This is a genomic window from Vreelandella rituensis, from assembly GCF_003336665.1.
In the GTDB taxonomy this organism is placed as follows: domain Bacteria; phylum Pseudomonadota; class Gammaproteobacteria; order Pseudomonadales; family Halomonadaceae; genus Vreelandella; species Vreelandella rituensis.
Genome location: NZ_QPIJ01000025.1, coordinates 788 through 52,269, shown reverse-complemented (window position 1 = coordinate 52,269; position 51,482 = coordinate 788). Strand labels below are relative to the sequence as shown.

Genomic DNA, 51,482 nt, shown 5'->3' with positions numbered 1-51,482 from the left:
AGAGAAACATTGGGATGGATCGCAGAAATGGCTGCGCCTTCAGGTGGCGTCAGACATAAACATTCGGCGGCACACAAAGATTAAGGCTAAAGCCAATCCTTTCGACCCATCATGGGAAGATGTAGTGGTCAAGTGTTTTAGGCCACCGTCTTTTGAGTTTTCCAGTAGGCCTGCTCTGCCACGTTAGGCGGCAGTCCGTCGTTGTGCTTATGCGGCCGCAGCGCGCTGTAATAACCGATCATATAGCCTGTGATCGACTGCTTTGCCGAGGCAAAACACACATACCCGGTTTCCGGTACCCATTCCGTTTTCAAACTCCTGAAGAACCGCTCTGTCGGGGCGTTGTCCCAGCAATTTCCTCGGCGGCTGAGACTCTGCTTCATCTGATATCGCCAGAGTTGCTGACGGAATCTCAGGCTGGTGTACTGGCACCCCTGATCGGAGTGAAACAGAATTCCCGGTGGCTCCCCACGTGATTCATAGGCAATGGTCAGGGCCTTCTTCACCAACTCCGTATTCGGCGATAAGGACATTGCCCAACCAACGGGTTTACGGGAAAACAAGTCAATCACAATCGCCAGATAAGCCCAGCGGGCCCCTGTCCAGATAAACGTAATATCTCCCGTCCAAACCTGGTTAGGCGCCTGCACATCGAATGCCCGGTCGAGATGGTTCGGGATATCAAGGTGTGGCTGGTCCGCTTTCTTGTAGGCGTGACTCGGCGGTTGCGTGCTCACTAGCCCCAACTGTTTCATTCGCCTGCCAGCGCGGTAACGACTCAGTGGCGTTCCCGCCTGAGTCACCATGCTGGCAATGGTGCGGGCCCCGGCTGAGCCATTGCTGGCTGTGTGCGCCTCGATAACCTGGTCCTGAAGCTTTTGCTCAGAATCACAGGGAGTTCTGTCCCGGTCACGCCAGGCCCGATAGCTACTGCGGTGTACCCCGAACACCTGACACAAGTGTTGCACCGCATAGCTCTCTTCAAGTCGCTCGATTATCGAGAATTGCTCAGGGAGTCCGACATCAAGAGAGCGGTAGCCTTTTTTAATATTTCCTTTTCTTCCTCCACCCGCCGTAATTTGCGTCTCAACTCCTGAATCTCACGCTGTTCGGGTGTCAAAGCGTCGCCTTTCGGTGTGTTCCCCACTCGTTCGGAGCGAAGCTGGCGAACCCAGTACTCCATGGTGGATTTACCCACTCCCATGGCGTCACACGCCGCCTTCAGCGTGTAACCCTGATCGACCACGAGCTGGGCCGCCTCCAAGCGAAATTCCGGACTGAACGTTCTCTTCTTCGTCATCATCTGCACCTGACTTTCTATGTGAGTAATCATACACTCAAAATCAGGTGGCCAAATTCACTATGCCACTACAGCTGCCGGTGGCAGGGTTGGCGGCCAGCCAGAGCCGGCTCATTTCCGTGGCCTGGGCGGGAACGGCCACGCTGATTGGCGGTTACCTGTTCCTGCTGGATTCTGCCGACCAGCTCTGGGCCAATTACGTCGAGGCCGATTATCAGTCCGAGGGTGGGCTGATCCGTGTACTGATGAATGCCGTACCTGCAGGGCTTTATCTGGTGCTGCACCGATATTTGCAACTCAATGAAGACGAGCGACGCCTGTGGTGGTGGCTCTCGGTGCTGGCCATCGCCTGCATCCCGCTGGTGATTATGTCTTCCACCGCCACCGACCGTGTCGCCCTTTATCTGATCCCCCTCCAAATCTTCGTATTCGCACGGCTTCCGCTGATTAGCTCGGATGCACGCTGGTCGACAGTGATTGTACTCAGCGTGGTCGCCTATTATGCGGCGGTGTTGCTGGTGTGGCTCGAGTTTGCTGCACATTCCGAGGCTTGGTTGCCGTATCAGCTGGTGTGGTTGGCGTGAGGGCAGAGGAAGGAATTAAGTCACGATAGCCAGGAAGGCATCACAATGACCTACTACGAAAAGCGCCGAGAGTTTTCCCGCCAGGAAGTGGTGGTATTGGTCTCCAACACCTCCTGGTACCTCTATAACTTTCGCCGCGGGACGATCGAGGCGCTGCGTGGCGCCGGCTATCATGTGGTGGCGCTGGCCCCGGAGGATGCCTATTCCCTCCGGTTGGCGGAGGAACTGGGTATCGAACATGTGCCGCTGCCCATGGAAGGCAAGGGCACACGGCTGCTGGGCGAGAGCCACAGCCTGGTGACCCTGGCCAATAGTCTGCGTCGCCTCAAGCCCGCCTTTGTCTTCAACTTCACGGTCAAGGCCAATATCTATTCCGGGTTGGCCTGTCGGCTATTGGGCATTCCCTATGCCAACAACATTTCGGGGCTGGGCACCGCCTTCCTGCACGACAGCTGGTTGTTTCGCCGGGTGCGCTCGCTCTATGGCCTCGCTAACCGTGGGGCGCGGCGGGTGTTCTTCCAGAACCAGGAAGATCATGACCTGTTCCTGAACCATGGCCTGCTTCGCACGACGCCCACTACTGTGCTGCCGGGCTCCGGCATGGATACCTCACGCTTTACCTTCTCGCCGCTTCCTAACCCCACCCCCTTTACCTTCGTGATGATCGCTCGTCTGCTGGGCGACAAGGGCGTGCGTGAGTTTGTGCAGGCGGCGGGGCAGGTGCGTGCCGTTTACCCCGATTGCCGCTTCTGGCTGATCGGCCCCCATGGGGCCAGCAACTGTACCGCGATTACCGAAGCCGAGGTACAGCACTGGCAGGCAGAGGGCGTAATCGAGGTGTTAGGCGAGCAGGGCGACGTTCGGCCCTTCCTCAAGCAGTCGCATGTGCTGGTGCTGCCTTCCTATCGAGAGGGGATGCCGAGGACCGTGCTGGAAGCCGCCGCCATGGGACGGCCTGCCATCGTGTCTGATGCCCCGGGGTGCAGACAGGCGGTAGTGGCCGGCAAGACAGGTTGGCTGTGCGAGGTAAAGAGTGCTGATTCGTTGGCCCAGTGCATGGAGACATGCATTGCCATGCCCCGGGCGGAACTGCAGGCAGCAGGGAAGGCAGCGCGAGTGCGCATCGAGGAGGAGTTCGATGAGCGCATCGTGATTGAGGCGGCGCTTGGCTGTTTGCGTGAAGTCCATGACCTGAATCGGGCCAATCCATTGTCATGCAAGGAATGAGACGATGCTGAACATAGAGAACGTGCGCCTGGGGGTGATCGGTCTGGGCTATGTCGGGCTGCCACTGGCCGTGGAGTTCGGAAAGATACTGCCGACGGTTGGCTTCGATATCAACACCCAGCGGATTGGCGATTTACGCAACGGGATCGACCTTACCCAGGAGGTGGAGCCGGTGCTGCTGGCCGCAGCCACACAGCTGCACTTTTCGAATGACATCGAGGTGCTGCACGACTGCAACGTCTATATCGTTACCGTGCCTACGCCCATCGATGCATCCCGATGTCCGGATCTTACCTGCTTGATAAAGGCCAGCGAGACGGTGGGTCAGGTGGTGGGCATGGGAGATGTGGTGATCTATGAATCGACCGTCTATCCCGGCGCCACCGAGATGGACTGCATTCCGGTCATCGAACGAGTCTCGGGGCTGGCCTTCAACCGGGATTTCTTCGCCGGTTACAGTCCTGAACGTATCAACCCGGGTGACAAGGAGCACCGGATCGCTTCCATCAAGAAAGTCACCTCGGGTTCCACGCCGGAAGTAGCGGAGTTCGTGGATTCTCTTTACCGCCGGGTAATTGTCGCCGGTACCCATCTTGCCAGTTCTATCCAGGTCGCTGAGGCCGCCAAGGTGATCGAGAACACCCAGCGCGACCTTAACATTGCACTGATCAATGAGTTGGCGGTGATATTCAACCGGCTAGGGATCGACACCGAGGAAGTGCTGGAGGCGGCCGGTAGCAAGTGGAATTTCCTGCCGTTTCGTCCGGGTCTGGTAGGTGGGCATTGCATCGGCGTGGACCCCTACTACCTGACCCACCGTGCTCAGCAGGTGGGTTATCACCCCGAGGTGATTCTCTCCGGGCGGCGCATCAACGACGGAATGGGTGCTTATGTAGCTGGGCAATTGATCAAGCAGATGATCAAGCGTCGGCTACAAGTGCAAGGCGCTCGGGTTCTGGTGATGGGCCTGACCTTCAAGGAGAACTGCCCGGACCTGCGCAACACACGCGTGGTGGATATCCTGGCCGGACTTGGCGATTACGGTGTGGTGCCGGAGGTCTACGACCCCCAGGCGAACAAGGCCGATGCCGAGCGAGAATATGGAATACGCTTGGTCGAATGGCCGGAGAACGATGCCTATGACGCCATCATCTTGGCCGTTGCCCACCGGGAGTTCCGCGAACTCAGGGTTGGAGACATTCGGGCATGGGGCAGGTCCGAACATGTGCTTTACGACCTCAAGTTTGTGCTTCCGAAAGAATCCGTCGACCTGCGCCTGTAATAGCCGGTGGCTGTTGCGCCACCCTTTCCCATATCTTTCTCACTCCTTTCTCACAATGGTTCGGACTGTTTCATGACGCAATAGCGCCGTAATGGCACATCTCATCAAAGTCGGGTCGGGATTTTATGTCATTGAAGTCCAGACCCAAGTAGGAAGAAAAGCGTTCCAGCAGGTGCGCTTTGGCTTTGCGGGTTCTCCAGCGGGCAATCGAAATCACCCGTTGACCGCTTGGTTGATGCTGCCGATCTTCAAGTTTGAGTAGGTTCAGCGCCGTCATTGAGGCGTTGAAATGGAAATGTAGCGCTTGTTCCTTTCGCGCCTGACAGTCGTTCAGACCCAGACACTGCTTGGCATCGCGAAACAGAAACTCAATCTGAAAACGCGCCTTGTAGTACGTCACCAAGGTCATGGCCTCCAGCGACGTATCCGTCGAAAATAACAAGGCTGTTTTCACTTTGCCGCCAGCGCGCTTTACCAGATACACCACCCGTAGATCGCGTTTGAAATGCGGGCTGTTCACTATAGCGGTATACACCTGTGTCGCCTCCATGTTGCCTGCCAGCGTCCATCGGCTCACGTCATCAACGCTCACTTTTCCATCATAAAGACGCTTGCGCCCTCGGGGTTTCTGTTCTCCCTGATACAGCCAACGCAGATTGGCGTCATGACGCAGCTTGCCGATCTGATGTAACCCCGTTGCCACGACACCCTGGAGGTAGCGGGTTTTACTGTAATAGCCGTCCGCCACGAGATAACGCACCTGTGGCGGGAGTGACGCACGATCCTGCTGAAGGTGGTGAAGATAGCGGTCCACGCGCGACTGTTCACCGTCGGGACGATCCATCGTTTGTCGTGTGGACAGGTGATACGCCGTATTTTCCGTCACGTTCACTACGGCCAGCGTGGATATTTCCAGCCCCCGTTCGGCCCTGCCTGTGCCGCCACTATAGAACTGACCCAGCCCTTCGGTATGCCGGCCGCTTTTAGGAATGAAGCTACAATCCGTGGCGGCCACCAGGGTGACGGCCGTGTCTTCACTGAGTGGCAGCAAGCTCAGGCGATTGAACTCGGTGAAATCAAACGCACGCCGATACCAGCGCGAAAAGGTCTTCTCATGGTAATCACTGTAACGGCTGAGATTGCGAAAGTTGGCACGACCTCGCAAACACATCAGCAGGGGCAACAGGACGCGAATAAAGCACCGCTGGGGCTTTTTGAGACTGGACATCTGCTGCAAGACTGTATTGACTATTTCCATGAAAGCCTGTGCTCGGGTGGTGATGTTGTGAGAGACCCCATTATCTGAGCATCAGGCTTTCTTTAAAACTGTCCGAACCATTGGTAAATAAATAATAAAACTAATTTTTTTCCATGGTCGAGGAACTCAGCGGCCTCTATCGCTTTGAACCAACCCCGGCGCAATCTCGGTTGCTTTAGCTTCGAGTCAAGCCGGCTCGGCCAGGGAAGGCCGCTATCGGCGGCGTAGCCGCCGCGATTGTTGTTCACCTTTCTCGGAGGTGGGGCGTTGCTGGTCGGTGATGTACTGCGTCACGATATCCAGCGGTGCGCCCCCACAACTGACGGCGCAGTAGGACGGTGACCAGAACTGGCTGCCCCAGAGTTTGTCGGCGATGTCTTGTGCAAACGCCTTGCGTATCACGTAAGCACTCTTGCCTTTGAGCTTGCCGATAAAGTGAGACAGGGCTTTCTGCGGCGGGCAGATGACCAGCAGGTGGAGATGGTCGGCCTTGCCGTTAAACTCGATCAATTCACCCTGCATTTGCTCACAGGTTTCGCGCAACACCGCGTCCAAACGGATCAACATCGACTCGGTGAAGACATCACGCCGATATTTCGGGACAAAGACAAGGTGGTAGTGAAGTCGGTAAACACATGACCTGCCAGTTCTCCAAGGATATTCGCCACTCATAGTCTTGACTCATTAGGGGGATGGCGCTAGCCTAGAATTATTGTCCTGTTTATGCAACCGGGTCCCTTATGGCGCAGCGCGGTTTTTCATTAAGCATTTCGGATCGCCTGTCTTCACGACAGGCGACCGCCTTTGCTCAATGGATAGGTGGCGCGAATGTGCTGCGTAATTATAAGGTGCGCGAGTATCGTGACTTGCTGGCGCAAGGCCGAGGGGCCGAGATTAACCAGGCGTACGCCCCGATCAAGCAAGACCCTGACGTTGCCTTCCTGAAAGACATCCCCGTTCAAATCCTGCGTAACACCGCCAGCTCGGCCTATACCGATGCGGAAGCCGCCCGAAAAGGGATTTCCAAGTTTCCCAAGGTCAAAGGCCGAAACAAGAAACGTAGCTGTATCATCACCAAGGAATTGTTTGATCTTCAGCCTGTCGCAAACGACAAGACCCAGGTGACGATCTATGACTCGGCAACCCGGAAGCGCACAAAGCTGTTTTCTATCACCGTGCCTTATTCGTCTGCGTCACTGAGCAAGCAGTTCATCATCAGCCGTCAGGGGCGTAGCTTCTCATTCTCCGGCTCACTGGATGATGGTCAGACCCACCCTGACAACGAGGCGCTACTCAACGACGTTGCGTACCTCGATGACGACAAGCTGCTGGGCTATATCACCGGCCTGGACGGCGGTGTTGCTCGCCCCCTTCAGGCCTGCAATGGCGCGATCTTCGACTACACCCCGGAAGAAAAGCGCCAGCTTCGGCGGCATAACGACCGGATCAAGCGGCTCCAGGCAGCCCTCAGTGGCAAGAAACGTCGCAATGGCAATAAGTCCAGGCGCTGCGCGTCGAACAATCAGCGTCATCTCGCCAACCAGATCGCCACCCTGCATGGCAAGATTCGTCGACTGCGCCGGAATTTCGCGCATCGCGTGTCGCGGAACGTCGTGGAAACGTCAGGTGAGATCATCTGTGTGGAAGACCTCAAACTCAAGGCGATGACCAGGCGGGCGAAGAAGAAAACCCAAGGCCGCCAGACTCTTAAAAATGGGGCAAGGGCCAAGTCCGGGCTTAACCGCAGCCTGAGCAATGTCGGCCTGGGGCAGATATACACCCTGATCAAATACAAGGCCAATGCCCGGAACAAGGGCTTTCTCAAGATCAATCCGGCGTACACCTCGAAGGAGTGTCATGCCTGTGGCAGCCGCAACACCGAGCGGCCCACTCAAGCCGGGTTTCATTGCCTGGCATGCGGCCTCAAGGCCAATGCGGACGAGAATTCCGCCCGCAATATCGCCAAGCGAGGCGTCAGAGACATCAAGAGCGGAGCGTTTGCGGCTAAGGCAAAACCGCGCAAGACCAGTGCAAGACGACGTAAGAAGCACCTGGAGAGTGATCTTCCCCTGGTGGGCGAACGGCCATCAGGTAAAAAATCAGAAAGCCGAGAGGACGGTCTGGCCAGTTTGGCAGCCTCCCACGTCTCGACGGTCGAGACGTCTGGAATAAGCCCCGAGACTTCGGGCAGTCTTCATTTGTCTCACGCTGAGGCAGCGACGCTTTCTACAACAAAGGTCGACCCGTCAGGGTAGACTGGAAACCTCCTTGCTTTAGCTGGAGGTAGTTCATTGCCTTTGGCAAGTCGCTGGCGGCGGATCTCGCGCCACAAGGGATCGCCGTGGCTCAGTTGCACCCAGGCTACGTGAAGACTCGCATGGTGAATTTCGGGGGCATGATCACCCCGGAAGAGGCGGCCGCCGGGATTGCAGAACGTGTCGAAGCACTCAGCCTTGAGACCACTGGGGGCTTCTGGCACAGCAATGGTGAGGTGCTGTCTTGGTAAGCATCTAGAGAAACCGCCGCCTAAGATCCAGTCGGGCGGCGGTTGTTCTATGAACCCGGGTTTGTGGCTTTGGATGTCCGGTTAGATTTCATCCCACAGCTGACGTCGAAAATCGGTGGTCAATTCAGCAACCTTGCTCATTCGATTGTAGTGAGCTTCTTTCATGGTGTTGAGCATGTGTTGATAACAGTCAGCTATCTCTTCATGCGATGGCGGCCCGTCGTCGGCAGTGAAACACTGAGACAGCTTTTCGCCACTTTCCGCTAAGGTGTGCAGAAATTCTGTTTCCACCTCCATAGCTTGAGTGAGGCTTTTTAGCCAGGTTTCTTGCATTTTTATCAGGGGAACGCAGCTTTGCAGCATTTGCTGGCTCCACCACTCCATGCCGGCCTGATTGGTTGGGAAACCCTCACCGAAGGGAGTATTGAGCTTTTTGTCAGTCTTTTGAGTGGCCATTTTGAGCCTCCTTATTAATTAATCCCAGTGAAAAGTGTGTTAATTAATCCCAGTGAAAAGTGTGGACTGATTCAAGGAAAAGGGTTCTGTATTCAGTATAGTCAATGGATGCAGTGAATAAAGCGATATAACGGCTATTTTGATGAAAAGAAGAGCTTCTGTAATGAATTGAAAGTTTCGTGGTGAAGTATAAGGAGAAGTTCATGTGGGGCTTGATAAAATCTGTGCTAGCTGCTTTTCTAGGGGTACAAAAAGAAGAACAACGACGTAAGGATTTTAGCGCCTCTAGTCCATGGGGGTTCATTATTACGGCGGTAATTCTGGCGATAATCTTCGTGGTAGGCCTGGCTGGGTTGGCGATATGGGTGGCGCGATGAAAAGCGTTGAGAGCGAAACCTATGTTGAAGGTGACGAATGGCTTAAGGTTTCTATACTGCTATTAAATCATATATCCCTGACCTAATTTAAAAGTGAGTAATAATAACAATAACTGCGGAGGTATCCATGCGATCACTGTGGCGTTGGATCGTCAGTAGCAACGTTTTCCTGAGCACCACTCCGGTGCATGCCAACGGCTGGAACATGCCGCGTGGTGTCACCGACGTCAGTGGCGAGATTTACGGCTTGCATATGACCATCTTCTGGATATGTGTGGTCATCGGCGCCGTGGTCTTTGGGGCGATGTTCTATTCCTTGTTTCGCTATCGGCACTCCAAGGGAGCCAAAGCAGCCAATTTCCATGAGCACACCACCGTTGAAATCTTCTGGACGACCATTCCTTTGCTGATCTTGGTGGGTATAGCTGTGCCAGCCACGGCGACATTAACCAAGATGTACGATACCTCCGAGGCCGACCTGGATGTCATGATCATCGGCCAGCAATGGCGCTGGCGCTATGAATACCTGGGCGAAGAGGTGGCTTTCACTTCCAACATGAGTACGCCAAGGGCTCAGATCTCCGGTGAAGAAGGGTTCGGTGAGCACTATCTTCAGGAGGTGGACGAGCCGCTCGTGCTACCCATCAATCGCAAGATACGTTTTCTTATGACCTCCGATGATGTCATCCATTCCTGGTGGGTGCCGGAGCTGGCCGTCAAGCAAGATACGATCCCCGGGTTCATTAATGAAAACTGGGTGAATATCAATGAACCGGGAGTTTACCGGGGACAATGCGCGGAATTATGTGGCATCGACCATGGGTTCATGCCGATCGTGGTGCACGCCATGGAGGAAGCGGAATTCGATGAATGGATGCTAGAGCGTAAGGAAGCCATGGAGCAGGAAGCTTTAGGGGTCGATCGTGAATGGGAGATGCAAGAGCTGATGGCTCGAGGCGAAACAGTCTTCGAGTCGATCTGTGCCTCCTGCCACCAAAGTGAAGGCCAAGGCGCGCCCCCGGCATTTCCGGCATTGGCGGGTAACGAAAGGTTGATCGAGGATCTCGAATGGCATGCGCAGACCGTGATCGATGGTGTTTCCGGTACGGCCATGCCGTCATTTCGTAACACGCTGAATCCGGTGGAGTTGGCGTCGGTAGTCACCTACACGCGTAATGCCTGGGGCAACGATACAGGCGACAGCGTACAACCCGGCGATATAGCCAAGCGTATTGCTGAATAACGTTTCGTTATATTGATGACGAGCTTTCTCTATTCCAAAAAAGACAATTTCTGGAGAGTTCCATGGCGCCTAAGTTACCTCCGACTCATCCCCTGGAGCACAGTGTGACCACTGTGGCCGGGAGCCAGGCTCCAGCGCATCATGCGCCGCCGCGCGGTATCCTGCGCTGGTTATTGACCACCAATCATAAAGAGATTGGTTCCCTGTATTTGATCTTTTCCCTGATCATGTTCTTCATTGGTGGGATTTTCGCACTGGTGATACGAGCGGAACTCTTCCAGCCAGGCCTGCAATTGGTCAATCCTGAATTTTTCAATCAAATGACTACCATGCATGGGTTGATCATGGTGTTCGCCGCGGTAATGCCGGCTTTTACCGGCTTGGCTAACTGGATGATTCCGTTGCAGATTGGAGCGCCTGACATGGCATTGCCGCGACTGAATAATTTCAGTTTCTGGTTGTTGCCGGTAGCCTTTACATTATTGCTCTCCACTCTTTTCATGCCTGGAGGTGGTCCGAATTTCGGTTGGACATTTTATGCGCCGCTTTCCACCACCTATGCTCCCCCCTCAACGACCTTTTTCATTCTAGCGCTGCATATTGCCGGTATCAGTTCGATACTGGGGGCGATCAATATTATCGCCACCATCCTGAATATGCGTGCACCGGGCATGCGCATGATGGACATGCCGCTATTCGTGTGGACCTGGCTGATCACCGCTTTTCTGTTGATTGCCGTCATGCCGGTATTGGCAGGGGTCATCACCATGATGCTGATGGACATCAACTTCGGGACCAGTTTTTTTAGTGCGGCTGGGGGCGGTGACCCAGTGCTTTTCCAGCACCTGTTCTGGTTTTTCGGCCATCCTGAAGTGTACATAATGATTCTGCCGGCCTTCGGTATCGTCTCGGTGATTATTCCGACCTTCGCGCGCAAACCGCTGTTCGGCTATCCCTCGATGGTGTATGCGACTGCCTCGATCGCCTTGCTGTCGTTCATGGTGTGGGCACATCACATGTTCGTGGTGGGGCTGCCACTGGCAGCCGAACTGTTTTTCATGTACTCCACCATGCTGATCGCTGTTCCCACCGGGGTGAAGATATTCAACTGGATCACCACTTTATTTCGCGGCTCGATCAGTTTTGAATCCCCCATGTTGTTCTCGTTGGCATTTGTGGTGTTGTTCACTATTGGAGGCTTTTCCGGCTTGATGCTGGCTATTTCTCCCGCGGATTTTCAATATCACGATACCTATTTTGTGGTGGCGCACTTTCATTACGTTCTGGTGCCTGGGGCGGTGTTTGCGATCATGGCGGCGGCTTATTACTGGCTGCCCAAATGGACGGGCCATTACCCTAATGAGCGCTTAGCTCAATGGCACTTCTGGCTTTCCGTGATCGGGGTCAACCTGACGTTCTTTCCCATGCACTTCGCCGGACTTGCCGGAATGCCCCGGCGAATCCCGGACTATGCCCTGCAGTTTGCCGACTTCAATATGCTTTCCAGCATTGGGGCCTTTCTTTTCGGTTTTTCTCAGCTGTTATTTGTTTTGGTTGTGGTGCTCTGCGTTCGTGGTGGCAAGAAGGCCCCTGCGCAAGCATGGGAAGGCGCATGGGATCTCGAATGGACAGTACCCAGCCCAGCTCCCTTGCATACTTTTGAGACCCCGCCTGATTTTAAGCGCCCGACCCTCTGAATCATGGCCAAACCTACAGGTATGAGGTGGCGATATGAATAATGAACAACAACAAATTTCCGAGCAGAGGGTAGGCATTCGGCGAACGGTAGGGAGAAGCATTGCGGCGCTAGTGGGCATGTTCGCGTTTGCGTTTGCACTGGTGCCGCTGTACGACGTTTTTTGTCGCATTACAGGGCTCAACGGAAAGGTGGATACAACGGCGCAGGCATTTGTGCATGAAAATGTAGATGAATCGCGCTATGTCACCGTGCAGTTCATTACCCGCGGTAGTGCGGGTTTGCCGTGGAAAATGGACGTGGAAACCCAGCAAGTTCGCGTTCACCCTGGCCAGCCGACGGAAGTGGATTTTACGTTCAGCAATCAAAGTGACCAGTCTAACTGGGGACGGGCGGTACCCAGTGTCTCGCCTTCGGAAGCATCACCCCACTTGCGCAAGATGAGCTGCTTCTGCTTTGCCGAACAAAAGCTCCAGGCCGGTGAGAAATTGACGATACCGTTGGTATTCCAGCTCACTCATGAACTGCCTGCGGAGATCTCCACTATCACGCTGGTTTACACCCTATACCCGGTCAAGAACAAGGTCAGCCAGTTATCCAGCCAGCAAACGCAGCATGCGGGAGGCACGATATGAGCGGTGGCACTTATTACGTTCCTGCGACCAGCCGGTGGCCCGTACTGGGCTCAGTTGCGCTGGGGATAATGATGTTCGGTATCGGCATGCAGCTGGTCTATGACGCCAGTAGTGTGATCATGCTGGTAGGCCTGGTGGGCATTCTTTCAGTCATGGGATTCTGGTTTCGCGATGTGGTGCGAGAGTCACGCGGGGGACTCTACGATACCCAGATGGACCGTTCATTTCGCTGGGGCATGGGATGGTTCATTTTTTCCGAGGTGATGTTTTTCGCGGCCTTTTTCGGTGCCTTGTTCTATATCCGCACCTTTGCCGTGCCTTGGCTTGGCGGCGAAGGGGAGAAAGGTGTTTCTGCCTTGCTATGGCCTGATTTCGTGCCCCAATGGCCGTTGATGAACCCGCCGGGTGATGCTGTTGTAGGCCCGAGAGGAACCTTCAGTCCGTGGCAGTTGCCGTTGGTCAATACGCTGATATTGGTGACTTCCAGTATTACCTTGACCGTGGCGCATGAGGCGTTGAAAGAAGGCCATCGCAAGGTATGTCGTAACTGGCTGACAGGTACGGTGCTTCTTGGCCTGTGTTTTATCCTGATCCAGGGGCTTGAGTATTACGAAGCCTATGCACATTACGGTATCACCCTTGAAGCCGGCATTTTCGGTGCTACCTTTTTCATTCTCACCGGGTTTCATGGGGTCCACGTAATAGTGGGGACGATTATCCTGGCGGTAATACTTGTCCGTGTGCATCAGGGCCATTTTGCAAAGGAAAACCACTTCGCTTTCGAAGCTGCTTCCTGGTATTGGCATTTCGTGGATGTGGTATGGATCGGGCTGTTCATTTTCGTGTACGTCATCTAGCGCCTAACCTAGTTGACCCGACAGGAAGCCGTATAACAGCAGACCTACCAACAAGCATCCAAGACCGATACGCCATTTCAATGAGGACAGCAAGCGTCGAGAAGCTAAGTCATCACGTAATAGAAAGCCCGCACCTGCACCTAGGCTGATCACCATGGCGAAAAAGACAAGAGCAATGGATACTTTGAGTAACATGACGGTTTCCTCGAAAACTGGCTGGCGTCTAGGGGGATGGTGCATTTTTTGGTCATTGATTGTGATAACGGGAGTAGCTCTGGGACTATGGCAGTGGGAAAGAGCCACTGACAAGCAAAATGCGATAGCACAGCGAGAGGCTGCCCCTGCATTGGTCAATCCAGTCGCTTCACCCAGTGACGGTGCCTGGGTCACGTTAACGGGCGACTATCTGGCGGAGCATACCTTGTTCCTGGATAACCGTATTCTTGGCCGGCGTCTGGGTGTTGCGGTATTGACGCCTTTACGAGATGAGCAAGGACGCCTCTGGTTGATGCAGCGAGGGTTTCTGGAAACCGGCCCTAGCCGAGCAACGCCGGAAACGACGACACCCAGCGGGCCTGTAGACGTTCGTGGTCGTTGGCAGGCAGCGGGCGATCGGGGCCCTTTATTCGGTCCCAATGCCGAACAACAACGACTACAGCAGATTCGCCTTGAAGCATGGTCTTCACTGGGTGAATTTGCCTATCAGGGCTGGTTGCATCTGGAAGAAGGCCCCGGCGTCCTGGATAGCTGGTGGAAACCTAACGTAATGCCACCCAGTCGGCATTTCGGCTATGCCGTGCAATGGTGGGGACTGGCGCTGGCGGCAGCGGTTGTCATGTTCCTCGGAGGACGCCGTTTGCAGCGCGATGGCCGACATCAACAAACACAATAAAGGGAGCGGGCGTCATGAAAAAATTGAGCAAAGCGGGACGGCAAAAATTCAAGCTCGTACTCTTGATCAGCGTGTTTCTGTTACCCATGGTGGCGGCCTGGGGCATGGTGGAGTGGCGGTTGGGTATACCCGAGCAACGCACCGCGCACGGGACTCTGAATCCGGAAATTCCACCGCTTTCAGACTGGCCTCTAGAAGGCGTAGCGTATTCAAAAACGCAAGAATCAGTTCCTGAAGAAATGGCCCTTGAAAAAATAGCCCTTGAAAGCACGGCCCCTGAAACTCCAGAAGAGAATAGCCCCGAAACCTGGATATTGGCATTTGATTGCCAGGCAGACTGTGCTGCCCAAGCGGACCAATGGTGGCGGCTGCATCGGGCGCTGGGGCGTGAAGCCGTGCGTGTCAGTCGCCTGCGGATTGGAGGTGCCTTCGAGGCGTTGCCCGGTGAAAAAGTGCGAGACTGGCAAGCACGTCCCGGCTGGGTAAAGGAGGGAGATATATGGATTCTCGACCCGCAAGGTCATCCGGTCTTGGCATTCAATGGTGGCACACAAGCGGCTGACGTACTCAAGGACATCAAGCATTTGTTGCGCGTAAATCCAGATTATTGAACAAAATCCATGAGCGGCGGCAAAAGGACGAATACTAATGGCAAGTCACCTTCCAGACTCTCGTTTGAGATGGCTTTTGCGGCTGACATTAGCGGGTACGGTCTTTACTGCCATCGTGATACTGGTTGGCGCATGGACACGCTTGGTCGATGCCGGTCTAGGTTGCCCGGACTGGCCGGGATGTTACGGAAAACTGGTGGTGCCTGACACCGGCTATGCTGCCTTGCGCCACCCCGAGACTCCACTGGAACCTTTCAAGGCCTGGATGGAAATGATTCATCGCTATATCGCGACTCTCTTGGGTGTCGTGGTCTTGGCAGTGGTCGCGCTTGGGTGGCGTTTACGTCATGGGCGGCAGTACCCATGGCGGCTAAGTATCGCACTGCTGGTAGTGATCCTCCTTCAAGGTGCCTTTGGTGCATTCACAGTGACATTGCAGCTGTGGCCTCAGGTAGTGACGTTGCATCTGTTGGGCGGCTTGAGTGTCTTGGTTATTTTTCTTTGGCTACACTTGAGGTTGCGACGATTTGCGATAGAACTTCCACATTCGCCACCCAGGCGGGTGAATGGCTTATGGCTGGGAGCTGCGGCGATACTGGTCATGCAGCTGGCGCTGGGAGGCTGGGTCTCAAGCAATTATGCAGGTATTGCCTGTCAAGGGTTTCCGAGCTGCAACGGCCAGTGGTGGCCGGAAATGGATATTAGCGAAGGCTTCCATCTGACTCAGACCGTAGGGCCGAACTATCTCCATGGCCAATTACATGCTGATGCACGTACGGCGATTCACATGGCGCATCGGTTAGGAGCTGTGCTGTTGGGAATTGCCCTTTTGACGCTTTGGTTGCGTTATCGACAGCAAGCATCTTTGCGCTCCGTGTTATTTGGTCTAGCGGTGGTTTATTTCGTGCAGGGCGGGTTGGGCGTGGCCAATGTGCTACTTGGGTTGCCGCTATGGCTGGCGCTATTACATACCGCCGGCGCCATAGCGTTGACGTTAGGTCTGGTAGCTGCGTTCTGGACGTGGCGCCATTCAGCTGGATGGGAAGAAGATATAACAGCAATCAAGGGGGCAAGCCATGCCAATGCGTAATGGGGCAATGACACTGCAAACGTCGGCATTTTCGACGACGGCATGGGGATGGCGAGACTTGCTGGGGTTGTGCAAGTTTCGGGTGGTAGCGGTCATGCTGGTCTGTTCCCTGGTGGGTATGGCGCTGGCAACGCCAGGGATTCCGCCTATCAGCAATGTTGTGTTTGGTTTGATGGGTATCGGGCTTACCTCCTGCGGAGCCGCTGCCTTCAATCATATTGTCGATCGGCGTCTGGACGCCTTGATGTCACGTACCTCGCATCGACCAATAGCGAGTAAAAGGCTTCCAGTAAGCGTCGGGCTCACTTGGGCAATAACCCTATCTGGAGCGGGTGTGGGCCTTCTGGCTTGGCAGGTCAACGCCTTGACGGCGATGCTGACCTTTGCCTCCCTGATTGGCTATGCACTGATCTATACCGCTTTTCTCAAGCGTGCCACACCCCAGAATATTGTTATTGGAGGCGTTGCCGGTGCCGCACCACCATTACTTGGGTGGACGGCTATTACCGGCCAGCTTGGACCTGAACCGCTATTGCTTCTGTTGATCATTTTTGCCTGGACACCACCGCATTTCTGGGCCTTGGCGATACATAAATGCGATGACTATGCCCGAGCGGGGATTCCCATGTTGCCGGTGACTCACGGGCTGGCATTCACGCGGTTGCAGGTGTGGTTATATGGCTGGTTGACGGTAGGCGTCACCTTATTGCCCTTTGTCATCGGCATGAGCGGGGGGCTTTATCTGGCAGGTATTGCACTGTTGAATGGCCGTTTCATGTACTGGAACTGGAAGGTATGGCGAGGTGATGATCCAAAGGCGCCTTTGGCGGCTTTCTGGTTCTCGATTCGTTATTTGCTTGGGGTATTTGGTGTGTTGCTATTGGATCATTACACTGGGCTGGTTGCGTGGTAGCCAAAACTTATTGGGATTTGGTGGCTGTCTGGGTGGCGTGTACAATTGTCGTCAAGCAAATGCTGGCTTGCAATTTCACGCTGCCGCTGGAGGAAAGGTATTCCAATGAATACAACCATTACCCTGATATTACTTGGGCTGGGCTTGGTGATAGTGATCGCCTTGACCGCCTATGCATTTACCTTACGGAGGGAAGTGAAGCGCCGCGATAGGTATCGTCAGGAGGAGGATCGGCGGGCCCAGGATAATAGCCTGGAAAATCTCGATTGGGTCATCGGAGCACTGTTACAAGAACAGGTGGAAATCACTGAAGGGGCCTGGCGGTGTAAGGTGCTTTTGGAAATTATAGATCCAAGCTTGGCTGAACAGGAAAGGTTTCGTGCATTTGCGGAGATGTATAACCGAACTCAGCATCTCAAGACACATTCAGCCCGCAAACAGCTAACACCACGTGAACGTATGCAAGAAGATAAACAACGATTGGAAATCGAAAACGAAATGCGTCCAAGCGTACTGGCGGCGGCGGCGGCGGTTAAGGAATGGCGTCAGGAAGGGTCAAACGCTGCTCACTGAAAATTAACTTTAATTTATAAATAACCTGTTTATAAACTTGGTATAAATTCATGATAAGGACTATTTTAATAGTCAATTGGATTTAATTTTTTGCGATGGGTGCCAGATAGCATGTGACAGAAAACGTCGAAAGTACGAGTTGTTTTCCGATGGAAGTAACGCAATCCGCAGTTTCCCATGTAGACTGTGCCCTTGAACCACAGGTTCCGTGCAAATAGCTTTTATTTAGAAGAGCTGGGTTCTAGCATACATACTGGATGGCTGGAGTTTTCCCTGTCGGTCATGTCAGCATTAAATGAAGAAGGAGTTTTATACATGAAAAAATCAACAACTGGCTTGCTACTCGGTTCCGCTTTGGTTGTCGGTCTATCCGGCTGCGCCAATACTGGCACTCAAGCGTCTGGCCAAGGTGCTGCGGGTGCTAGCAGTGACCGTAGCTGGTACCAGCATCCCATGGTATGTGGTCTGGCGGGCAGTGTGATCGGCGGCGGTATTGGCTATGCCACCAGCAGTTCCTCAGATGAAGATACTGGTGCTGCTATCGGTGCCACTGCTGGCGCTACCATCGGCGCTATGCTGTGTGCTGACACCACGCCTGCGGCAGTTGCTCCGCAATGCCCGAGCTACGGCGAAGTACCGGCAGGTGTGGCAGTGGACGCAGAAGGCTGTCCGCTGGATTCCGACAATGACGGTGTGCCCGATTATCGTGACCAGTGTCCGGGTACTCCCGCCGGCGTTGAAGTGAACGCCCAAGGTTGCCCGCTGGATTCTGACAACGACGGTGTGGCTGATTACCGTGACCAGTGCCCGAATACCCCGGCCGGTGTGGAAGTGAACGCATTGGGTTGCCCGGAAAGCGTTGTACTGGAAAACGTGAATTTCGAGTTTGATTCCGCCCAGTTGACACTTAATGCACGTGAAGTGCTCGATGATGTCGCTGAGCGTCTGGCTAACAATCCCGGTGTACGTGTGCGTATCGAAGGTCACACTGACTCCATGGGTTCTGCCCAATACAACAAGGAACTCTCACAGCGTCGTGCCGAATCTGTCGCTAGCTATATGGCTCAGCGCGGCGTTAACGCAGATCGCATGATGGCGGTCGGTTATGGTGAAGAGCGTCCTATCGCAACCAACGAAACCGATGAAGGTCGCGCACGCAACCGTCGCGTTGAATTGGATGAGTGGAACTAAGCAAAACGCTTATTCGTATGTAGCGGCAGATTGAATGTTGCCGTTCATGCACCGCATGAAAGAGGAGGCCGAAAGGCCTCCTTTTTTGTGTCTTTCAGTTTTTCCTGTTAGGCGCATCTGTTAGGCTAGCCAGCGCTATTTAGCACTGTTTTATCCTCTTAACGACCATTGATAGCGAAATGTGATCCTTGGTATGGATCACCACTGCGCTCAAGGAATTATCGAATGCCCATCGTAACGCTGCCGGACGGTAGCCAGAAAACGTTTGATGCCCCTGTTTCCATCATGCAGCTTGCTGAGTCCATTGGCCCTGGTTTGGCCAAGGCCTGCGTGGCAGGCAAGATTGATGGCAATCTGGTAGACGCCGCTGATCTCATTGAGCGCGATGCCAGTGTGGCGATCGTGACGGCACGTGATCCAGAAGGGCTGGAAATTATTCGTCATTCCTGCGCTCACTTGATCGGCCATGCGGTCAAGCAGCTTTTCCCTGATGCCAAGATGGCTATTGGCCCGACAATCGATGACGGCTTCTATTACGATATCGATTTTGGGAGCTCGGTCACTCCGGACGATATGGAAACGATCGAAAAGCGCATGAAAGCGTTGATCGAGCGCGAATACGATGTAGTGCGTGAGTACGTTGATCGTGACAAGGCGATGTTGACTTTCTTGCATCGCGATGAGCCTTATAAACAGGAAATTGTTCGTGCTATCCCGGAAGGTGCTTCGATCCGGCTGTATCATCATGAAGAATATACCGATATGTGTCGCGGCCCCCATGTGCCCAACACCCGGCACCTGAAAGCGTTCAAGTTGACCAAGCTGGCGGGTGCCTATTGGCGTGGCGATGCTTCCAAGCCGATGCTGACCCGCCTTTATGGGACGGCCTGGAGTGATAAAAAACAGCTCAATGCCTACCTGAAGCGTCTCGAAGAAGCCGAAAAGCGTGATCACCGTAAATTGGCGCGCAAGATGGATCTATTCCATCTGCAGGAAGAAGCGCCGGGCATGGTGTTCTGGCATCCCAATGGCTGGACGATGTATCAGGCATTGGAAGATTACATGCGTCGCATCCAACGTGAACATGGCTACCAGGAAATCAGAACACCCCAAGTGGTCGATTTATCGTTGTGGAAAAAATCAGGCCATTGGGGCCACTACAGTGAGCTGATGTTCACCACGGAATCGGAAAAGCGAGAGTATGCGGTAAAGCCGATGAACTGCCCGTGTCATGTACAGGTGTTCAATCAAGGGCTAAAAAGCTACCGCGACCTACCGCTGCGTTTGGCGGAATTTGGCAGCTGTCACCGTAACGAGCCTTCAGGCTCCTTGCACGGCTTGATGCGCGTACGGGGTTTTACCCAGGATGATGCGCATATATTCTGTACGGAAGGCCAGATTCAGGCAGAGGCCGAAGCATTTATCGCCTTGACCCTTCAGGTTTATGAGGCGCTCGGGTTTGACGAAGTGGAGCTTAAGCTCTCGACTCGTCCGGAAGACTTCATGGGTGAGTCCCACCTCTGGGATCAAGCGGAAGCGGGTCTGGAAGCCGCACTTGACTCAACGGGGCTGGAATGGACACTGCAACCGGGCGAAGGGGCATTTTATGGTCCTAAAATCGAATTTTCTTTGCGCGATTGTCTCAATCGCGTGTGGCAGTGTGGTACGCTACAGCTCGATTTTAACTTGCCGGGCAGGTTGGGCGCCCAGTTTGTTGACGAAGATGGCAGCCGGAAGACGCCGGTCATGTTACACAGGGCGATTCTCGGCTCCTTCGAACGCTTTCTGGGAATACTGATTGAACATTATGCCGGTGCCATGCCATTGTGGCTTGCTCCCCAGCAGGTGGTGGTCATGACGATTACTGATGCTCAGCGGGATTATGCCCTTGCGCTAGAGAAACGTTTGCAGAAAAATGGCTTGCGAGCCAAAGCGGACTTGAGGAACGAGAAAATCGGCTTTAAAATCCGCGAGCATACGTTGCAGAAAGTTCCCTATCTCCTGGTGGTAGGAGATAAGGAAGTCGAAGCTGACTCAGTTGCCGTACGTACGCGTACAGGCGAGAATCTCGGCACCATGACGGTTGATGAATTCATCAAACGAGCGGATGCGGAGCGAGAAGCTCTAGCGATATCGACAATTGCCTAAGGAGACGGAACGATCAAGCGAAGCAGCCAGCGCGGGCGCCCTCAAGACAAGCGCCCCCCAATGAACGAGAGAATTACCGACGAAGAAGTACGCCTGATTGATAGCGACGGTGAGCAGTTGGGCGTAGTGCCCACTACCGAAGCCCTCGAGCGTGCAGAAGCTGCCGGTATGGATCTTGTGCAAATATCAAATGCCGATCCGATCGTGTGTAAGATCATGGACTACGGCAAATTCGTCTTTGAGCAGAAAAAGCAGAAAGCGGCTCAAAAGAAGAAAACAAAGCAAATCCAGGTGAAGGAAGTCAAATTCCGTCCTGGCACCGATGAAGGTGATTATCAGGTCAAGCTGAAAAACCTGACACGCTTTCTGGAAGGTGGTGACAAAGGCAAGGTCACATTGCGCTTCCGTGGGCGGGAAATGGCACACCAGGATATCGGCCGTCGGCTGATGGAACGGATAGCCAACGACCTGGAAGAGATCGGAGCGGTGGAGTCCTTTCCCAAAATGGAAGGGCGCCAGATGGTCATGATCATTGCCCCGAAGAAAAAGTGATCCAACGGCGTTTTCAACGGGCCACCGCTATTGCGGTGGTCGGCCTTGGATTTTCTAAAAAACTCGAGCGGAGTTACTCTCATGCCGAAAATCAAGAGCAATAGCGGCGCTGCAAAGCGCTTCAAGAAGACAGCTAACGGCTTCAAGCACAAGCAGTCTTTCCGTAGCCACATCCTGACCAAGAAGTCGAGCAAGCGTAAGCGTCACCTGCGCGGTACGAAGCTGATTCACGATGCCGATAAGGCGCTGATCCAGCGTATGCTGCCCAACCTCTAAGGTTACGTTGTCGTTTTCTCTGGATGCCTGAATAATCGGCATCAGCTATAAAGTCAGGAGTGTGTTATGGCCCGTGTCAAACGTGGCGTTGTCGCCCGTCGTCGTCACAAGAAGATTCTTAAGCAAGCTAAAGGCTATTATGGTGCGCGGTCACGCGTTTTCCGTGTAGCCAAGCAAGCTGTCATCAAAGCCGGTCAGTATGCCTATCGCGACCGTCGTAACCGCAAGCGTCAGTTCCGTGCGCTGTGGATTCAGCGCATCAACGCCGGTGCTCGTCAGAATGGCATGTCCTACAGCCGTTTTGTCGGTGGTCTGAAGAAAGCCGGTATCGAGATTGATCGCAAGGTACTGGCTGATCTGGCCGTTCACGAGAAGGCAGCATTTGCCGCTATCGTGGAAAAAGCCAAGGCTGCCCAGTAAAGGCATACATGCCGGGCAACTGAAGAGTTGCACAACTGTATTGCATGATATGTCAGTGGTCATTTCAGTGTGACCCATCCAGGGGAAGAGCAGCCGCTCTTCCCCTGTTTTTTTGTCACCCTATTGTTGCCTCCCCAATGTTGAACTTGGGGCCGCCTAATTCGGAGTTAATCGGATGGAACACCTTCCCACTCTGGTGTCTGAAGCTCGCCATGCCATCCAGGCAGCGGATAGTGTTGTCGCACTGGAAGAAATTCGTGTCAGCTACCTCGGCAAGAAAGGTGAAGTGACGGCCTTGCTCAAAGGCTTGGGCAAGTTGCCGCCCGAAGAGCGACCTGCTGCCGGTGAACAGATCAACCAGGCAAAGCAGGCATTGGCCCAGGAGATCGATACGCAACGCCAGCAGCTTGAAGATGTCGCCTTGCAGGCGCGCCTGTCGGCCGAACGTATCGATGTCACCTTGCCAGGGCGTGGACAGCCAAACGGCGGGTTGCATCCGGTCACGCGCACGCTTGAGCGTATCGAAGAATTGTTTACCCGGATTGGTTTCGACGTGGCGGTGGGGCCGGAAATCGAAGACGATTACCATAACTTTGAAGCGCTCAATATCCCGGCTCACCACCCGGCGCGCGGAATGGCGGATACTTTTTATTTTGACGCCACCAGGCTGTTGCGTACCCATACGTCGCCTGTTCAAGTGCGCACCATGAAGGCTGAGGAGCCGCCAATACGAATCGTCTGTCCAGGGCGCGTATACCGCAGCGACTCCGACCTGACCCACACGCCGATGTTTCATCAGGTGGAAGGGTTGTTGGTGGACGAAGACGTCAGCTTTGCCGATCTCAAAGGCACCATAGAAGATTTCCTGCATGCATTTTTCGAGCGTGATGATCTTTCCGTTCGCTTCCGGCCTTCCTATTTCCCCTTTACCGAACCCTCCGCCGAGGTGGATATCCAGTGCGTGATGTGCAGCGGTGAAGGCTGTCGTGTGTGTTCGCACAGTGGCTGGCTGGAAGTGATGGGTTGCGGCATGGTGCACCCCGAAGTGTTCCGCCACAGTGGCATCGATAGCGAACGCTTCACCGGTTTCGCCTTCGGCATGGGAGTCGAACGTCTGGCCATGTTGCGTTATGGGGTCAATGACTTACGTCTGTTCTTCGAGAACGATCTGCGCTTTCTTCGCCAGTTCGCCTGATACCGCCACCAACACAGGAATCACCATGAAATTCTCCGAAAAATGGTTGCGTGACTGGGTGTCACCGCGGCTGGATACGCAAGCCATGGCCGACCAGATCACCATGGCGGGTCTGGAAGTGGATGCTGTCGCCCCTGTAGCGGCCACATTTGCTGGCGTGGTGGTGGCTGAAGTGCTCAGCAAGACCCAGCACCCGAATGCCGACAAGCTCAACGTATGCAGCGTGGATGATGGCAGCGGCGAACCTGTCCAGGTGGTGTGCGGGGCACCCAACGTCGCAGTGGGGCAGAAAGTGCCTTTCGCGCAGGTTGGTGGGTTATTGCCGGGCGACTTCAAGATCAAGAAAGCCAAGCTGCGCGGTGAAGAGTCCTTCGGCATGATCTGCTCGGCCTCCGAGTTGGGATTGGAGGAAGAGACGTCTCCCGGCATCCTGGTGCTCCCCGATAGCGCCCCGGTGGGAGAGAGCTTTCGCGACTACATGGACCTCGATGATCACACCATTGAAGTGGATCTCACGCCGAATCGTGGCGATTGCTTGAGCATCAAGGGCATGGCACGAGAAGTGGGCGTGCTCAATCGGTTGGCCGTAACGGGGCCTGAGCTCGCACCGATCGAGGCCACTCATGATGAAACCTACGCGGTAACGCTAGAGGCGCCTGAATGCTGTCCGCGTTATATCGGCCGCTTGATTTCCGAGATCAACCCGGCTGTCGAAACGCCGCTGTGGATGGTGGAATGCCTTCGCCGGAGTGGTGTTCGCTCCATCGACCCTGTGGTCGATATCACTAACTACGTCATGCTGGAGTTAGGTCAGCCGCTGCATGCCTTTGATCGGGAAAACTTGCAGGGCGGCATTGTGGTGCGCATGGCCAAGCAAGGTGAAATGCTGACGTTGCTCGATGGTCAGCGCATCGCCTTACGACCTGAAACGCTGGTGATTGCCGATGAAAATGGCCCCTTGGCCATGGCTGGGATCATGGGGGGAGAGCATTCGGGCATCAGTGCGAAAACCCGTACCATTTTCCTGGAATCGGCATTTTTTACTCCGCTGGCGATTGCGGGGCAAGCACGCTCCTATGGCATGCATACCGATGCTTCCCATCGCTTCGAGCGGGGAGTTGACCCCGGCCTGACTGCATTGGCCGTGGAACGTGCCACCCAGCTTTTGCTCGAGATATGTGGCGGACGCCCCGGGCCCTTGGTTGAGGCGGTCAGCGAGGCTCATCTGCCTGATTCAGCGCACATTACCCTGCGAGCGCAGCGTTTGGCCCAGGCACTGGACAAGGAGCTGGCTGCGGATGAGGTAACCGATATTTTGCAGCGGCTGGGTATGCAGGTACTTGCTGATGAAAACGGCTGGCAGGTTCAGGCGCCCAGTTGGCGCTTTGATATTGCTATCGAAGAGGATTTGATCGAGGAAGTTGCTCGGATACACGGCTACAATAATTTGCCGTCACGTCGCCCCTCTGCACGCCTGGCATTGCGTTCATCCAACGAAGCGCGCCTGAGTGAGTCGCAGCTACGCCATCAGATGGTGGCAAGAGGCTATCAAGAAGCGGTGACCTATAGCTTCGTGGCCCCGGAATTGCAGACAACGATATTGCCCGATGCGGTTTCACCCAAGCTTGCGAATCCTATTTCCGCCGATCTTTCGGTAATGCGGGCGAGCCTATTCCCCGGCTTGATTCGTGCCATGGAGCATAACCTTAACCGCCAGCAAACCCGCATTCGCTTATTTGAGACTGGCTTGGTCTTCAACGGTGAATTGGATGACTTATCCCAGGTGCCCATGCTGGGGGCTCTGGCTTGCGGTCCGCGTGACGCGGAAGGGTGGACGGCTAACCGCGAGGCCGTGGATTTTTACGATCTCAAGGGTGACCTGGAAAGCGTGCTGGACCTGGGAGGAAGTGCCTCCGCCTGGCGTTTCGAGCCCGGCGACCATCCCGCCCTACACCCGGGACAGTGTGCGCGTATCCTTCATCAAGGCCAGGAAGCGGGATGGATCGGTACATTGCACCCCCGCGTTCGTGCCAAGCTCGGGTTGAAAGTGGATGCGGTACTGTTTGAAGTGCGTCTGGATGCCTTGAGTGAAGGCCGGATACCCGCTTTCGAGCCGCTTTCACGCTTCCCCGAGGTGCGTCGGGACTTGGCCTTGCTGCTCAACGAGGAGGTGCCGGTTCAGTCATTGCTCGATAGCGTGGAAAGGCATGCCGGCGATTATCTGAAAGGCAGTAAATTATTTGATGTGTACGCTGGTAAAGGTGTGCCGGAAGGCCACAAGAGTATCGCCTTGGGCTTGACCTGGCAGCATCCATCACGCACGCTGAATGATGAGGAAATCAATCAGTTGGTGGATACGATTGTGATCCAGGTGCGTGCTGAGCTGGGTGCGGAACTGCGCAGCTGAGAACTAACGCGATGAGTGGTAAAAGCGTTACGGCGACGGTACGCCCATGACATTCCTGGCGATGCGTTCGCTGCAATGAGGATAGCTATTATGAGTGCGTTGACCAAAGCGGAACTGGCGGAGCATCTGCATGCCGAGTTGGGGTTGTCCAAACGAGAAGCCAAGGCAATGGTGGAAGCCTTCTTCGAGGAAATAAGGGCATGCCTGAGAGAAAACGAGCAGGTGAAACTTTCCGGTTTCGGTAACTTCGATCTGCGGGACAAGCGCGAACGGCCGGGGCGTAACCCCAAGACCGGTGAGGAAATTCCGATTTCCGCACGCCGCGTCGTTACCTTTCGCCCAGGGCAGAAACTCAAGCAGCAGGTAGAGTCTTATCCCGTTTCATAGTGCTAACGCTAAATACGGTGCTAACGCCAAGTAAGATGTTAGCGCTAAGTGAAAAAGCCGTTCATGGGAAGGTGCTGCTTGTAAGGGCGGCACCTTCTCATATGTGGGTATAGATACGTCTCCTCGTTATATCGCGCCTCCTTCGAGCCACCAGGTAATAATGACTTTGAACACATAGCCGAGCATACCGGCGCCAAGAACGATAAACAGCATGAGGGTGCCGAAACGCCCCGCGTTGGACTGTTTGGCTAGATCCCAGATGATAAAGCACATGAATACAATCAATCCGCCGATCATCACTGGAGTGACCCAGGCTTCGAACGTCTGCTGCATGAGGACTCCTATTGCAGGTATTTCTTCACCTGTTAATATTTGACCAAAATCATCGGGTATTTGTCGACTAATAGAATCGTGCTGTGACACTTTGACAGGGGGTAAACCTATAATGCCGAAGCTGAATATCTTTGTGGGTACCATGTACGGTGGTGCATTGGATGTGGCTGAACAGGTCAGGCCGCTGTTTGAACAGGAAGGCTATGAGGTGACTATTTTTGAGCAACCCAAGCTTGAAGACCTCACGCAAAACAGTGCCGACTTGGCGCTGTTCTGTGTTTCAACTACCGGTAGTGGGGATTTTCCCGGTAATTTCGTACCTTTTGTGCGCGCTTTTCGTGAACAGAGCCCGGCCTTACCTGAATTGCGCTACGGCCTGATTGCGTTAGGTGATAGCTCTTATGGGGAAACTTTCTGTGGTGCCGGGCGAACGCTGGATGCATTATTGGAAGACCATGGCGCCACCCGGCTGGGGGAGCGATTGGAAATCGATGCGATGGAAACTTTCATGGCCGACGATGAAGCTGTGCCTTGGATCGAGCAATGGATTGAATCCCACCAGTTGAAGGCAGCCTGATATGCAGCGACCGACTCCCACCGCTGAGCGCTTGAGTGTAGCACTCGGCCTGTGTGTGGTAATGCTTGCCACCTTGCCACGTTATCTGGCCGGGGGGCATGAATCCCGCCAGACACTTATCCTGATCGCTCTTGGCGTGGTGGCGCTGGCAACGTTCATGCAGTGGCGAATCTTGCCGCAAGACGCCCGGGCTCGCCTGCCCGGCTTGCTCAAGCGATTGGTGGGCATGCTGGTGGTGGGTTCGCTGCTGATGGGCCTGTGGCACTGGCTCTTTACTGATTGGATTAGCTGGCAAGTCCTAGTATCTCACGGCGCCACCCTGGGCCTTCTGCTTCACGTACTGAGCCTGTGGTGGTCAAGTGAAACGACTGAAGCCAGTGGTTGACATCCTCCCCCACCTTCAGCGCTGACGCGCTTGCGGAAGGGGATTCCCAGGTCGTCGCCTTCCTGGTTCCTGCTTCGCTGTCCGTCGCCTCAATGCCTTGGCATTGCCGGTCTTACACAAACTCCACAGGCGTACATTTCCGAGTGCCCCTCGGTATTGCTTCAACTCTTAGCACCGGCTAACAGCGCGGTGCCGGCTTGTAGAATGTTACGGGCGGCATTCACATCGCGGTCGATGCCTTGGGTGCCGCAGCCGGGGCAGTCCCAGATGCGAACATGGAGCGACAAGGATTCGACGACAAACCCGCAGCCATGGCAGCGCTTGCTGCTGGGGTACCAACGGTCGATCTGGACGAACTGGCGCCCCGCCCATGCGGCCTTGTAGTCGAGCTGGCGCACCAGCTCCCCCCAGCCCACATCGCTGATGGCTTTCGCCAGAGACCGGTTCTTGACCATGTTCTTCACCGCGAGGCTTTCAGCACAGATCACTTGGTTCTCGTTGACGATCTGCCGGGTGAGTTTGTGTAGGTGGTCAAGCCGGGCATCGGCGATTTTTGCGTGGCGCCGAGCCACCGTATGCCGCGCCTTGGCGCGGTTGTTGGAGCCTTTTTGCTTCCGTGATAGCTGGCGCTGTGCCCGCGCCAGCTTACGTGCATGACGCGCCGTATGGCGGGGGTTGTTGACCCGTTTGCCGTCACTGGTGACAAATAGGTCTTTCAAGCCAAGATCAATCCCCACCATCTTCGGCACCACGCCGAGCGATAGGGTTTCGACCTTGCACAGGCAGCTAATGAAATAGCGACCGGCGCGGTCTTGGGACACGGTAACGGTGCTGGGGGCTGACGGAAGCACGCGGCTCCAGCGGATATTGAGGGGTTCCTTGCACTTGGCCAGCGTGACCTGGCCGTTACGATACACAAACGCCGAACTGGCAAAGGTGGCGGACTGCCGCCGCTTCTTTGATTTGAATCGCGGGTACCGAGCGCGCTTGGCAAAGAAGTGCTTGAACGCCGATTGTTGATGGCGCAGGCATTGCTGCAAGGGCACCGAACTGACCTCGGCCAGGAACGCGGTGTCAGGTTGTTTTTTCAGTTGGGTCAGGAAGGCGCTGGCGTCGTTGTAGCCGATTTTCTCTTTGCGCTCGTAAAACGCATCGGTGCGATGTCGCAGCACCGCGTTCCAGACAAACCGCACGCACCCAAACGTCCGCGCCAGCAGGATTTCCTGCTCGGGCGTGGGATAGAATCGGTACTTGTAGGCGCGTTCGGTTGGCATGGGTTACAGCGTAGCCCGTGTCTTGTAAGTTTTCAAGGGCCAGTGCCAACAAGGCACCCTGGCGGGTGCCGCGCTTGTATCCCCTCCCTTCGCGCTACGCGACTCAGGAAGAGGTATTACGCGCTTTTTGATAAGGAAGCACCTTAGAAGGGCGCGCCATGAGTCTTTGCGTGAAGTCATCGCTATTCATGGGGTGCCCCGTCAAGAAGCCCTGGATCATCTCCACCTGGTAGGTACCCAGGATATCCCATTGCTCTTGCGTCTCGACACCTTCCGCTACCAGGCATAGATCCAGCTCACGTGCCAGCCCCGATACGGCGGCTACGATGGCGCCATTACCACGTTTTTCGCCCCCTAGAGTTCGAGTGAAGCTACGATCGATCTTCAGGGTGTCGATGGGAAGCTCCTGAAGGTAGCTTAGCGACGAATAGCCGGTACCGAAATCATCAATTGCAATGCGACAACCCAGCTGGCGCAGACGCTGCAATATTTCGATACCCTGAGCCTGTTTGTTGAGCAGCGTGCTTTCGGTTAGCTCAAAGCTTATCGCGGATGGTGCAACTTTGTAATGAGACAGCTTGGCGATAACGGTGTCGATAAAACCTTCCTGCCAGAATTGACGAGCGGAGAGATTTATCGCCACAGGCACCGGCTGTATACCCTGATCTTGCCAGGTGCGTATTTGCCCCAGCACCATTTCCAGCACCCGTTCTCCCAATGGAATGATTAAGCCGGAACGCTCCGCCACAGGTATGAATTCATCGGGCGATATCAGGCCGCGCGTCGGATGATGCCAGCGCAGCAAGGCTTCCGCCGAAACCAGCGCACCAGTTTGACGGCTGACCAGGGGTTGATAGGCCATTTCCAGCCCATCACCGTGCTCGACCGTGTTGCGCAGGTCGGTTTCCATGGTGAGATGATCACGCGCCTGAACATCAATATCGCAACGATATAACCGATAGGCGTTACGGCCTTCCTGTTTCGCTCGGTACATGGCTGCATCGGCGCATTGAATCAAGGTTTCGGGTTTCTCACCGTCGTCCGGATAAAAGCTGATGCCGAGACTACAGCCGATACGAAACTCATGGCCTTCGATACAGAACGGAGCGCTGACGGTGTCGATCAGACGCTGGGCCACCAAGGTCACTTCCTCGAATTCGCTAATCCCGGGTAACAAGGCAATGAATTCATCGCCTCCCATGCGTGCCAAGGTATCGTCCTCGCGCAGTTTATCCTGCATGCGCTCAGAGACTTGCAGCAAGAGCTCATCACCGATGGCGTGGCCTAGGGTGTCGTTGACTTGCTTGAAATGATCCAGATCGACGAATACCACGGCAAGCAGATCCGAAGAGCGATGGGCATGACGAATCGCCAGCGTTATTCGGTCTTCAAACAGGCGTCGGTTGGGCAGGTGGGTCAAGGGGTCGTAGTACGCCAGGTGGCGAATCTGTTCCTCATTCTCGCGCATATGCGTGATGTCGGTGAAAAGCCCGGCATAATGTTGAGTAACGTCATTCTCGTCCTTAATGGCGGTAATGGTCAGTAGTTCGAGGTAGAGCTCACCTGACTTGCGCCGATTCCATACCTCGCCACGCCAGTAACCATGCTGTTGCAGGGCGTCCCACATCGCCTGGTAAAACGCCCCATCCTGGCGACCTGACGCAAGGACGTTGGGAGTGCGGCCAGCGACATCCTCGAGTGTATAGCCGGTCAGATGAGTAAAGGCTGGGTTAACGAATTCGATACGTGTCTGGTCATCGGTGATGATGATGCCTTCCAGTGAAGATTCGATGACGCGCTCGGCAAGCTGCAAATGCTGGCGTGACTGCGTCAGGGCGGCATCGCGTTGTTCAAGGGCGGTCCTCAGATCCTTTAGATAAAGCTGCTCGGCACCAGCGAGCATGTCCTTGAAGCCGAGAAGGCCGGCAATTTCCCCATCGTCATCCAATACCGCCAAGTGACGAATACGGTTATCAATCAAAAGATCTCGGGCGTGGATCAATGTATCACTTGCCTCGATACTCCGAAGCGGCCGGCTGGCTAGTTCAGCCAGCCGGGTATTACCGGGATGGCGGGCAATGAAACGCACCAGATCACGCTCGGTGATAATACCCAGAATACCCGTATCGCACTTCACGATAACGGCTTCGTGATGCTGTTGGCGCATATGCCGGGCGGCATCCGCGAGCAAGAGATCACCGGGCAATACCAACGGCGAGGATTGCATCGCGCTCTGAACCTCTCGTAAACGCAGATAGGGCTCGAGCCCTTGGTTCAGAGCAATGTCGGTCTGGGAGAGAATGCCCACGGCCTTGCCTTCACGGTTCATTACCAATAAATGTCGGTGTCCTTCAGCGCGTAAACGAATGGCTGCCTCACCCAGCGGTACGTTTTCCTCGATGCTGAAAACGGGCTGGCTCATGAGCTGAGAAATAGGCATTCGCATGGCGTCGACATTACTGAAATCGACATCTAAAGCATCATGTTCCGTCCATATGCCCAGCGCGCGTTCATCTTCCATAACCAGAATGGAGCTGCAATGACGCTCGGCCATGCGTTTAGCGGCTTCACAAAGTGGCGTCTCGGGAGCACAGTGTAAAATACCTGTCTGCATGACACGCGAAATGGGGAGTTTTTGGCTCATGATAGCGTTAGACAACCTGTCCCGAGGCCGGAGAAATGATGGCCGTGAATCAAACCATAAAGGCCCAGCTTAGCGTAATGTTGAGATGAGTGTTGTGACGAAAAGTTATTTCAGTAATTGGTAAGGTTAAGGTGTGTCGGTAAAAATGCATGTGGTCACCACCAAGTCTAGGGCAGGGTTGTTGGCAAATGGCTTTTATTTTGCAGTATAAAACACTGCTTAAAGTATCGATAAAAGTTTTTTAGGCTATATAAAGGCAAGCTGGATTGGTGTTATTTTTTAATATGTTGAGTGGGCAGCATTTTGTAGTGTTGGCCGTATAAGAAATTAACCAGAAGGAAGACAGTAATGTCGCGGCAAACAGTGGTGTTAGGAGCGGGCATGGTAGGCGTCAGCATTGCTTGGCACCTTGTTCAGCGGGGACATGATGTAACGCTGGTGGACCGGCTTCAACCAGGGCGGGAAACCTCCTTTGGCAATGCGGGCATTATCCAGCGAGAAGCGGTACGACCGTACCCCTTCCCGCGAGACCTGAAAACCTTGCTGAAGGTAGTCCCCAATCGTCGGGTAGATATTCGCTACCGCCCTGGTGGCATGTTTCAAGCGGCTTCTCCATTGCTACGCTATTGGCTGAATTCGGCGCCGGCTATCTACAAGAAAATCGTACCGGAATATGCCTCTCTGATTCAGCTTTCATTGCAAGAACATGCACCCATGATCGAGGCGGCTGGCGCCGAGGCCCTGGTGCGCAAGGATGGCTGGCTGGAGCTGTATCGAACCCAGAGCAAATTGAACACGCGCTTGAAGGAAGCCGAAGAGGCGCGTGAGCGTTACGGTGTTCAGTTCGAGTTGTTGGATGGCCTGGCTCTGGCAGTCAAGGAGCCCGACCTCAGTGAAGATATCATTGGTGCCATTCATTGGATTGATCCTTGGACGGTGGCGGACCCAGGCGCCCTGGTGGAAGCTTATGCCCAGGCGTTTCAGAAGGCCGGCGGCAAAGTCTTGCAGGCGGATATCCAGGACGTAGCACAGCAGGAGAATGGCTGGGTGGTCCATACCAGCGAAGGTGATCTGGAGGTCGATAACGTGGTGGTCGCTCTGGGGCCATGGGCGGGAAGTTGGCTGAAGGGGCTTGGCTATGACTTTCCTACCTTCGTCAAACGCGGTTACCACATGCATTACGGGCTTGCCCCAAAAGCGAAACTGCATCACTGGGTGATGGATGCTGAGGTCGGTTACTTGCTGGCTCCCATGCGTGCCGGTGTGCGGTTGACCACCGGGGCGGAACTTGATCGGCTTGAAGCCCCTGCCCACGAAAGCCAGCTCAAAGCGGCCGAAGCCATGGCGCGTAAGCTTTTCCCGCTGGGGGAGCGATGCGACCAAACCGCCTGGAAGGGCGCTCGTCCTTGCCTGCCGGATATGAAACCGGTGATTGGCCCGGCGCCTCGTCACAAGGGGTTATGGCTGGCGTTCGGCCATGGGCATCAGGGGTTTACCTTGGGGCCGGCAACCGGACGTCTATTGGCGGACATGATGGAAGGGGATGCGCCACCCATCGATATGGCCCCTTTCCGTGCTGATCGCTTCCGCTAATATAACAGTCATACTCAGTCTTTTAGAGGGCTTAGAGCGAAATCGCCCGGTTGCGGCCGGGTGATGTAGCGTTCCACTAAGTTGTCGAGCGGCATGGGTTTGCCGATCCAGAATCCTTGCGCTTGATCGCAGCCCATTTCTCGTAATATTTCGTATTGCTCCTGGGTTTCGACCCCTTCGGCAACCACGCGCAGGTTCATGGCGTGAGCCATCTGAATGATGCCACTCACCAACAAACGTTGGCTATCACGATGATCGATGTGCTGAATGGCACTACGGTCGATTTTCAGCGTGTCCAGGGGTAACAGACTGGCGTAAGTCAGCGATGAAATTCCCGCCCCGAAATCATCGAGTGCCACCTGAACGCCCAGGTCACGGGCCTCCTGTAACAGGCTACAGGCGATATCCAGTTCGTGAAATTCTGTGGATTCCAGTATTTCAATGGAAAGTTTGAGCGCTTGCGGTGCGTGCTGGCGAGCCGCTTGCTGCAAGGCGTTATTCAGGGAGCCGGATTCAATCTGGTCCTGGGAAGCGTTGATGTCGATCATTACGTCGAAGCCATGCTGCCACAGCAATGCCGAGGTATTGGCAGCGTTGTGCACCAGCCATTGGCCGAAGGGCAGGCTTAGGGGTGAATGACTGATGACATCGATGAAATGCATGGGGGAGAGCAAGCCTTCCTCTGGATGCTGCCAGCGTGACAGGGCTTCAAACCCAATGATGGTGTCGGTTTGCAACTCAACGATAGGCTGGTAGTACAGGCGCAGCTCGTCTTCAGCTAATGCGCGGCCAATCCGAGTCTGGGCATCCTGACCCTGGTTGTTCTCCAGGTGGCTTGCGATGTCGATGCGATTCTTGCCTTGCGATTTGGCGGTGTACATGGCCTTGTCGGCGGCGTCGATCATGCCTTCCGGGCTGATGCGCAAGTCAGTCGTGAAGGCAACGCCGATCGAGCCCGAAAGCGTGGCAGAGATCCCGGAAGACAGTTCAAGCGGCTGGGTAATATGCTTGAGGATTTTTTCAGCCACTTTAAGTGCCTTGGCTACGCTACCGATGCCTGCCAGAGCGATAACGAACTCATCGCCGCCAAAGCGCGAGACCAGATCCGTCGTGCGAATCGCCCGGCGAAGACGATGACCGATTTCGACCAGCACCTCATCGCCCACGGCGTGTCCATGGGTGTCGTTGATAGGCTTGAAGTCATCCATGTCCAGGAACAGTACCGCCATGCCGGTAGAGCTGAATTGCTGGTTACGTAATTGTTCACGCAGCAAGGTGGAAAAATGTTCGCGGTTGTATAGCCCAGTGAGGGCATCCATGGTGGCCATGCGCTCAAGGCGCGCCTGGTTGAGCCGCCGGCTGGTAATGTCACGGAACACACCAATGTAGTTGATGACCTCGCTTTGCTCATCGTGGATGGCTGAGATCGTGGTGTGCTCGATCAACTGGCTGCCATCTTTACGGGTATTCCATATATCTCCGCTCCAAAAACCATGTTTGGCCACGGCATCGAACATATCCAGGTAGAACTGCTGGTCATGCTTGCCCGAAGAAAGCAGGCTGGGTTTATGCCCGATGATTTCCTCACGGCTATAGCCGGTGAGGCGAGTAAAGGCGGGATTGGTATCAATGATGACTTTGGAGGCGTCGGTCACCATGATGCCGTCATGGGAGTTGTCGAAGACGGCCTGCGCTAGCTCCATGTGCTGATGGGCCTGCTTGTGCTGGGAAACGTCGCGTTGCGCAGCAATTATATAAGCATGACCGTCATGACCAACAAAGGGTGTCAGTGTCAATTCGTTCCAAAAGGCCGTTCCATCCTTGCGATAATTCAGCAGTGTCAAGGTGACCGCTCTACCCTCCTGAATCGCTTCGCGCATGGTGGTCGCATCAGTGGAGCAAACGTTGCTCGACTGCAGTAAACGACAGTTTTTCCCCAATACCTCTTCACGCGAATAACCGGTCAAGGCCTCGAACGCTTGATTGATAAAAACCAATGGCTGATCCGGAGCCTCAGCATCGGCGATGGCCAGTGGCAAGCGTAAAATGTCCAATAGCGCCGTTTGAGACGCAGGCAAGCTATGCAGAGCTTCCAATGGTGACCTCTACTTGGTGGCTGGAAAAGACCCCTGTGATGGCAGTCTTCATATCAGCGGCATCATGAAATAACGCGGTATCCTACCAAACTCTGGCATAGCTCACAGGGAAGAATGAGAGTTGGCTGCCTGGTTTATTCAAGGCGGAGATAATTTTCAAGGTGTGTCCCGCTCATACTTAATAAGGGATGTTTTGCTTGCTGACATGGGCTTTGCTAGGATGAAACTGTCATCCTTACAAGGAGAATGCTATGGACGTTTCAGTCAGTAATGCGGTAAGTGCTTCGATGTATATGAACCAGGCGCAAACCGCTCAACAAGTGCAAACGCATGTGTTCAAGGAAGCGCTGGACAATCAGTCACAGCAGGTATCTGCGCTTATGGAGTCTGTTTCTCCCCAGTTGGCACAAGAAGGTAGCGTGGGGACGAACGTCAATACATTTGCCTGAGAGTCGGTTAGCGATTTTTCCAGAAGCTTACCGGTACCTAGTTCTTAGCCAGCCTAGTACTCAGCCAACCCATAACGCCGGTCTTAGACCGGCGTTATGGGTTGGCTGAGTCTGGTTCAGTGTGCTGTAAGGTTTAAGGTTGCTTAACTTGCTTGGGGGGAATTTGAAGTGCTGGTTGAGAGGGGGTCGGAATGAGTTTTTGAAGGAAGTTGGGCGTAGGCCTTCTGGATATCCTTGCTGGTGAGGCAAGTGAACTTCTCGACGAAAAATACCAGCGTCGAAAGACACGAAAAACGTTCTTCGAATTGCTCATTAGCGTCTGCGAGGTGCCGATTGACATTGGCGCGATAGCCATCTTTGAGTTTGGCAATCCGTACGCGGGCATGCCGATCAGCTTCTTGTTTTTCCAATACCAGTTCCGGTTGTGTATCGAGAAATGCTTTCAAATGGTTGGCATCGTTGCGTTCTTCAGCGGTCGCCCAGAGTACCTGATCACGATCACCATACTGATAGAGAATCACTGCCAGGGGCATAAAAAAGATAGCTCCGGCAAGCATCCAGGTCAGTTGAGCGGGAGAAAGCGACAGGGTAACAGCCATCAGCAGCTGTCCTATTGATCCTAGCGCTAACACTAATGCCAACGGTCGCCAGGCTCTCTGGTTCATGACACTTTTTTCCAAGCTATAGCCCCATAAACCGAGCACCGCCAACATGCCGATACCCAGCTGAATCAGGGAGAAAAGATTGCCACCCCCCAGCAAAAGGGCCACTACTCCTATGATAATCAAAAGGCTGTAAATAGCCGCAAATAGAAGATACGCACGGTGCAGGTTCATTATTATATTTCCTTCTCTTGAGGGTTACCTGTGATCAGCGTCCTCCTAGCTTAGGCGCCAAAGGCCTTAGACTCCATATTTTCCAGCACGGATGTTCTTGCCGCCGCCATTTTTCTCGCATGGTATAAATGCCATGATTCTCTAACGTCACGAACTCATCAGAAAAGGAGACCCAAGGGTGCGATTACTGCATACCGCAGACTGGCAGATTGGACGCCAATACGGGCGCTTTGCACCGGAGGACGCTCACGCCTTGGCGGAGGCCCGGTTCAGCGCTGTCGAACGGTTGGCGCGCCTGGCCACTGAGCAAGCCGTGGCTGCGGTGCTCGTGGCCGGAGATGTATTCGATGCACAAACTGTCTCGGATCGCACGATTCGGCGTTTATTCAATGCCATGCAAGGTTTTTCGGGCCCTTGGGTAATGATTCCAGGCAACCACGATGCCGCTTTGGCGGAGAGTGTCTGGAGCCGAGCCAAGCGGCTGGGGGCGGTTCCAGCCCATGTCGAGGTACTGCTTGAACCCGGTGTCTATGCCTTTCCCCAGGCAGGTATCGCTGTATTGGCGGCGCCGCTGACCCAGCGCCAGACATCAGCGGATCTTACGGCCTGGTTCGATGACGCGGAAAGCCCCGAGGGGCTACTACGCCTTGGGCTGGCGCATGGCAGCGTACAGGGCCAGCTGGCGGATGACATCGATTCACCTAATCCCATCGCCGCCGAGCGCGCCGCACGCGCCCGGCTGCATTACCTGGCGTTAGGTGATTGGCATGGGCTTAAACAGATCGATGAACGCACCTGGTACAGCGGGACGCCCGAGCAGGAACGTTTCAAGAATAACGGTGCAGGCCAGGCCTTGATCGTAGCCTTCGAGAAATTTGATCACCCACCGCGGGTGACGGCTCATCAGGTGGGAAAGTTTCAATGGCATCACTGGCAGGAAACCATACGAGTCGACTCCGACATCGACCGCTTGATCGAGCGTCTGGAAGCATTACCCTCGCCGGCGGTACTGGCCTTGGACCTTAGGGGTGATACCGACCTCGCGGGCCATCGGCGGCTCACGCAAGCGTTGGCCGAGGCCGAGGCCCGGCATCGCAGCGTGCAGTACGATCTCTCGGCACTACGCCTGCAGCCTACCGATGCCGATATTGCAGCTCTTGATGCCGATGGCTATTTAGGGGATGTAATCGATGAGCTGCGTGCGCAACAGTCCTTGCAGGATGATGAAGCCTCCCGCGATGCTCTGGTGCTACTGGCGGGCCTGCTGCGTGAGCGTCTGCCCCAGGCTGCATCGCATGCCGAGGAATCGGAATCCGGATTGGGCATGAGCTCGTTGGCACAGGAAGATAGCGCATGAAACTCAAGCGAATACGCATCGAGCAGCTACGCCAGTTTCAGAACCCTCTGGTGGTGGATGATCTCCAACCCGGGATCAATGTCATTACCGGCCCTAACGAATCTGGTAAGAGCACCATTGCCAGCGCCATACGTGCCGCTTTCTTCGAGCGTCACCGCTCCAGCAGTGTCAGCGACCTGCAACCTTGGGGCGATTCTTCGGCTGCGCCTCAGGTGATGCTTGAGTTCGATTGGCAAGACCGGCACTGGCGGTTGGAAAAACGTTTTCTAGGGCGCAAGCGCTGTGACCTTGAGATTGCCGGCGTGCATTACAGCGGAGACGACGCTGAAGAACAGTTGGCTGAACTGCTGGGTTTTCAACATCCCGCACGGGGGGCGAGCAAGGCGGAGCATTGGGGCATACCCGGACTTCTGTGGATCGAGCAGGGCGCCGGGCATGAGCTGCGGCCAGCGGTGGAACATGCAGCTGATCATTTGCAATCGGCCTTGGGTGCCGGTCTGGGCGAGGTGACCAGCAGCGGAGGAGACGAAATTATTCAAGCGGTGGCCACACAGAAGGCCGTGTTTCTCACTGCCACCGGCAAGCCACGAGGCGAATTCGCCAAACTCCCCGGCCAGATCGCTCAGCAGCGAGAAGAGCTTGCCGGCCTGGAAGCGCGTATTGCCAGCTACCGCCAAGAGGTCGACCGACTATCCGAGCTGCGCAAGCAACACGCAATGGATGCTCGGGAAAAACCCTGGCAAATGCTACGCCAGCAACAGCAGGCCGCCGAAAAAGCCTTGGCCAACGTCGAGACCCTTCAACAGGCCCAGGCAGTGGACCGGCAGGCGTTACAAAGCTGTCAGAACACCTTGGTGCTGCTGCGTGAGCAACTCGAGGTTTTCCAGCGTCAGCAGCAGACATTGCTGCAACGCCAGAGTGCCGCCCAGCATGCCCAGGAAACTTTACAGGCGTTGCGTGAGGGTGAAACGGAGATCGATGTCAAGCATCAACTAGCGGAAAAAAACTATCGGCAGGCGCGCCTTATCGAACAGCAAGCTCGGCAGCAAGAGCAGCTAAGTCGTTTGCGCCAGGAACTGGAGCGCCTGTCTCAGGAGCGGGTTGCCCTGGATGACAGGCTCGAAAAAGCCTACCGCGTCCAGGCGGAATTGTTGGCGCAGCGCCGGGCGTTGCCACGCCAGCGAATCGATGAGCCGACCCTGGAAAAACTACGTAAGCAACACAAGCAACGTGACGATCTTGAGATTCGGCTGCAGAGCATCGCGACACGCGTGCAATACAATATATTGCCGGATCAGGCAATCGAGCTGGATGGCCAGGCATTGAGCATGCAGGGCGAGATATTACTGCTTGAGTCGGGCGAAGTGACGATCCCGGGTGTGGGGCATCTGCGTATCATTCCCGGCGGCGAAGATATCGGTGAGCTGTCACGCAGGCAAAGACAGCTGGAAGATGTACTCAAGGCCCTGTTCGAGCAACTTGAACTCACCTCCCTGGAGGAAGTCGAACGGCGTGTGGAAGCCCACCAACGCCTGGATATCGAAATTCAGGCCAACGAGCGGCTATTAAGCAGCCTGGCACCGAAAGGCATCGACTTGTTGAGCCAGGCATGTGAGACCTGCAAACAGCAATGCGAGACGCTTTCCGCGCAATGTCGCAGCCAGACGGCGCTAGCCGAGCAAGCGCCAAGCCTGGTTGATGCCGAAGCGCAACGCACAACAGCCGAACAGGCGCTCAAGCTGGCCGAAAAACGTCAGGCTGATCATCAGCTGGCATTGAACGGTGCCCGCCGGGATGCGGCCAATAGTGATGTGGAGTTGCAGCGTTTACAGGCGGAGCTCTCGGCACCGGATCGTCAGCAGCGTGAACGCGAACTCAGTCAGCAGTTAGTGGAGCAACGCGCTGAGTATGCTTCGCTCGAACAGCGCATCGCCAATCGGCAACAGCGTATCGACGCGGCGCAGCCCGCATTGCTACAGCAGGATGTGCAGCGCTTTGCGCGTAGCGCCGAACAGCTTGAAAAGGCCGCCCATGATCGTGAGCTGGCGCTGACCGAGCTGCACAGCCGCCTTGAGGCACATAGCGCCGAAGGGTTGGAAGAGCAACGTGCGGAGTGCCTGCTGCTTTGCGAGCAACTCGGACGTCGTTTCGTTGAGATGGAAAGACGCGTGGCGGCGCTTTCCTTGTTGGATACCTTGCTCAAGGAAAAACGTCACGCCTTGACTCAGCGCCTGCAGGCGCCGTTACAACGTCATCTCAATCACTATCTGGCGCTGCTGTTTCCTCAGGCCAGCCTGAGTGTCGATGAGAATTTGATTCCCACTCAGTTGACCCGTACGCAAACCTTCGGGATGGAACGCGGCACTCTGGAAACGCTCAGCTTCGGTGCGCGCGAGCAGATGGGCCTGATCAGCCGCCTGGCCTACGCAGATTTACTGCGTGAGGCCGGGCGCCCCACCCTTATCATTCTTGACGACGCCCTGGTGCACAGCGACGCTCAGCGTCTGGCGCAGATGAAACGCATCCTGTTCGATGCCGCAGAGCGCCATCAGGTGCTGCTGTTCAGCTGCCATCCGGAAGACTGGCGTGACCTGGGGGTTGCCCCGCGCGACATGCAGGCACTCAAGGCTGTCAGCGACGCCTAGCTTTGCATGGCGGCCAAATCGCGCTGACGGTACAATACGCCATTGATGATCTATTTAATTGATCAGAAAGAATTCAGTAATAATCCAAGTACCTATTGACAAGTACATGTCGAGAAAGAGGTTGAATGAATAACCCCCAGTTAGCCCGCGAGACGGCGCTTAGGCGCACTTTCGCTATCATTTCGCACCCGGATGCGGGCAAGACCACGATTACTGAAAAAATGCTGTTGTTCGGCAATGCCATCCAGCTGGCTGGTTCGGTGAAAAGCAAGCGCAACGACCGCCACGCCACTTCCGACTGGATGAAGATGGAGCAGGAGCGCGGCATCTCGGTGACCACATCGGTGATGCAGTTCCCCTACGGCGGGCGTATGGTCAACTTGCTGGATACGCCGGGACACGAAGACTTCTCGGAAGATACCTACCGCACCCTCACTGCGGTGGATTCCGCACTGATGGTGATAGACGGCGCCAAGGGTGTCGAGACACGCACCATCAAATTGATGGAAGTGTGTCGCTTGCGCACTACGCCGATCCTTACCTTCATCAACAAGATGGACCGTGAGACGCGCGACCCTATCGAAGTGATGGACGAAGTCGAAGAGGTGCTCAATATCCAGTGTGCGCCGATGACTTGGCCGATCGGTATGGGACGTGCCTTCAAAGGCGTCTATCACCTTTATAATGATGTGATTCACCTTTACACCCAAGGGCAGGGCAGTCGAATTCCCGAAGACCGGCGTATCGAAGGGCTGGATAACCCCGAGGTGGATACCGTACTCGGCGAAGACCAGGCGGAAGAGCTGCGCATGGAAGTGGAACTGGTGCGTGGCGCCGCTCATCGCTTCGATCACGATGCCTACCTGCGTGGCGAATTGAGCCCGGTCTATTTCGGTACCGCCATGGGTAACTTCGGGGTGCGTGAAATGCTCGATGGCTTTGTCGAGTATGCACCGGCACCTCAGGCCCACGAAACCGATGTGCGTGTCGTCGAACCTGATGATGAGCGCTTCACCGGGTTCGTGTTCAAGATCCAGGCCAACATGGACCCTAATCACCGCGACCGCATCGCCTTCCTGCGTGTCTGCTCGGGCAAGTACGAAAAGAACATGAAGATGCGCCATGTGCGAATCAAGAAGGACGTCAAGATCGCCGATGCTCTAACATTCATGGCCTCCGATCGTGCCCATGTGGAAGAAGCCTGGCCCGGCGACATCATCGGCCTGCACAACCACGGCACGATTCAGATCGGCGATACCTTTACCGTTGGCGAGGACATGCGCTTTACCGGTATTCCGCACTTTGCCCCCGAATTGTTCAAGCGCGTGCGGTTGAAGGATCCGCTCAAGATGAAAGCGCTGCACAAGGGCCTGCAACAGCTTTCCGAGGAAGGGGCGACGCAGGTCTTCATGCCGATAGATAACAATGACCTGATACTGGGCGCGGTAGGTACGCTGCAGTTCGATGTGGTGGCCCATCGGCTGAAGGAAGAGTACAAGGTCGATTGTCTATATGAAGGTATCAACGTCAATACCGCCCGTTGGGTGTATAGCGAGGATGCCAAGAAGCTTGAGGAATTCAAGCGCAAGGCGAGTACCAATCTGGCCATCGACGGTGGCGGCTACCTGACCTACATTGCTCCTACAAGGGTCAATCTGCAGATGACTCAGGAGCGCTGGCCGGAAATCCGCTTCCAGCCGACACGGGAGCATTAAGCCAGAGCGAGCCAGAGAAAACAGAGGAGCGCGGAAATGATCGATGCCCACTGCCACCTGGATTTTCCCGATTTCGATGGCGACCGTGAACTGATGTTCGAAAGGGCGAAAGCGGCGGGAGTGGTGCATTTCATGGTGCCGGGTACCACCAAGGCGCGCTGGGAGAAAGTGCTGGCTTTGGGCAAGCGAGACGATGTCAGTACAAGTCTCGGATTACATCCTTATTTCATCGCAGAACATCGCAGTGAGCACATCGAGGCACTGGAGCGTGCCTTGGATGAGCACCTCGATGGGCTGGCGCCTGAGGTTGTCGCGATAGGTGAGTGCGGTATCGATGCGCGCTTCAAGGAGAGCTGGGACGCGCAATGGGAGTATTTCAATGCCCAGTTACGCATCGCCAAGGATCGTGACCTGCCGATTGTGATTCACTGCGTGCATGCCAATGACCAGGTGGCAAAACGCCTGCGCGAGCTGAAACTACCCGCCGGCGGGCTGATTCACGCCTTTGCCGGTTCGCCCGAGCAGGCCGCCAAGTTTGTGGACTTGGGCTTTGTGTTGGGCTTGGGCGGCGCCACCACCTATGAACGCGCCAAACGCCTGCATCGAGCGGTGAAATCGCTTCCTGATGACGCCTATGTGCTGGAAACCGATAGCCCCGATATGCCGCTTAGCGGCTATCAAGGGGAGCGCAATGAGCCGGCACGGGTGGCCAAGGTGTGTCGGGCCGTTGCCGGGCTCAGAGGCCAGACGGTAGAGAAAGTGGCCAGTGCTGCCACGACGACCACGAAAAAACTGTTTCGCCTTCAGGGGGTTGCTGTTTGAACGCTTTTGCTTTTGCCCAGTCAGTCGGTTGTTTTGTACTCGTTCAGCCAAGAATCGTCAGCTCGAAAACATTGCGTATGCATTTCCCATCCCACTCGTAGCCCAAGTGCCGGCCCTGCCAGGTGGCGGAAAGAACCGGGGGGCGTAGCACGGCGGCACAGGTCCCGCCTGTGTCTCGCACACTTGGATAGAGAATCCCATCATGCCGGTCTTCCCATGCCTGGCGGCCGAATGCCTGTGCAGCTGACCAGTCGTCGGGAGCCAACAGCGGTTGAGCGTCTACTGGATCATGCAGGTCGAGCAAATTGCCTGACAGATTGGAAAGATAGACACGCTGCTGCAGCATCATGGGAGGCTCGCGAGATTCCCGCATGAAACGCTCGGCGTGATAACGGGTTTCCGCAATGGCCGTGGTTTCCGTCGAGGCACAGTAATAAGCCCCGAAGGTACCATCCGTGAACCGAGAGCCAGTCATGGGGAAATGACAAAATGCCGCCATCACCGGCGTCCAGCCCTGGCCGTAGCGACGGTCTTCCTCGCGTACCAGGTGGATGGCTCCAGCTTCCTCGCGCAGTCGCGCTGAGGTCTCGCCTTCCAGTTCGTTGAGCAATGCCCAGTCGTCGGGTGAGTCGTTGACCGACTCGAACAGGTCGATGGGAGGAAAGCGTGAAGGAACGATGCGGTAGCTGGGATGCCACTTGACCGCTTTCAGCGCAAAGCTCATGCATGGCCCCCACCGCGCGCTGCATCCAGGTGCTGGCGCACGATGTAAAGATCGGATACCTGGCCATTGAGCAGACGTTCGATAGGTGAGTGGTCCGCAAAGAGAGGGTTGTGGTTGGGACGCTGTAGCCAGGTATCGGCAGCTTGTTGATTGGGCAGCAAGATGTGCAGTGCTTTGTAAATACCCAGAATCAACGACACGCGTTCAAGATGATTGACATCGAGCCGTGCGCTTTGAGGGTCGTTTTTCCAACGGCGGTAAGTGGAGTCAGGGACACCTAGCAGAATGGCTGCCTCATGCTCCTTGAGACCCCAAGCCTTGGAAATGCCGGGGTAGGTGCGCATGGCAGCCGCCGCCATGCCCTTGCGTTTACCTGTGCTCATTTGTTGTAGAGACATAACCGAACCCTCCTCATCCATGAGGAAAGAGTAGTTCAAATGAGCGACTATGTAAAAGTTACATTCATTTGGTGGTTTTAAAAGTGCTTGTCAAAAGTACTCATCAGGGTAAAGAGTACCTATTAGTGAGCCACCAGCGTTTCCGGGTCGAGGCGTTCGACTGGGTAGGGCAAGGCAAGCAAGCTAACTGGATAGCCTTCAATATTCAGAGAAAGCTCTTCTTCTATCGCATTGGTGGCCAGTACGGCCAGTAACTCGATATTACCTTGAACATCCGCTGCAGTGACCACAACCTGGCCCCGTGATTTACCTGTTTCATCGTATACAGGCGTACCCGGCTCGATAGAGGTGTTCGTGGTTACTTTGGCACGGGCCAAGCGTTTTTTGACCTGACCACGAAAGTGCGCTCGAGCGACTACTTCCTGGCCCATGTAACAGCCTTTCTTGAAACTGATGCCCCCCAGAGCTTCCCAATTGAGCATTTGTGGCAGGAACTGATCCTGCTGTGCCGAGGTGACCCAGGCAATGCCGGCCTGGATGTCCAGTAGTTTCCAAGGACTTTCTTCCTGGGAAATACTCGCTTGGGGGATGGCGGCCAACGCCGCGATACCTGCTTGAGGGATACAGGCCAGCCAGCGCGGTTGGAGACCAGGGTAGCGCAGCATTTGAGCATCCTGTGAAGCGGACTGCGCCTGATGCCAGGAAATGTCAGGTAGCGACACCTCGAGTGCTTGAGCCATTTGATGTCCGGCATCTTCACCGATCACGCCGATAAGAGAAATTTCTTGTGCAATGCGTAACTCCACTTTGTAGAAAGCGGCGAATTTCTTTAAATGGGCGAGTAAAGAATCCAGCAAATCACGCGAAAGCATCAGGCGATAATGATCTTCTGCCACTTTCCATAGCTGCGCATTTGCCAGTACCCGGCCCTTGGCGGTGCAAAAGCAGGTCAGGGGAGCGAAGTTACCGTTGGCATGAGCCACTTGGGCGCTTGTCTGCCCTTGGAGCAGCGTTGCGGCGCCCTTTCCTTTGAGCTCCAGAATGCCCAGATGGGAAAGGGAGACAAAGACAGGCGGTGCGAGGGGATCAGACATGTACAAAAACTCCGAGTGATCATTGGCCATTCACCAGCACCTGAAAGGCAATCAAAAGGCGGCGGAATAGGCTGTTATCTTTCAAATGAGGGCGTGAGCGGCTAATTGCAAGGCATTGGACCCGTGCTAAACTCGGCGGTGCTTTTACCAGTCTTGCACAGGAGGCGTGATGACGCATTACTCGTTGAGTTTCCGTGGCGTAGAAACAACCGAGCAGGTCAACCGCATTACCACGGTATTGATGATGCTCGATGGGGTGGAGAGCGTCGAAGTGGGCCGTCATGGTGCTGACGTCGAGGGGCGTGTGAAACCTCAGGTGCTTATCGAAGCGGTCAAATCCCTAAAACTAGCAATAGAGGTAAGCTAATGCGCATGCCGATTGAAATCATCAGCGAACGTAATCATGTTTTTCGCCAACGTGTGGAACTTGAGGGCCTGGAAGACCTCTATGCGGATGTGCCCCGAGCGTTCGGAGGTGAGGGAAGTGCGCCTGACCCGCATGATTACTTCGATATCGCCCTGGGGGCTTGTAAGGCAATCACCGTGCAGATGTACGCCAAGCGTAAGAAGTGGCCGCTTGAAAGTATCAGCGTCAAGGTCAAGCGTGATGACAGTCAGGAAGCCAAGGGGCTTTATAAGTTGGACGTGGAGCTTTTTTTCCATGGCATTGAAGACCCGGATCAGCGCGCCAGACTGGAAGACATCAGTCACCGCTGCCCCATTCAACGCTTGATGACCCAAGCGACCGTGGAAATAACCACCCGCACTGCCTAGAAATTTATACCGTTATTTTAATGCTGAATACACTTCATAAAGGAGTCGAAATGAGCAAAGAGTTTCGTCTGCAATCGAAATTCCAGCCTGCGGGTGATCAGCCCAATGCTATCAGCAGCCTGGTCAAGGGGTTGGAGGCGGGGCTTGCCCACCAGACATTGCTGGGGGTAACCGGCTCGGGCAAAACCTTTACCATGGCCAATGTCGTTGAACGCCTGCAGCGTCCGACCATTGTCATGGCGCCTAACAAGACCCTCGCCGCTCAACTATACGGTGAATTCAAGTCGTTTTTCCCGGATAACGCCGTAGAGTATTTCGTCTCTTATTACGACTACTACCAGCCTGAAGCCTATGTGCCTTCCTCGGATACTTTTATCGAGAAGGACGCTTCGATAAACGATCACATCGAGCAGATGCGCCTTTCCGCCACCAAGGCACTGCTGGAGCGGCGAGATGCATTGATCGTGGTATCGGTCTCGGCGATCTACGGTCTGGGGGATCCCGATCAATACCTGAAGATGCGCTTGCACTTCAGCCGGGGTGAATTGATTGACCAGCGTGCCTTCCTGCGCCGCTTGGCGGAATTGCAGTACACCCGCAATGACATGGATTTTCGCCGAGGCACCTACCGGGTGCGTGGCGATGTGATCGATATCTTCCCCGCCGATGCCGAGGAAGAAGCCGTGCGGGTAGAGCTTTTCGATAATGAAATTGACTCGATCCGGCTATTCGACCCCTTGACCGGCGAAGTGCGGGGCCATGTGCCACGCATGACCGTCTACCCGAAATCTCACTATGTTACCCCGCGCGAAACCATTCTTGGGGCGATCGAATCGATCAAGGTCGAGTTGGTTGAACGACTCGACTGGCTGCGCAACCATGACCGTCTGGTGGAAGCCCAGCGGCTTGAGCAGCGTACTCTGTACGACATCGAGATGATGCTGGAGTTGGGCTATTGCAACGGCATTGAAAACTACTCGCGCTATCTTTCCGGGCGCCCGCCGGGCGATCCGCCCCCTACCTTTTTCGACTATCTGCCGGATGATGCGCTGCTGTTCATCGATGAATCGCATGTCAGCGTCCCCCAGGTAGGCGGGATGTATAAAGGCGATCGTTCGCGCAAGGAAACCCTGGTCGAGTATGGCTTTCGCTTACCTTCGGCGCTGGATAACCGCCCGATGAAGTTTGAGGAATGGGAGTCGATCTGTCCTCAGGCGATATTTGTCTCGGCGACGCCGGGAAAATATGAAGCGGAACACACAGGCCAGGTGGTTGAGCAGGTAGTGCGGCCCACCGGTTTGCTCGACCCGGAAATAGAAGTACGCCCGGCCAGTACCCAAGTGGATGACCTCTTGTCCCAGATAGGGCTGCGCACGGCGGTAGGCGAGCGCGTGCTGGTGACCACCCTGACCAAGCGTATGTCAGAAGACTTGACCGAATACCTGGACGAACACGGTATACGAGTACGCTACCTGCATTCGGATATCGATACCGTGGAGCGGGTCGAAATCATTCGAGACTTGCGCCTGGGCAAGTTCGATGTGCTGGTAGGCATCAACTTGTTGCGGGAAGGCTTGGATATCCCTGAAGTTTCACTGGTGGCGATTCTGGATGCCGACAAAGAAGGGTTCTTGCGCTCGGAACGCTCATTGATCCAGACCATCGGCCGGGCAGCGCGGAATTCCCAAGGAAAAGCAATTCTATACGGTGACCGGATCACCGACTCAATGCGCCGAGCGATGGACGAAACCGAGCGTCGGCGGGCCAAACAGATCGAACACAATCTGGAGCATGGCATTACACCCACCACGGTGACGCGTTCGGTGGCCGATATCCTGGAAGCGGCGCAAACGCCGGGCAAGAAGGGGAGCCGGCGTAAAGGTGAGCGCAAAGTGGCGGAAAAAGCAGGGGAGTACGATATTGCATCGATGCATGCGCCTGAGCTAAAAACTGCGATCAACAAACTCGAAGATGAGATGTTCGAAGCGGCGCATAACCTGGAGTTCGAGGAAGCGGCACGTTTGCGTGACCAGCTGCATCAACTCAAGGAGCGCCAGCTAGCATTGGGTTGATGGTCGACAAAAAGAGAAGCCTTTCCGATCCGAATTTTTATACCGTTATATTTAATAATGAATTCGACTAAAGGCAATTTCCCTGAACCTAGGCAAGGCTGCCGTCCAACCAGGCGATACGTTATACTCATCACCACGATTATAATGCTTGTGCTGGCTAATATTGGAGCACAGGACGATAACCCGGGAGCTTCTTGTTCATGACCGTGATCCATCAGGACGACTTGATTCAAAGTGTCGCCGACGCCTTGCAGTATATTTCCTATTACCATCCCAAAGACTTCATTGATGCCATGGCGGCTGCCTATGAGCGAGAAGAAAACCCGGCGGCAAAAGATGCCATCGCACAGATCCTGATCAACTCGCGGATGTGCGCGATGGGGCACCGGCCAATTTGCCAGGATACCGGCATCGTCACCGTCTTCGTGCATGTGGGTATGAATGTGCGTTGGGAAACGGAAATGAGCCTGGACGACATGATCAACGAGGGCGTGCGCCGCGCCTACCAGTTGCCGGATAACGTCCTGCGTGCCTCCGTTCTCGCAGACCCGGACGGCAAGCGCGAGAATACCAAGGACAATACGCCGGCCATCATTCATCACAAGATTGTACCGGGCGATACCGTCGAGGTTCATGTGGCGGCCAAGGGCGGTGGCAGTGAAGCCAAGTCCAAGTTCGCGATGCTCAATCCTTCAGATAGCGTGGTTGATTGGGTCATGGAACAGTTGCCCAAGATGGGCGCCGGCTGGTGTCCGCCGGGCATGCTGGGTATCGGCATTGGCGGCACTGCAGAAAAAGCCATGCAGATCGCCAAGGAAGCGCTACTCGACCCGATCGACATTCAGGACCTTCAAGCGCGTGGGCCGAGTAATCGTGCCGAAGAGTTACGTCTTGAACTGTTCGACAAGGTCAACAAGAGCGGTATTGGCGCCCAAGGCCTGGGTGGTTTGACCACAGTGCTGGATATCAAGGTCAGGGATTACCCGACCCATGCGGCCAACAAGCCGGTGGCTATCATTCCCAATTGCGCGGCTACTCGACACGCTCATTTCACTCTGGATGGTTCCGGTGCCGCTTCATTGCCGGTGCCTAAACTGGAAGACTGGCCGGAAATTACCCGAGAAGCAGGGGAGAACGTCAAACGTGTCAATCTGGACACCGTGACACCGGAAGAGGTAAAGACCTGGCAGCCCGGCGATACCCTGCTGCTCAACGGTAAGCTGCTCACCGGGCGCGATGCGGCGCACAAGCGCATGGTCGACATGATTGCCAAGGGCGAACCCTTGCCGGTCGACATGAAAGGACGTTTCATCTATTACGTGGGACCGGTGGATCCCGTAAGGGATGAAGTGGTCGGTCCCGCAGGCCCCACCACGGCAACTCGCATGGACAAGTTTACCCGTACCATGCTGGAAGAAACCGGTTTGCTGGGTATGGTCGGCAAGGCAGAGCGCGGCCAGACGGCGATTGATGCCATTCGCGACAATGAAGCTGTCTATCTGATGGCGGTGGGCGGCTCCGCGTACCTGGTCGCCCAAGCGATCAAGAAATCTCGAGTGGTCGGGTTTGAAGACTTGGGCATGGAAGCGATTTATGAGTTCGAGGTCGAAGACATGCCGGTGACCGTGGCGGTAGATAGCCAGGGTACCTCCGTGCACCAGACCGGTCCGGCCAAATGGAAGGAAATCATTGCCCAGTCCGCCTGAGGCAATGAGCTTCGTTGTCGACTCTTATTGCTAATCCGCACGAATGACAAAGGCCCCGCTCTTGGCGGGGCCTTTGTGTAACTAAAGCTGATATAATCGGGTCTCGATTATTCGAGGCAAGACGCCTTATATTTGCACGTTTATGTGGAGTTGCCATGACATCCTGGTTATTGGGGATGGGCATCATGCTGGTCTACCTTTTAGGCATTTTTTCTGCCTTGCTGGCCTTGATGTCGAGTCGTACGTCACAAGGCGCTATTGCCTGGATTATTTCCTTGCTGACCATTCCTTACGTGGCAGTACCGGCATACTGGTTTTTCGGGCGGCCGCGTTTTTATGGCTATGTATCGGCACGCGGTGAGCGGGATACTATCCTGCGCCGTGTCCTGGCGCGCTATCGCAAACATTCTACTCCTTACCTGGGGTCTACACATGGCCCTGCCATAAACGTCGTTGAGCAATTGGCCATGATGCCGCTGACATGCGGCAACCGGGCGGAGTTGTTAATTGATGGAGAGGCCACCTTCGCCAGCCTGTTCAGTGGTATCGATAATGCTCAGGATTATGTCCTGTTGCAGTTTTTTATCGTGCGTGACGACGCCCTGGGGCTCAAACTCAAGCACTATTTACAGAAGGCTGCCGAGCGTGGCGTGAGAGTTTATTTTCTCTACGACGAGGTGGGTAGTCATAAACTCAACGAAAGATATCTACGTGACCTGTCAGCCGCCGGAGTGGAAGTCAGTTCTTTCCGGTCATCGCGGGGCTTCAAACACCGTTTTCAGCTGAACTTTCGCAATCACCGCAAGATTGCCGTCATGGATGGCCGGCAAGGCTGGCTGGGAGGTTTCAATGTGGGTGTCGAATACCTGGGACAACACCGCCGTCATGGTGCCTGGCGAGACACTCACCTTAAGCTGGAGGGGCCCAGCGTGCTTGGTTTGCAGGAAGCCTTCTGGGAGGATTGGCATTGGGCAAGAGGGGAGGTCATCAGCCTGGCTTGGCAGCCTAAATCGATCTGTGCAGAGAATCAGGACGTGGTGATCGTTCCCTCAGGACCGGCGGACCCGCAGGAAACTGCAAGCCTGCTGGTACAGCATGCTATTCATAGCGCTCGAACTCGGTTCTGGGTGACAAGCCCCTATTTCGTTCCTGACCAAGGCGTTCAAGATGCGTTACGCCTTGCCGCCATGCGAGGTGTCGATGTTCGTGTGATGATGCCGGAGCGTCCGGATCACTTGTTGATCTTCCTTTCAGCCTTCGCCTTTCTTCCGGATATGATACGTGCAGGCGTAAAAATATACCGTTATCTACCTGGTTTTATGCATCAAAAGGTCATGCTTGTCGATAATGAAATTGCCACAATAGGTACTATCAATCTGGATAATCGATCATTCAGACTTAATTTTGAAATTACCGCTTTTATACCTGATTCAAATTTTGCAGCTGAAGTACATTCAATGCTGGAAGAAGATTTTGCTCAATGTCGTCAAGTAAAGATCGAAGAAATGAATGCAAGACCCTTGTGGAAACGCTTGATTTCACGCGCTGCCTATTTATTGGCACCAATTCTATAAACATATTTTTTCCAGCCGTTATTGAACAAAATCCTGCCGCATTCTGCGATTCGATTCATTCAAAGAATCGACAGTTAAGGCAGGGCAAGGTGTCAGCCTTGCTTGTTCTTATCACTGGTTGGATATATAGTTTTCTTATGCCGATCATCCGTTCCGACTCCCTGGCGCTACACGTCACCAGTGCCGACCAACAGACCGCTCTGGCGGATACGCTGGCGCTGTATCGGCGATTGGTGCGCGATCTCATGACCGTGGCGTATACGCACTGGCCGCAGGTCGGCGTCTGTGAAGGGAACGCGGTGGTCGAGGTAATAGAACGGCTGATACATCCCACCCAA

The 51,482-nt window shown here is 54.9% G+C and carries 49 protein-coding genes and 1 pseudogene; 37 read left to right on the top strand and 13 right to left on the bottom strand.

Annotated elements, in window-relative coordinates; translation table 11 throughout:
* Positions 1 to 137: 137 nt before the first annotated feature.
* A protein-coding gene (locus DU506_RS11465) for an IS3 family transposase (RefSeq protein ID WP_114487072.1) occupies positions 138 to 1,300 on the bottom strand; the annotation gives its coding sequence in 2 pieces (ribosomal slippage) (positions 138 to 1,039 and positions 1,039 to 1,300; 1,164 coding nt in all).
* A 62-nt stretch (positions 1,301 to 1,362) separates the two neighbouring features.
* Here DU506_RS11465 and DU506_RS11460 point away from each other — a divergent pair.
* The 3 genes from DU506_RS11460 to tviB are packed head-to-tail and all read left to right on the top strand — an operon-like array spanning position 1,363 to position 4,393.
* Complete coding sequence (locus DU506_RS11460) at positions 1,363 to 1,884, top strand: EpsG family protein (protein ID WP_114487071.1); 522 nt, start codon at positions 1,363 to 1,365, stop codon at positions 1,882 to 1,884.
* 45 nt (positions 1,885 to 1,929) lie between these two features.
* Positions 1,930 to 3,111, top strand: coding sequence for a glycosyltransferase family 4 protein (locus DU506_RS11455; protein ID WP_114487070.1), 1,182 nt, complete (start codon positions 1,930 to 1,932; stop codon positions 3,109 to 3,111).
* A gap of 4 nt (positions 3,112 to 3,115) precedes the next feature.
* The gene (gene tviB / locus DU506_RS11450; protein WP_114487069.1) at positions 3,116 to 4,393 is read left to right on the top strand and encodes a Vi polysaccharide biosynthesis UDP-N-acetylglucosamine C-6 dehydrogenase TviB; all 1,278 of its coding nucleotides are present in this window, start codon (positions 3,116 to 3,118) and stop codon (positions 4,391 to 4,393) included.
* Positions 4,394 to 4,463: 70 nt separating this feature from the next.
* Here the strand turns inward: tviB and DU506_RS11445 are convergent, their stop codons facing one another.
* Together DU506_RS11445 and tnpA are read right to left on the bottom strand one after the other, a co-directional pair.
* The gene (locus DU506_RS11445; protein WP_114487068.1) at positions 4,464 to 5,651 is read right to left on the bottom strand and encodes a transposase; all 1,188 of its coding nucleotides are present in this window, start codon (positions 5,649 to 5,651) and stop codon (positions 4,464 to 4,466) included.
* A 213-nt stretch (positions 5,652 to 5,864) separates the two neighbouring features.
* Entirely contained in the window at positions 5,865 to 6,323 is a 459-nt protein-coding gene (tnpA, locus tag DU506_RS11440) for an IS200/IS605 family transposase (RefSeq protein WP_114487067.1), read from the bottom strand.
* A 68-nt stretch (positions 6,324 to 6,391) separates the two neighbouring features.
* Between tnpA and DU506_RS11435 the strand changes: the two genes are divergently transcribed.
* Together DU506_RS11435 and DU506_RS11430 are read left to right on the top strand one after the other, a co-directional pair.
* A complete protein-coding gene (locus DU506_RS11435) occupies positions 6,392 to 7,906 on the top strand; it encodes an RNA-guided endonuclease InsQ/TnpB family protein (RefSeq protein WP_114487066.1) in 1,515 nt (504 codons plus the stop codon).
* 86 nt (positions 7,907 to 7,992) lie between these two features.
* Positions 7,993 to 8,157, top strand: coding sequence for a Rossmann-fold NAD(P)-binding domain-containing protein (locus tag DU506_RS11430; RefSeq protein ID WP_415843692.1), 165 nt, complete (start codon positions 7,993 to 7,995; stop codon positions 8,155 to 8,157).
* 81 nt (positions 8,158 to 8,238) lie between these two features.
* Here DU506_RS11430 and DU506_RS11425 read toward each other — a convergent pair whose 3' ends face one another.
* A complete protein-coding gene (locus DU506_RS11425; RefSeq protein WP_114487065.1) occupies positions 8,239 to 8,613 on the bottom strand; it encodes a hypothetical protein in 375 nt (124 codons plus the stop codon).
* A gap of 203 nt (positions 8,614 to 8,816) precedes the next feature.
* Here DU506_RS11425 and DU506_RS11420 point away from each other — a divergent pair, with 203 nt between their 5' ends.
* The 5 genes from DU506_RS11420 (at position 8,817) to DU506_RS11400 (ending at position 13,421) form a co-directional block, all read left to right on the top strand.
* The gene (locus DU506_RS11420; RefSeq protein ID WP_114487064.1) at positions 8,817 to 8,990 is read left to right on the top strand and encodes a DUF2970 domain-containing protein; all 174 of its coding nucleotides are present in this window, start codon (positions 8,817 to 8,819) and stop codon (positions 8,988 to 8,990) included.
* Between the two features lie 127 nt (positions 8,991 to 9,117).
* Positions 9,118 to 10,233, top strand: coding sequence for a cytochrome c oxidase subunit II (gene coxB / locus DU506_RS11415; protein ID WP_114487063.1), 1,116 nt, complete (start codon positions 9,118 to 9,120; stop codon positions 10,231 to 10,233).
* Positions 10,234 to 10,295: 62 nt separating this feature from the next.
* Positions 10,296 to 11,930: a cytochrome c oxidase subunit I gene (gene ctaD, locus DU506_RS11410; RefSeq protein ID WP_114487062.1), complete on the top strand. Its 1,635-nt coding sequence runs from the start codon at positions 10,296 to 10,298 to the stop codon at positions 11,928 to 11,930.
* 34 nt (positions 11,931 to 11,964) lie between these two features.
* Positions 11,965 to 12,564 (top strand): cytochrome c oxidase assembly protein, encoded by a 600-nt coding sequence (locus DU506_RS11405; RefSeq protein ID WP_114487061.1) that lies wholly within the window; start codon positions 11,965 to 11,967, stop codon positions 12,562 to 12,564.
* The gene (locus DU506_RS11400) at positions 12,561 to 13,421 is read left to right on the top strand and encodes a cytochrome c oxidase subunit 3 (protein ID WP_114487060.1); all 861 of its coding nucleotides are present in this window, start codon (positions 12,561 to 12,563) and stop codon (positions 13,419 to 13,421) included. Before DU506_RS11405 ends, DU506_RS11400 begins: the two co-directional genes overlap by 4 nt.
* Positions 13,422 to 13,424: 3 nt before the next feature.
* Here DU506_RS11400 and DU506_RS11395 read toward each other — a convergent pair whose 3' ends face one another.
* Positions 13,425 to 13,616, bottom strand: coding sequence for a DUF2909 family protein (locus tag DU506_RS11395; RefSeq protein ID WP_114487059.1), 192 nt, complete (start codon positions 13,614 to 13,616; stop codon positions 13,425 to 13,427).
* A gap of 61 nt (positions 13,617 to 13,677) precedes the next feature.
* Between DU506_RS11395 and DU506_RS11390 the strand changes: the two genes are divergently transcribed.
* From DU506_RS11390 to DU506_RS11330, 13 genes are all read left to right on the top strand, one after another.
* Positions 13,678 to 14,313, top strand: coding sequence for an SURF1 family protein (locus tag DU506_RS11390; RefSeq protein WP_328587975.1), 636 nt, complete (start codon positions 13,678 to 13,680; stop codon positions 14,311 to 14,313).
* Positions 14,314 to 14,327: 14 nt separating this feature from the next.
* A complete protein-coding gene (locus DU506_RS11385; protein ID WP_114487057.1) occupies positions 14,328 to 14,924 on the top strand; it encodes a hypothetical protein in 597 nt (198 codons plus the stop codon).
* Between the two features lie 37 nt (positions 14,925 to 14,961).
* Positions 14,962 to 16,014: a COX15/CtaA family protein gene (locus DU506_RS11380; protein WP_114487056.1), complete on the top strand. Its 1,053-nt coding sequence runs from the start codon at positions 14,962 to 14,964 to the stop codon at positions 16,012 to 16,014.
* Positions 16,007 to 16,927: a heme o synthase gene (gene cyoE, locus DU506_RS11375; RefSeq protein WP_114487074.1), complete on the top strand. Its 921-nt coding sequence runs from the start codon at positions 16,007 to 16,009 to the stop codon at positions 16,925 to 16,927. The genes DU506_RS11380 and cyoE overlap by 8 nt, the downstream gene beginning before the upstream one ends.
* A gap of 105 nt (positions 16,928 to 17,032) precedes the next feature.
* On the top strand, positions 17,033 to 17,500 hold the full coding sequence (locus DU506_RS11370) for a DUF2489 domain-containing protein (RefSeq protein WP_114487055.1): 468 nt from the start codon (positions 17,033 to 17,035) through the stop codon (positions 17,498 to 17,500).
* Positions 17,501 to 17,815: 315 nt separating this feature from the next.
* A complete protein-coding gene (locus tag DU506_RS11365) occupies positions 17,816 to 18,691 on the top strand; it encodes an OmpA family protein (RefSeq protein ID WP_114487054.1) in 876 nt (291 codons plus the stop codon).
* Positions 18,692 to 18,916: 225 nt separating this feature from the next.
* Complete coding sequence (gene thrS / locus DU506_RS11360) at positions 18,917 to 20,839, top strand: threonine--tRNA ligase (RefSeq protein WP_114487053.1); 1,923 nt, start codon at positions 18,917 to 18,919, stop codon at positions 20,837 to 20,839.
* A gap of 12 nt (positions 20,840 to 20,851) precedes the next feature.
* The gene (gene infC, locus DU506_RS11355; RefSeq protein ID WP_268877320.1) at positions 20,852 to 21,391 is read left to right on the top strand and encodes a translation initiation factor IF-3; all 540 of its coding nucleotides are present in this window, start codon (positions 20,852 to 20,854) and stop codon (positions 21,389 to 21,391) included.
* Positions 21,392 to 21,472: 81 nt separating this feature from the next.
* Complete coding sequence (gene rpmI / locus DU506_RS11350) at positions 21,473 to 21,667, top strand: 50S ribosomal protein L35 (RefSeq protein WP_114487051.1); 195 nt, start codon at positions 21,473 to 21,475, stop codon at positions 21,665 to 21,667.
* Between the two features lie 66 nt (positions 21,668 to 21,733).
* Positions 21,734 to 22,087, top strand: coding sequence for a 50S ribosomal protein L20 (gene rplT, locus DU506_RS11345; RefSeq protein ID WP_114487050.1), 354 nt, complete (start codon positions 21,734 to 21,736; stop codon positions 22,085 to 22,087).
* A gap of 175 nt (positions 22,088 to 22,262) precedes the next feature.
* Positions 22,263 to 23,282 carry a phenylalanine--tRNA ligase subunit alpha gene (pheS, locus tag DU506_RS11340; RefSeq protein WP_114487049.1) on the top strand — a complete coding sequence of 340 codons (1,020 nt, stop codon included), beginning with the start codon at positions 22,263 to 22,265 and terminating at the stop codon, positions 23,280 to 23,282.
* Between the two features lie 25 nt (positions 23,283 to 23,307).
* Positions 23,308 to 25,689, top strand: a complete 2,382-nt coding sequence (gene pheT / locus DU506_RS11335; RefSeq protein ID WP_114487048.1) for a phenylalanine--tRNA ligase subunit beta — start codon at positions 23,308 to 23,310, stop codon at positions 25,687 to 25,689.
* A 90-nt stretch (positions 25,690 to 25,779) separates the two neighbouring features.
* Positions 25,780 to 26,076, top strand: coding sequence for an integration host factor subunit alpha (locus tag DU506_RS11330; protein WP_114487047.1), 297 nt, complete (start codon positions 25,780 to 25,782; stop codon positions 26,074 to 26,076).
* A gap of 126 nt (positions 26,077 to 26,202) precedes the next feature.
* On the opposite strand, the gene DU506_RS11325 is transcribed toward DU506_RS11330, so the two are convergent.
* Positions 26,203 to 26,409, bottom strand: coding sequence for a DUF2788 domain-containing protein (locus tag DU506_RS11325; RefSeq protein WP_114487046.1), 207 nt, complete (start codon positions 26,407 to 26,409; stop codon positions 26,203 to 26,205).
* A gap of 112 nt (positions 26,410 to 26,521) precedes the next feature.
* On the opposite strand from DU506_RS11325, the gene DU506_RS11320 reads away from it, so the two are divergent.
* Complete coding sequence (locus tag DU506_RS11320) at positions 26,522 to 26,986, top strand: flavodoxin (protein ID WP_114487045.1); 465 nt, start codon at positions 26,522 to 26,524, stop codon at positions 26,984 to 26,986.
* 1 nt (position 26,987) lies between these two features.
* The gene (locus DU506_RS11315; protein WP_114487044.1) at positions 26,988 to 27,371 is read left to right on the top strand and encodes a hypothetical protein; all 384 of its coding nucleotides are present in this window, start codon (positions 26,988 to 26,990) and stop codon (positions 27,369 to 27,371) included.
* A gap of 161 nt (positions 27,372 to 27,532) precedes the next feature.
* Here the strand turns inward: DU506_RS11315 and DU506_RS11310 are convergent, their stop codons facing one another.
* Together DU506_RS11310 and DU506_RS11305 are read right to left on the bottom strand one after the other, a co-directional pair.
* Positions 27,533 to 28,645, bottom strand: coding sequence for an RNA-guided endonuclease InsQ/TnpB family protein (locus DU506_RS11310; RefSeq protein WP_114487043.1), 1,113 nt, complete (start codon positions 28,643 to 28,645; stop codon positions 27,533 to 27,535).
* Positions 28,646 to 28,748: 103 nt separating this feature from the next.
* On the bottom strand, positions 28,749 to 31,289 hold the full coding sequence (locus DU506_RS11305; RefSeq protein ID WP_114487042.1) for an EAL domain-containing protein: 2,541 nt from the start codon (positions 31,287 to 31,289) through the stop codon (positions 28,749 to 28,751).
* A gap of 348 nt (positions 31,290 to 31,637) precedes the next feature.
* On the opposite strand from DU506_RS11305, the gene DU506_RS11300 reads away from it, so the two are divergent.
* Positions 31,638 to 32,882: an NAD(P)/FAD-dependent oxidoreductase gene (locus DU506_RS11300; protein WP_114487041.1), complete on the top strand. Its 1,245-nt coding sequence runs from the start codon at positions 31,638 to 31,640 to the stop codon at positions 32,880 to 32,882.
* A 14-nt stretch (positions 32,883 to 32,896) separates the two neighbouring features.
* On the opposite strand, the gene DU506_RS11295 is transcribed toward DU506_RS11300, so the two are convergent.
* Positions 32,897 to 34,960, bottom strand: coding sequence for a sensor domain-containing protein (locus DU506_RS11295; protein WP_181870745.1), 2,064 nt, complete (start codon positions 34,958 to 34,960; stop codon positions 32,897 to 32,899).
* A 269-nt stretch (positions 34,961 to 35,229) separates the two neighbouring features.
* Here DU506_RS11295 and DU506_RS11290 point away from each other — a divergent pair, with 269 nt between their 5' ends.
* Positions 35,230 to 35,427: a putative motility protein gene (locus DU506_RS11290; RefSeq protein ID WP_114487039.1), complete on the top strand. Its 198-nt coding sequence runs from the start codon at positions 35,230 to 35,232 to the stop codon at positions 35,425 to 35,427.
* A 143-nt stretch (positions 35,428 to 35,570) separates the two neighbouring features.
* On the opposite strand, the gene DU506_RS11285 is transcribed toward DU506_RS11290, so the two are convergent.
* Positions 35,571 to 36,263, bottom strand: coding sequence for a hypothetical protein (locus tag DU506_RS11285; protein ID WP_181870744.1), 693 nt, complete (start codon positions 36,261 to 36,263; stop codon positions 35,571 to 35,573).
* A gap of 178 nt (positions 36,264 to 36,441) precedes the next feature.
* On the opposite strand from DU506_RS11285, the gene DU506_RS11280 reads away from it, so the two are divergent.
* The 4 genes from DU506_RS11280 to DU506_RS11265 all read left to right on the top strand — a co-directional run bounded on the left by DU506_RS11280 (position 36,442) and on the right by DU506_RS11265 (position 42,802).
* Complete coding sequence (locus DU506_RS11280; RefSeq protein WP_114487038.1) at positions 36,442 to 37,620, top strand: metallophosphoesterase family protein; 1,179 nt, start codon at positions 36,442 to 36,444, stop codon at positions 37,618 to 37,620.
* A complete protein-coding gene (locus DU506_RS11275) occupies positions 37,617 to 40,265 on the top strand; it encodes an AAA family ATPase (RefSeq protein WP_114487037.1) in 2,649 nt (882 codons plus the stop codon). The genes DU506_RS11280 and DU506_RS11275 overlap by 4 nt, the downstream gene beginning before the upstream one ends.
* 125 nt (positions 40,266 to 40,390) lie before the next feature.
* Entirely contained in the window at positions 40,391 to 41,980 is a 1,590-nt protein-coding gene (locus tag DU506_RS11270; protein ID WP_114487036.1) for a peptide chain release factor 3, read from the top strand.
* A 36-nt stretch (positions 41,981 to 42,016) separates the two neighbouring features.
* A complete protein-coding gene (locus DU506_RS11265; RefSeq protein WP_114487035.1) occupies positions 42,017 to 42,802 on the top strand; it encodes a TatD family hydrolase in 786 nt (261 codons plus the stop codon).
* A 43-nt stretch (positions 42,803 to 42,845) separates the two neighbouring features.
* Here DU506_RS11265 and DU506_RS11260 read toward each other — a convergent pair whose 3' ends face one another.
* The 3 genes from DU506_RS11260 to ygfZ all read right to left on the bottom strand — a co-directional run bounded on the left by DU506_RS11260 (position 42,846) and on the right by ygfZ (position 45,018).
* The gene (locus DU506_RS11260; RefSeq protein ID WP_114487034.1) at positions 42,846 to 43,526 is read right to left on the bottom strand and encodes an RES family NAD+ phosphorylase; all 681 of its coding nucleotides are present in this window, start codon (positions 43,524 to 43,526) and stop codon (positions 42,846 to 42,848) included.
* Entirely contained in the window at positions 43,523 to 43,924 is a 402-nt protein-coding gene (locus DU506_RS11255) for an antitoxin Xre/MbcA/ParS toxin-binding domain-containing protein (RefSeq protein WP_114487033.1), read from the bottom strand. Before DU506_RS11255 ends, DU506_RS11260 begins: the two co-directional genes overlap by 4 nt.
* A gap of 122 nt (positions 43,925 to 44,046) precedes the next feature.
* Positions 44,047 to 45,018, bottom strand: a complete 972-nt coding sequence (gene ygfZ, locus DU506_RS11250; protein WP_114487073.1) for a CAF17-like 4Fe-4S cluster assembly/insertion protein YgfZ — start codon at positions 45,016 to 45,018, stop codon at positions 44,047 to 44,049.
* Positions 45,019 to 45,187: 169 nt separating this feature from the next.
* Between ygfZ and DU506_RS11245 the strand changes: the two genes are divergently transcribed.
* The 6 genes and pseudogenes from DU506_RS11245 to DU506_RS11220 all read left to right on the top strand — a co-directional run.
* On the top strand, positions 45,188 to 45,385 hold the full coding sequence (locus tag DU506_RS11245) for a hypothetical protein (protein ID WP_114487032.1): 198 nt from the start codon (positions 45,188 to 45,190) through the stop codon (positions 45,383 to 45,385).
* Entirely contained in the window at positions 45,385 to 45,792 is a 408-nt protein-coding gene (locus DU506_RS11240; protein ID WP_114487031.1) for an OsmC family protein, read from the top strand. The genes DU506_RS11245 and DU506_RS11240 overlap by 1 nt, the downstream gene beginning before the upstream one ends.
* Positions 45,793 to 45,842: 50 nt before the next feature.
* Positions 45,843 to 47,864: an excinuclease ABC subunit UvrB gene (gene uvrB, locus DU506_RS11235; RefSeq protein ID WP_114487030.1), complete on the top strand. Its 2,022-nt coding sequence runs from the start codon at positions 45,843 to 45,845 to the stop codon at positions 47,862 to 47,864.
* Between the two features lie 200 nt (positions 47,865 to 48,064).
* Positions 48,065 to 49,570 carry a fumarate hydratase gene (locus DU506_RS11230; RefSeq protein ID WP_114487029.1) on the top strand — a complete coding sequence of 502 codons (1,506 nt, stop codon included), beginning with the start codon at positions 48,065 to 48,067 and terminating at the stop codon, positions 49,568 to 49,570.
* Between the two features lie 155 nt (positions 49,571 to 49,725).
* Complete coding sequence (cls, locus tag DU506_RS11225) at positions 49,726 to 51,144, top strand: cardiolipin synthase (RefSeq protein WP_114487028.1); 1,419 nt, start codon at positions 49,726 to 49,728, stop codon at positions 51,142 to 51,144.
* Between the two features lie 137 nt (positions 51,145 to 51,281).
* Positions 51,282 to 51,482: pseudogene (locus tag DU506_RS11220) on the top strand (IS200/IS605 family accessory protein TnpB-related protein); the annotation flags it as partial.

Bases quoted from the DNA above. Each gene is read 5' to 3' on its own strand.
- DU506_RS11365 (WP_114487054.1), top strand. From the start codon at position 17,816: ATGAAAAAATCAACAACTGGCTTGCTACTCGGTTCCGCTTTGGTTGTC.
- DU506_RS11290 (WP_114487039.1), top strand. From the start codon at position 35,230: ATGGACGTTTCAGTCAGTAATGCGGTAAGTGCTTCGATGTATATGAAC.
- pheS (WP_114487049.1), top strand. From the start codon at position 22,263: ATGGAACACCTTCCCACTCTGGTGTCTGAAGCTCGCCATGCCATCCAG.
- tnpA (WP_114487067.1), bottom strand. From the start codon at position 6,323: ATGAGTGGCGAATATCCTTGGAGAACTGGCAGGTCATGTGTTTACCGA.
- DU506_RS11230 (WP_114487029.1), top strand. From the start codon at position 48,065: ATGACCGTGATCCATCAGGACGACTTGATTCAAAGTGTCGCCGACGCC.
- pheT (WP_114487048.1), top strand. From the start codon at position 23,308: ATGAAATTCTCCGAAAAATGGTTGCGTGACTGGGTGTCACCGCGGCTG.
- DU506_RS11245 (WP_114487032.1), top strand. From the start codon at position 45,188: ATGACGCATTACTCGTTGAGTTTCCGTGGCGTAGAAACAACCGAGCAG.
- DU506_RS11315 (WP_114487044.1), top strand. From the start codon at position 26,988: ATGCAGCGACCGACTCCCACCGCTGAGCGCTTGAGTGTAGCACTCGGC.
- coxB (WP_114487063.1), top strand. From the start codon at position 9,118: ATGCGATCACTGTGGCGTTGGATCGTCAGTAGCAACGTTTTCCTGAGC.
- DU506_RS11405 (WP_114487061.1), top strand. From the start codon at position 11,965: ATGAATAATGAACAACAACAAATTTCCGAGCAGAGGGTAGGCATTCGG.
- DU506_RS11400 (WP_114487060.1), top strand. From the start codon at position 12,561: ATGAGCGGTGGCACTTATTACGTTCCTGCGACCAGCCGGTGGCCCGTA.
- DU506_RS11255 (WP_114487033.1), bottom strand. From the start codon at position 43,924: ATGTCTCTACAACAAATGAGCACAGGTAAACGCAAGGGCATGGCGGCG.
- ygfZ (WP_114487073.1), bottom strand. From the start codon at position 45,018: ATGTCTGATCCCCTCGCACCGCCTGTCTTTGTCTCCCTTTCCCATCTG.
- DU506_RS11330 (WP_114487047.1), top strand. From the start codon at position 25,780: ATGAGTGCGTTGACCAAAGCGGAACTGGCGGAGCATCTGCATGCCGAG.
- DU506_RS11395 (WP_114487059.1), bottom strand. From the start codon at position 13,616: ATGTTACTCAAAGTATCCATTGCTCTTGTCTTTTTCGCCATGGTGATC.
- rpmI (WP_114487051.1), top strand. From the start codon at position 21,473: ATGCCGAAAATCAAGAGCAATAGCGGCGCTGCAAAGCGCTTCAAGAAG.
- DU506_RS11420 (WP_114487064.1), top strand. From the start codon at position 8,817: ATGTGGGGCTTGATAAAATCTGTGCTAGCTGCTTTTCTAGGGGTACAA.
- DU506_RS11310 (WP_114487043.1), bottom strand. From the start codon at position 28,645: ATGCCAACCGAACGCGCCTACAAGTACCGATTCTATCCCACGCCCGAG.
- DU506_RS11370 (WP_114487055.1), top strand. From the start codon at position 17,033: ATGAATACAACCATTACCCTGATATTACTTGGGCTGGGCTTGGTGATA.
- DU506_RS11460 (WP_114487071.1), top strand. From the start codon at position 1,363: ATGCCACTACAGCTGCCGGTGGCAGGGTTGGCGGCCAGCCAGAGCCGG.
- DU506_RS11385 (WP_114487057.1), top strand. From the start codon at position 14,328: ATGAAAAAATTGAGCAAAGCGGGACGGCAAAAATTCAAGCTCGTACTC.
- DU506_RS11425 (WP_114487065.1), bottom strand. From the start codon at position 8,613: ATGGCCACTCAAAAGACTGACAAAAAGCTCAATACTCCCTTCGGTGAG.
- DU506_RS11270 (WP_114487036.1), top strand. From the start codon at position 40,391: ATGAATAACCCCCAGTTAGCCCGCGAGACGGCGCTTAGGCGCACTTTC.
- DU506_RS11265 (WP_114487035.1), top strand. From the start codon at position 42,017: ATGATCGATGCCCACTGCCACCTGGATTTTCCCGATTTCGATGGCGAC.
- DU506_RS11300 (WP_114487041.1), top strand. From the start codon at position 31,638: ATGTCGCGGCAAACAGTGGTGTTAGGAGCGGGCATGGTAGGCGTCAGC.
- DU506_RS11435 (WP_114487066.1), top strand. From the start codon at position 6,392: ATGGCGCAGCGCGGTTTTTCATTAAGCATTTCGGATCGCCTGTCTTCA.
- DU506_RS11455 (WP_114487070.1), top strand. From the start codon at position 1,930: ATGACCTACTACGAAAAGCGCCGAGAGTTTTCCCGCCAGGAAGTGGTG.
- tviB (WP_114487069.1), top strand. From the start codon at position 3,116: ATGCTGAACATAGAGAACGTGCGCCTGGGGGTGATCGGTCTGGGCTAT.
- DU506_RS11320 (WP_114487045.1), top strand. From the start codon at position 26,522: ATGCCGAAGCTGAATATCTTTGTGGGTACCATGTACGGTGGTGCATTG.
- DU506_RS11325 (WP_114487046.1), bottom strand. From the start codon at position 26,409: ATGCAGCAGACGTTCGAAGCCTGGGTCACTCCAGTGATGATCGGCGGA.
- DU506_RS11260 (WP_114487034.1), bottom strand. From the start codon at position 43,526: ATGAGCTTTGCGCTGAAAGCGGTCAAGTGGCATCCCAGCTACCGCATC.
- rplT (WP_114487050.1), top strand. From the start codon at position 21,734: ATGGCCCGTGTCAAACGTGGCGTTGTCGCCCGTCGTCGTCACAAGAAG.
- DU506_RS11305 (WP_114487042.1), bottom strand. From the start codon at position 31,289: ATGAGCCAAAAACTCCCCATTTCGCGTGTCATGCAGACAGGTATTTTA.
- DU506_RS11275 (WP_114487037.1), top strand. From the start codon at position 37,617: ATGAAACTCAAGCGAATACGCATCGAGCAGCTACGCCAGTTTCAGAAC.
- thrS (WP_114487053.1), top strand. From the start codon at position 18,917: ATGCCCATCGTAACGCTGCCGGACGGTAGCCAGAAAACGTTTGATGCC.
- DU506_RS11285 (WP_181870744.1), bottom strand. From the start codon at position 36,263: ATGAACCTGCACCGTGCGTATCTTCTATTTGCGGCTATTTACAGCCTT.
- DU506_RS11380 (WP_114487056.1), top strand. From the start codon at position 14,962: ATGGCAAGTCACCTTCCAGACTCTCGTTTGAGATGGCTTTTGCGGCTG.
- cyoE (WP_114487074.1), top strand. From the start codon at position 16,007: ATGCGTAATGGGGCAATGACACTGCAAACGTCGGCATTTTCGACGACG.
- ctaD (WP_114487062.1), top strand. From the start codon at position 10,296: ATGGCGCCTAAGTTACCTCCGACTCATCCCCTGGAGCACAGTGTGACC.
- DU506_RS11445 (WP_114487068.1), bottom strand. From the start codon at position 5,651: ATGGAAATAGTCAATACAGTCTTGCAGCAGATGTCCAGTCTCAAAAAG.
- DU506_RS11240 (WP_114487031.1), top strand. From the start codon at position 45,385: ATGCGCATGCCGATTGAAATCATCAGCGAACGTAATCATGTTTTTCGC.
- uvrB (WP_114487030.1), top strand. From the start codon at position 45,843: ATGAGCAAAGAGTTTCGTCTGCAATCGAAATTCCAGCCTGCGGGTGAT.
- cls (WP_114487028.1), top strand. From the start codon at position 49,726: ATGACATCCTGGTTATTGGGGATGGGCATCATGCTGGTCTACCTTTTA.